The organism is Mycobacterium sp. H4Y, assembly GCF_000364405.1.
Classification (GTDB): domain Bacteria; phylum Actinomycetota; class Actinomycetes; order Mycobacteriales; family Mycobacteriaceae; genus Mycobacterium; species Mycobacterium intracellulare.
On sequence record NZ_AKIG01000003.1, the window covers coordinates 284107 to 341066 of the forward strand.

The 56960-nt window shown below is 69.0% G+C and carries 53 protein-coding genes and 1 pseudogene (2 of these 54 only partly in view); 27 read left to right on the forward strand and 27 right to left on the reverse strand.

The annotated features are described in order from the left end of the window. The 4 genes from eccD to eccA2 form a co-directional block, all read left to right on the forward strand. Nucleotides 1-638, forward strand: partial view of a type VII secretion integral membrane protein EccD gene (gene eccD, locus W7U_RS22260; protein WP_008262892.1) — the 3' portion only. It extends 892 nt beyond the left edge of the window; the window shows 638 of its 1530 coding nt (coding positions 893-1530); its start codon lies beyond the left edge, outside the window; it ends in the stop codon at nucleotides 636-638. Next, entirely contained in the window at nucleotides 623-2281 is a 1659-nt protein-coding gene (mycP2, locus tag W7U_RS22265) for a type VII secretion system ESX-2 serine protease mycosin MycP2 (RefSeq protein WP_014381603.1), read from the forward strand. The genes eccD and mycP2 overlap by 16 nt, the downstream gene beginning before the upstream one ends. Further along, the gene (gene eccE / locus W7U_RS22270; RefSeq protein WP_008262896.1) at nucleotides 2278-3900 is read left to right on the forward strand and encodes a type VII secretion protein EccE; all 1623 of its coding nucleotides are present in this window, start codon (nucleotides 2278-2280) and stop codon (nucleotides 3898-3900) included. Before mycP2 ends, eccE begins: the two co-directional genes overlap by 4 nt. Nucleotides 3901-4012: 112 nt before the next feature. Further along, complete coding sequence (gene eccA2 / locus W7U_RS22275; protein WP_170320649.1) at nucleotides 4013-5863, forward strand: type VII secretion system ESX-2 AAA family ATPase EccA2; 1851 nt, start codon at nucleotides 4013-4015, stop codon at nucleotides 5861-5863. A 9-nt stretch (nucleotides 5864-5872) separates the two neighbouring features. Here eccA2 and W7U_RS22280 read toward each other — a convergent pair whose 3' ends face one another. After that, nucleotides 5873-6313, reverse strand: a complete 441-nt coding sequence (locus tag W7U_RS22280) for a nitroreductase family deazaflavin-dependent oxidoreductase (protein WP_008262900.1) — start codon at nucleotides 6311-6313, stop codon at nucleotides 5873-5875. 1 nt (nucleotide 6314) lies between these two features. Next, a complete protein-coding gene (locus W7U_RS22285; RefSeq protein ID WP_008262901.1) occupies nucleotides 6315-7166 on the reverse strand; it encodes an NAD(P)H-binding protein in 852 nt (283 codons plus the stop codon). 110 nt (nucleotides 7167-7276) lie between these two features. On the opposite strand from W7U_RS22285, the gene sigI reads away from it, so the two are divergent. Then, nucleotides 7277-8155, forward strand: coding sequence for an RNA polymerase sigma factor SigI (gene sigI / locus W7U_RS22290; RefSeq protein ID WP_008262902.1), 879 nt, complete (start codon nucleotides 7277-7279; stop codon nucleotides 8153-8155). A 2-nt stretch (nucleotides 8156-8157) separates the two neighbouring features. On the opposite strand, the gene W7U_RS22295 is transcribed toward sigI, so the two are convergent. Further along, nucleotides 8158-9330, reverse strand: a complete 1173-nt coding sequence (locus W7U_RS22295) for a MinD/ParA family protein (RefSeq protein ID WP_231504820.1) — start codon at nucleotides 9328-9330, stop codon at nucleotides 8158-8160. Between the two features lie 624 nt (nucleotides 9331-9954). Between W7U_RS22295 and gltB the strand changes: the two genes are divergently transcribed. Both gltB and W7U_RS22305 read left to right on the forward strand, forming a co-directional pair. Beyond that, the gene (gltB, locus tag W7U_RS22300) at nucleotides 9955-14538 is read left to right on the forward strand and encodes a glutamate synthase large subunit (protein ID WP_008262912.1); all 4584 of its coding nucleotides are present in this window, start codon (nucleotides 9955-9957) and stop codon (nucleotides 14536-14538) included. Beyond that, nucleotides 14531-16006 (forward strand): glutamate synthase subunit beta, encoded by a 1476-nt coding sequence (locus tag W7U_RS22305; protein ID WP_008262914.1) that lies wholly within the window; start codon nucleotides 14531-14533, stop codon nucleotides 16004-16006. Before gltB ends, W7U_RS22305 begins: the two co-directional genes overlap by 8 nt. 394 nt (nucleotides 16007-16400) lie before the next feature. On the opposite strand, the pseudogene W7U_RS22310 reads toward W7U_RS22305, so the two are convergent. Next, nucleotides 16401-17251 (reverse strand): annotated as a pseudogene (locus tag W7U_RS22310) (LLM class F420-dependent oxidoreductase). A gap of 51 nt (nucleotides 17252-17302) precedes the next feature. Between W7U_RS22310 and W7U_RS22315 the strand changes: the two are divergent. Next, entirely contained in the window at nucleotides 17303-17743 is a 441-nt protein-coding gene (locus tag W7U_RS22315; protein WP_008262917.1) for a hypothetical protein, read from the forward strand. 31 nt (nucleotides 17744-17774) lie between these two features. Continuing rightward, complete coding sequence (locus W7U_RS22320) at nucleotides 17775-18782, forward strand: PHP domain-containing protein (protein WP_008262918.1); 1008 nt, start codon at nucleotides 17775-17777, stop codon at nucleotides 18780-18782. Between the two features lie 8 nt (nucleotides 18783-18790). On the opposite strand, the gene W7U_RS22325 is transcribed toward W7U_RS22320, so the two are convergent. Continuing rightward, nucleotides 18791-19546 (reverse strand): YoaK family protein, encoded by a 756-nt coding sequence (locus W7U_RS22325; protein ID WP_008262924.1) that lies wholly within the window; start codon nucleotides 19544-19546, stop codon nucleotides 18791-18793. 285 nt (nucleotides 19547-19831) lie between these two features. Here W7U_RS22325 and istA point away from each other — a divergent pair, with 285 nt between their 5' ends. Both istA and W7U_RS22335 read left to right on the forward strand, forming a co-directional pair. Continuing rightward, the gene (gene istA / locus W7U_RS22330) at nucleotides 19832-21382 is read left to right on the forward strand and encodes an IS21 family transposase (protein ID WP_008262926.1); all 1551 of its coding nucleotides are present in this window, start codon (nucleotides 19832-19834) and stop codon (nucleotides 21380-21382) included. Nucleotides 21383-21457: 75 nt separating this feature from the next. Then, nucleotides 21458-22198, forward strand: coding sequence for an ATP-binding protein (locus W7U_RS22335; protein ID WP_241767547.1), 741 nt, complete (start codon nucleotides 21458-21460; stop codon nucleotides 22196-22198). Nucleotides 22199-22348: 150 nt separating this feature from the next. Here W7U_RS22335 and dinB read toward each other — a convergent pair whose 3' ends face one another. After that, nucleotides 22349-23563, reverse strand: coding sequence for a DNA polymerase IV (gene dinB, locus W7U_RS22340; RefSeq protein ID WP_008262934.1), 1215 nt, complete (start codon nucleotides 23561-23563; stop codon nucleotides 22349-22351). Nucleotides 23564-23593: 30 nt separating this feature from the next. Then, on the reverse strand, nucleotides 23594-24232 hold the full coding sequence (locus W7U_RS22345; RefSeq protein WP_008262935.1) for a TetR/AcrR family transcriptional regulator: 639 nt from the start codon (nucleotides 24230-24232) through the stop codon (nucleotides 23594-23596). A 76-nt stretch (nucleotides 24233-24308) separates the two neighbouring features. On the opposite strand from W7U_RS22345, the gene W7U_RS22350 reads away from it, so the two are divergent. After that, nucleotides 24309-25778, forward strand: coding sequence for an NAD(P)/FAD-dependent oxidoreductase (locus W7U_RS22350; protein WP_008262936.1), 1470 nt, complete (start codon nucleotides 24309-24311; stop codon nucleotides 25776-25778). Here the strand turns inward: W7U_RS22350 and rraA are convergent. The 9 genes from rraA to W7U_RS26575 all read right to left on the reverse strand — a co-directional run bounded on the left by rraA (nucleotide 25775) and on the right by W7U_RS26575 (nucleotide 31424). After that, nucleotides 25775-26260 (reverse strand): ribonuclease E activity regulator RraA, encoded by a 486-nt coding sequence (gene rraA, locus W7U_RS22355; RefSeq protein WP_008262937.1) that lies wholly within the window; start codon nucleotides 26258-26260, stop codon nucleotides 25775-25777. The genes W7U_RS22350 and rraA overlap by 4 nt on opposite strands. 25 nt (nucleotides 26261-26285) lie before the next feature. Further along, complete coding sequence (locus tag W7U_RS22360; RefSeq protein WP_008262940.1) at nucleotides 26286-26726, reverse strand: hypothetical protein; 441 nt, start codon at nucleotides 26724-26726, stop codon at nucleotides 26286-26288. An 88-nt stretch (nucleotides 26727-26814) separates the two neighbouring features. After that, on the reverse strand, nucleotides 26815-27318 hold the full coding sequence (locus W7U_RS22365) for a copper resistance CopC family protein (protein ID WP_008262942.1): 504 nt from the start codon (nucleotides 27316-27318) through the stop codon (nucleotides 26815-26817). Then, a complete protein-coding gene (locus W7U_RS22370; protein ID WP_008262943.1) occupies nucleotides 27315-27983 on the reverse strand; it encodes a YcnI family protein in 669 nt (222 codons plus the stop codon). The genes W7U_RS22365 and W7U_RS22370 overlap by 4 nt, the downstream gene beginning before the upstream one ends. 28 nt (nucleotides 27984-28011) lie before the next feature. Next, nucleotides 28012-28668 carry a DUF6474 family protein gene (locus W7U_RS22375; protein WP_008262945.1) on the reverse strand — a complete coding sequence of 219 codons (657 nt, stop codon included), beginning with the start codon at nucleotides 28666-28668 and terminating at the stop codon, nucleotides 28012-28014. Between the two features lie 120 nt (nucleotides 28669-28788). Beyond that, entirely contained in the window at nucleotides 28789-29187 is a 399-nt protein-coding gene (locus W7U_RS22380) for a secretion protein EspR (RefSeq protein WP_008262950.1), read from the reverse strand. 583 nt (nucleotides 29188-29770) lie between these two features. After that, nucleotides 29771-30304: a hypothetical protein gene (locus W7U_RS22390; RefSeq protein ID WP_008262953.1), complete on the reverse strand. Its 534-nt coding sequence runs from the start codon at nucleotides 30302-30304 to the stop codon at nucleotides 29771-29773. Nucleotides 30305-30499: 195 nt separating this feature from the next. After that, nucleotides 30500-31123, reverse strand: a complete 624-nt coding sequence (locus W7U_RS22395; protein WP_008262954.1) for a superoxide dismutase — start codon at nucleotides 31121-31123, stop codon at nucleotides 30500-30502. Between the two features lie 145 nt (nucleotides 31124-31268). Then, complete coding sequence (locus tag W7U_RS26575) at nucleotides 31269-31424, reverse strand: hypothetical protein (protein WP_008262955.1); 156 nt, start codon at nucleotides 31422-31424, stop codon at nucleotides 31269-31271. A gap of 466 nt (nucleotides 31425-31890) precedes the next feature. Between W7U_RS26575 and W7U_RS22400 the strand changes: the two genes are divergently transcribed. Together W7U_RS22400 and W7U_RS22405 are read left to right on the forward strand one after the other, a co-directional pair. After that, the gene (locus W7U_RS22400) at nucleotides 31891-32931 is read left to right on the forward strand and encodes a DUF4328 domain-containing protein (protein WP_042909830.1); all 1041 of its coding nucleotides are present in this window, start codon (nucleotides 31891-31893) and stop codon (nucleotides 32929-32931) included. Nucleotides 32932-32935: 4 nt separating this feature from the next. Beyond that, entirely contained in the window at nucleotides 32936-33760 is an 825-nt protein-coding gene (locus W7U_RS22405; protein WP_008262958.1) for a glycerophosphodiester phosphodiesterase, read from the forward strand. Between the two features lie 9 nt (nucleotides 33761-33769). Here the strand turns inward: W7U_RS22405 and W7U_RS22410 are convergent, their stop codons facing one another. Together W7U_RS22410 and W7U_RS22415 are read right to left on the reverse strand one after the other, a co-directional pair. After that, nucleotides 33770-34954: an LCP family protein gene (locus tag W7U_RS22410; protein WP_036429748.1), complete on the reverse strand. Its 1185-nt coding sequence runs from the start codon at nucleotides 34952-34954 to the stop codon at nucleotides 33770-33772. Nucleotides 34955-34998: 44 nt separating this feature from the next. After that, entirely contained in the window at nucleotides 34999-35787 is a 789-nt protein-coding gene (locus W7U_RS22415) for a DUF2470 domain-containing protein (protein WP_008262966.1), read from the reverse strand. A 90-nt stretch (nucleotides 35788-35877) separates the two neighbouring features. Between W7U_RS22415 and pheA the strand changes: the two genes are divergently transcribed. Both pheA and W7U_RS22425 read left to right on the forward strand, forming a co-directional pair. Beyond that, nucleotides 35878-36828 carry a prephenate dehydratase gene (gene pheA, locus W7U_RS22420; protein ID WP_008262969.1) on the forward strand — a complete coding sequence of 317 codons (951 nt, stop codon included), beginning with the start codon at nucleotides 35878-35880 and terminating at the stop codon, nucleotides 36826-36828. Then, nucleotides 36825-37511, forward strand: coding sequence for a histidine phosphatase family protein (locus W7U_RS22425; RefSeq protein WP_008262970.1), 687 nt, complete (start codon nucleotides 36825-36827; stop codon nucleotides 37509-37511). Before pheA ends, W7U_RS22425 begins: the two co-directional genes overlap by 4 nt. 8 nt (nucleotides 37512-37519) lie before the next feature. On the opposite strand, the gene W7U_RS22430 is transcribed toward W7U_RS22425, so the two are convergent. The 3 genes from W7U_RS22430 to W7U_RS22440 are packed head-to-tail and all read right to left on the reverse strand — an operon-like array spanning nucleotide 37520 to nucleotide 39488. Beyond that, nucleotides 37520-37711, reverse strand: a complete 192-nt coding sequence (locus W7U_RS22430) for a hypothetical protein (protein ID WP_008262971.1) — start codon at nucleotides 37709-37711, stop codon at nucleotides 37520-37522. A gap of 48 nt (nucleotides 37712-37759) precedes the next feature. Beyond that, a complete protein-coding gene (locus W7U_RS22435) occupies nucleotides 37760-38110 on the reverse strand; it encodes a metallopeptidase family protein (RefSeq protein ID WP_008262973.1) in 351 nt (116 codons plus the stop codon). A gap of 4 nt (nucleotides 38111-38114) precedes the next feature. Then, the gene (locus tag W7U_RS22440; RefSeq protein WP_008262974.1) at nucleotides 38115-39488 is read right to left on the reverse strand and encodes a septum formation family protein; all 1374 of its coding nucleotides are present in this window, start codon (nucleotides 39486-39488) and stop codon (nucleotides 38115-38117) included. Nucleotides 39489-39600: 112 nt separating this feature from the next. Here W7U_RS22440 and serS point away from each other — a divergent pair, with 112 nt between their 5' ends. Beyond that, nucleotides 39601-40860: a serine--tRNA ligase gene (serS, locus tag W7U_RS22445; RefSeq protein WP_008262975.1), complete on the forward strand. Its 1260-nt coding sequence runs from the start codon at nucleotides 39601-39603 to the stop codon at nucleotides 40858-40860. Here the strand turns inward: serS and W7U_RS22450 are convergent, their stop codons facing one another. Further along, entirely contained in the window at nucleotides 40861-41607 is a 747-nt protein-coding gene (locus W7U_RS22450; protein ID WP_008262976.1) for a helix-turn-helix transcriptional regulator, read from the reverse strand. A 55-nt stretch (nucleotides 41608-41662) separates the two neighbouring features. Between W7U_RS22450 and W7U_RS22455 the strand changes: the two genes are divergently transcribed. Beyond that, a complete protein-coding gene (locus tag W7U_RS22455; protein WP_008262977.1) occupies nucleotides 41663-42232 on the forward strand; it encodes a class I SAM-dependent methyltransferase in 570 nt (189 codons plus the stop codon). Here W7U_RS22455 and W7U_RS22460 read toward each other — a convergent pair. Next, nucleotides 42229-42726, reverse strand: a complete 498-nt coding sequence (locus tag W7U_RS22460) for a DUF2834 domain-containing protein (RefSeq protein WP_008262978.1) — start codon at nucleotides 42724-42726, stop codon at nucleotides 42229-42231. The two genes, W7U_RS22455 and W7U_RS22460, sit on opposite strands and share 4 nt — an antisense overlap. An 88-nt stretch (nucleotides 42727-42814) precedes the next feature. Between W7U_RS22460 and W7U_RS22465 the strand changes: the two genes are divergently transcribed. Further along, the gene (locus W7U_RS22465; protein WP_008262979.1) at nucleotides 42815-43453 is read left to right on the forward strand and encodes a TetR/AcrR family transcriptional regulator; all 639 of its coding nucleotides are present in this window, start codon (nucleotides 42815-42817) and stop codon (nucleotides 43451-43453) included. Between the two features lie 49 nt (nucleotides 43454-43502). Beyond that, a complete protein-coding gene (locus W7U_RS22470) occupies nucleotides 43503-45065 on the forward strand; it encodes an NAD(P)/FAD-dependent oxidoreductase (protein ID WP_008262986.1) in 1563 nt (520 codons plus the stop codon). On the opposite strand, the gene W7U_RS22475 is transcribed toward W7U_RS22470, so the two are convergent. Together W7U_RS22475 and W7U_RS22480 are read right to left on the reverse strand one after the other, a co-directional pair. Further along, nucleotides 45062-45412 carry a hypothetical protein gene (locus tag W7U_RS22475; protein ID WP_008262993.1) on the reverse strand — a complete coding sequence of 117 codons (351 nt, stop codon included), beginning with the start codon at nucleotides 45410-45412 and terminating at the stop codon, nucleotides 45062-45064. The two genes, W7U_RS22470 and W7U_RS22475, sit on opposite strands and share 4 nt — an antisense overlap. Next, nucleotides 45409-46959 carry an MBL fold metallo-hydrolase gene (locus tag W7U_RS22480; RefSeq protein ID WP_008262995.1) on the reverse strand — a complete coding sequence of 517 codons (1551 nt, stop codon included), beginning with the start codon at nucleotides 46957-46959 and terminating at the stop codon, nucleotides 45409-45411. Before W7U_RS22480 ends, W7U_RS22475 begins: the two co-directional genes overlap by 4 nt. A 131-nt stretch (nucleotides 46960-47090) precedes the next feature. On the opposite strand from W7U_RS22480, the gene W7U_RS22485 reads away from it, so the two are divergent. Genes W7U_RS22485 through W7U_RS22500 form a run of 4 tightly spaced genes read left to right on the forward strand, consistent with a single transcriptional unit; the run spans nucleotide 47091 to nucleotide 50264 of the window. Continuing rightward, complete coding sequence (locus W7U_RS22485) at nucleotides 47091-47861, forward strand: 1-acyl-sn-glycerol-3-phosphate acyltransferase (protein ID WP_008262996.1); 771 nt, start codon at nucleotides 47091-47093, stop codon at nucleotides 47859-47861. 3 nt (nucleotides 47862-47864) lie between these two features. Continuing rightward, nucleotides 47865-48632, forward strand: coding sequence for a 1-acyl-sn-glycerol-3-phosphate acyltransferase (locus tag W7U_RS22490; protein WP_008262997.1), 768 nt, complete (start codon nucleotides 47865-47867; stop codon nucleotides 48630-48632). Nucleotides 48633-48646: 14 nt separating this feature from the next. Further along, complete coding sequence (locus W7U_RS22495) at nucleotides 48647-49432, forward strand: 1-acyl-sn-glycerol-3-phosphate acyltransferase (protein ID WP_008262998.1); 786 nt, start codon at nucleotides 48647-48649, stop codon at nucleotides 49430-49432. A 19-nt stretch (nucleotides 49433-49451) separates the two neighbouring features. Further along, entirely contained in the window at nucleotides 49452-50264 is an 813-nt protein-coding gene (locus W7U_RS22500; RefSeq protein WP_008263000.1) for a Cof-type HAD-IIB family hydrolase, read from the forward strand. A gap of 6 nt (nucleotides 50265-50270) precedes the next feature. Here the strand turns inward: W7U_RS22500 and W7U_RS22505 are convergent, their stop codons facing one another. Both W7U_RS22505 and W7U_RS22510 read right to left on the reverse strand, forming a co-directional pair. Continuing rightward, complete coding sequence (locus tag W7U_RS22505) at nucleotides 50271-51917, reverse strand: LGFP repeat-containing protein (RefSeq protein ID WP_179293376.1); 1647 nt, start codon at nucleotides 51915-51917, stop codon at nucleotides 50271-50273. 132 nt (nucleotides 51918-52049) lie between these two features. Then, entirely contained in the window at nucleotides 52050-53081 is a 1032-nt protein-coding gene (locus W7U_RS22510) for a PirG (RefSeq protein ID WP_173662725.1), read from the reverse strand. A gap of 275 nt (nucleotides 53082-53356) precedes the next feature. Between W7U_RS22510 and glf the strand changes: the two genes are divergently transcribed. The 3 genes from glf to W7U_RS22525 form a co-directional block, all read left to right on the forward strand. Then, the gene (gene glf, locus W7U_RS22515; protein ID WP_008263005.1) at nucleotides 53357-54547 is read left to right on the forward strand and encodes a UDP-galactopyranose mutase; all 1191 of its coding nucleotides are present in this window, start codon (nucleotides 53357-53359) and stop codon (nucleotides 54545-54547) included. Nucleotides 54548-54646: 99 nt separating this feature from the next. Next, on the forward strand, nucleotides 54647-56533 hold the full coding sequence (locus W7U_RS22520; RefSeq protein WP_008263006.1) for a glycosyltransferase: 1887 nt from the start codon (nucleotides 54647-54649) through the stop codon (nucleotides 56531-56533). Next, nucleotides 56526-56960: the 5' portion of a phosphatase PAP2 family protein gene (locus tag W7U_RS22525; RefSeq protein ID WP_179300124.1), read on the forward strand. Its footprint extends 114 nt past the window's final position; only the first 435 of its 549 coding nucleotides appear in the window; the start codon lies at nucleotides 56526-56528; the stop codon falls past the right edge of the window. Before W7U_RS22520 ends, W7U_RS22525 begins: the two co-directional genes overlap by 8 nt.

Genomic DNA, 56960 nt, shown 5'->3' on the forward strand with positions numbered 1-56960 from the left:
CGTTGTGGGTGGCCCGGGTCAGGCCGCCGCACTTCGGATCGATCACCGGACGGGACCTGTTCGCGCGGCGCGAGGGGATGCCGGTCGACACCGTGTCCCCGGTCAGCGAGGACGAATCCGAGGACGAGGACAACGAACTCACCGACATCACCGCGCGCGGCGCCGCGATCGCCGCCTCGGCGCGCTTGGTCAACGCGGTCCAGGTGGGACTGTGCGTCGGGGTCTCGATCGTGCTGCCCGCCGCGGTCTGGGGGGTGTTGACGCCGGGCCGCCCGTGGGCGTGGTTGGCGCTGGTGGTCGCCGGCCTGGTGGTGGGGATCTTCATCACCCAGGGCCGCGGATTCGCCGCCAAATACCAGGCCGTCGCGCTGGTGTGCGGGGCGTCGGCCGCGGTGTGCGCGGGGGTGGTCAAATACGCCGTCGCCGGGGCCCACGACGCCATGGCGGGATTGCTGTGGCCGGTGGTGGCGGTGGCGACGTTCGCCGGATTGGGTTTGGCCGCAGCGCTTTTGGTGCCGGCCATGCGGTTCAGACCGTTCATCCGGTTGACCGTGGAATGGGTGGAAGTGCTCGCATTCATCGTTCTGCTGCCGGCGGCGGCGGCCCTGGGAGGGCTCTTCACGTGGATTCGCCACTGAGAACCGTTGCGGCGCTGACCGCCGCCCTGACCCTGGTCGCGTTATCCGCCAATATCCCTGCCGCCCAAGCGATCACACCGCCCTCGGTGGATCCGGGGATGGTGCCCCCCGATGGACCGCCGCGGCCCGAACAGCCGATGCGCCGGGCCAACAGCTGTTCGTCGCCGATCGTCGTGCGAAACCCCGACGTGGCGCAGCTGGCTCCGGGGTTCAACCTGCTCAACATCGCCAAGGCGTGGCAATACAGCACCGGCAACGGTGTGCCCGTCGCGGTGATCGACACCGGGGTGACGCCGAACCCGCGGCTGCCGGTGGTGCCCGGTGGCGACTACATCATGGGCGAGGACGGCCTGATGGACTGCGACGCCCACGGCACCATTGTCAGCTCGATCATCGGCGCTGCGCCGCAAGGGATTTTGCCGATGCCGCGGCCCATGCCGGCCACTCCCGCGTTCCCGCCGCCGGCCGGGCCGCCGCCGGTCGCCGGGGCGCCTCCGCCACCGGTCGAGGTGCCGCCCCCGATGGCGCCGCCGCCCCCGCCGCCGCCGGTGACGATCACCCAGGTCCTTCCGCCGCCGCCCCCGCCGCCCCCACCGCCGGAGGGCGGCGGCGCCACCGCCGCATCGAACGGGCCACCCGATCCGCAGACCGAGGAAGAACCCGCGGTGCCGCCGCTTCCCCCGGGGGCCCCCGACGGGGTGGTGGGTGTGGCCCCGCACGCGACGATCATCTCGATCCGGCAGTCCTCGCGGGCCTTCGAACCGGTCAACCCGCCGCCGGGGGATCCCAACTCCGACGAGAAGGTCAAGGCCGGCACGCTGAATTCGGTTGCGCGCGCGGTGGTTCACGCCGCGAACATGGGTGCGAAGGTGATCAACATCTCGGTCACCGCGTGCCTGCCCGCGGCGGCCCCGGCCGATCAACGGGCCCTGGGCGCGGCGCTGTGGTACGCGGCCACCGCGAAGGACGCGGTGATCGTGGCGGCGGCCGGCAACGACGGGGAAGCCGGTTGCAACAACAACCCGATGTACGACCCGCTGGACCCGTCGGATCCGCGGGACTGGCATCAGGTCAAGGTCGTCTCGGCGCCGTCGTGGTTCTCCGATTACGTCCTGTCGGTGGGCGCCGTCGATGCCAGCGGCGCCGCCCTGGACAAGAGCATGTCGGGGCCGTGGGTCGGCGTCGCCGCCCCGGGGACGCACATCATGGGTCTCTCGCCCCAGGGCGGCGGGCCGGTCAACGCCTACCCGCCGTCGAGGCCGGGCGAGAAGAACATGCCGTTCTGGGGAACCAGCTTCTCGGCGGCCTACGTCAGCGGCGTCGCGGCGCTGGTGCGCGCGAAGTACCCCGACCTGTCCGCGCACCAGGTGATCAACCGGATCGTGCAGTCGGCCCACAATCCGCCCGCCGGGGTCGACAACAAGGTCGGCTACGGGCTGGTGGACCCGGTCGCCGCGTTGACCTTCAACATCCCGCCCGGTGACCGGATGCCGCCGGGCGCGCAGAGCCGGGTCATCACCCCGGCGGCGCCGCCCCCACCGCCGGACCACCGGGCGCGCAACATCGCCATCGGATTTCTGGGGGTGGTGGCCGCCGGCGTGCTCGTGTTCGCGATCGCCGCGCGGTTGCGGAGGGCGCGATGAGGCCCAACCTCACCGGGTTCAGCCGCGGCAGCAATCGCCGGGTCGTCGGGGTGTGGGTGGTGTTCGTGCTCGCGCTCGCGAGTTGGCTGCTGGCCGGCTACATCGGCGCCGCGGTCGCCGTGGTGGTGGGCATCGCGCTGGTGTTCGTGCGCTGGTGGGGCCAGCCGGCGTGGTCGTGGGCCGTGCTGTGGCGGCGCGGTCGGCGCCCGATCGACTGGTCGGCCCCAATCACCGTGGCCAACAACCGATCCGGTGGCGGCGTGCGCGTGCAGGACGGCGTCGCCGTGGTCGCGGTGCAGCTGCTGGGCAGAGCGCATCGGGCCACCATGGTGACCGGGTCGGTGACCGTCGAGACCGAAAACGTGCTCGACGTCGTCGAACTGGTGCCGATGCTGCGCCAGGCCCTCGGCCTGCAGCTCGACTCGATCAGCGTCGTCAGCATCGGTTCCCGGCACGGCACCGTCGGCGACTATCCGCGGGTGTACGACTCCGAGATCGGCACCCCGCCGTACGCGGGCCGGCGCGAAACGTGGCTGATCATGCGGCTGGCGGTGCTCGACAACGCGCACGCGTTGGTGTGGCGCACGACCGTTGGCGCGGCGGCGATTTCGGTTGCGCAGCGCATCGCGGGCCTGCTGCGCTGTGAAGGCCTGCGGGCCAAGGTGGCCAACGCCACCGATTTGATCGAACTCGATCGCCGGCTCGGCTGGGACGCGGTGTCGGGACCGGCGCAGCGATGGAAAGCCATCCGCGGGGAAGCGGGCTGGCTGACCACCTATGCGTATCCGCCCGAGGCGATCACGTCGCGCCACCTGTCGCAGGCGTGGACGCTGCGCGCCGACGAGGTCATCCAGAACATCACGGTGTATCCCGACGGGCAGTGCACCGCGACCATCACGGTGCGCACGCCGACACCCGCGCCCACCCCGCCCAGCGTGATCCTGCGCCGGCTCAACGGCGAGCAGGCCGCGGCGGCGTCGGCCAACATGTGCGGACCCCGGCCGCACCTGCGCGGAATCCGGCGCAGCCCGCTGCCCGCCGAGCTGGTCACCGAGATCGGGCCCTCGGGCGTGCTGATCGGGAAACTCAGCAACGGCGACCGGCTGCTGGTGCCGGTCACCGACGCCGGTGAACTGTCGCGCGTATTCGTCGCCGCCGATGACCCGATCGCCAAGCGGATCGTGATCCGCACCGCGGCCGCCGGGGAACGAGTCTGCGTGCACACCCGTGACATGGCGCGCTGGGTCAGCGTGCGGATGCCGGAGATCAGCGTCGTCAACGGCTCGCGCCCGGCACCGCGCACCACCGTCAGTGTGGTGGAATACGCCGCGCGGCGGGGCAGGGACGGCAACGGTGCTTCCGACGGCGGGGGCACCGACATTCGGGACGCCGCGATCTCGCCCACCCCCCGGCCGGCGACGGTGATCACCATCGCGCCCGCGGGCGTCAGGCTCTCCGAGGGGCAGCGCCACGGGTTCGAGGTGATCATCGAGCAAGTAGGGCCCTCGGTGGTGAATGTCAGTGCCGCGGGGAAGAATTGGCTTGCCGAGATGGACATGTTCCGCGCCGAGCACCGCTACGTCAGCCTGGATCCGGTCACCATGTCGGTCGGCACGTAGAAGTTCGGCAACGCGAGTTTGAGGCATAGTTTGATGAGCGCACGCGGCGGCAGCTCGCTCCGGCCAAGGGCGGCTACCCGCAACCCCGATGACCACGGTCGCGGCGCTCGCGATGGGGGATGTGATGGGTGATTTACAAACGGCCCGAAGGCATTTCGACCGGGCCATGGGGATCATGGGCCGCCAGGGCCGGGCGGCGGCCCTGCCGGAGTTCGTCGCCGCGACCGACGCCGACGCGTCGATGGCCGATGCGTGGCTGGGGCGCATCGCCTGCGGCGACAGCGACCTGGACTCGTTGCGGCGTCTCTATGCCACCAGCGAATGGCTGCACCGGGAGACCACGCGGATCGGGCAGACGCTGGCCGCGGAGATTCAGCTGGGCCCCTACATCGGCATCACCGTCACCGACGCATCGCAGGTCGGGCTGGCGCTCTCGTCCGCGTTGACGATCGCCGGGGAGTACGCCGAGGCCGACCGGCTGCTGGCCAACCGCGACCTGCTGGACTCCTGGACCAACTACCAGTGGCACCAGCTGGCCCGCACCTTCCTGATGTACCGGACACAACGCTGGCCCGACGTCCTGCTCGCGGCCGCCGAGGAGTTGCCCCCGCAGGCGATCGTGATGTCGGCGGTGACGGCGTCGATCTGCGCGCTGGCCGCGCACGCCGCCGCCCACCTCGGGCAGGGCCGGGTCGCCCTCGACTGGCTGGACCGCGTCGACGTGATCGGGCACACCCAGTCGTCGTCCCGTTTCGACGCCGACGTGCTGACCGCGTCCATCGGCCCGGCCGACATTCCGCTGCTCGTGGCGGATCTGGCGTACGTGCGCGGGATGGTGCACCGCCAGCTGCGTGAGGAGGACAAGGCCCAGATCTGGCTGTCCAAGGCCACCATCAACGGGGTCCTGACCGCGGCGGCCAAAGAAGCGCTGGCCGACCCGAACCTGCACCTGGTGGTCACGGACGAAGAGACCATCGACAGCCGCACCGACCGTTGGGACGCCTCGACGGCCAAGAGCCGCGACGAACTCGACGACGACGCCACCGCCGACCGGCGGGCCGAGCTGCTGGCCGAGGGGCGCAAGCTGCTGGCCAAGCAGGTGGGGCTGGCCGCCGTCAAGCAGGCCGTCGCGGCGCTGGAAGACCAGCTCGAGGTGCGGATGATGCGCCTCGAGCACGGCCTGCCGGTGGAAGGGCAGACCAACCACATGCTGCTGGTCGGCCCGCCGGGTACCGGTAAGACGACCACCGCCGAGGCGCTGGGCAAGATCTACGCGGGCATGGGGATCGTGCGCCACCCCGAGATCCGGGAGGTGCGCCGTTCGGATTTCTGCGGTCACTTCATCGGGGAGTCGGGACCCAAGACCAACGAACTGATCGAAAAGTCGCTCGGCCGAATCATTTTCATGGACGAGTTCTACTCCCTGATCGAGCGCCACCAGGACGGCACGCCCGACATGATCGGCATGGAGGCCGTCAACCAGCTCCTCGTCGCGCTGGAAACGCACCGCTTCGATTTCTGTTTCATCGGCGCGGGCTACGAAGACCAGGTGGACCAATTCCTCACCGTGAACCCGGGTTTGGCCGGCCGGTTCAACCGCAAGCTGCGCTTCGAGTCCTACTCACCGGCGGAGATCGTCGAGATCGCGCACCGTTATGCGACGCCGCGCGCCAGCCTGCTCGACGACGCCGCGCGCGAGAAGTTCCTGGACGCGGCCACGACCATCCGCAACTACACCACTCCCGGTGGGCGCCACGGCATCGACGCCATGCAGAACGGCCGGTTCGCCCGCAATGTCGTCGAACGTGCCGAGGGCTTCCGCGACACCCGGGTGGTCGCGCAAAAGCGGGCGGGCCAACCGGTGACGGTCGAGGACCTGCAGATCATCTCCGCCGACGATATCGAGGCGGCGGTGCGCAGCGTGTGTTCGGACAACCGCGACATGGCCGCCATCGTCTGGTGACCCGGCGCGTCACGCCGGTTCGAAGCGGAAGACGGCGAGTCGGCCCGCCAGGGCTTCGAATTCGTCCGCGGTCCCGTCGCGCACCATCCCGGAACGTTTCGCGAACGCCACGCCGACCGGCACTTTGGCGGGGAACTCCCGCAGCACCGGCCGGGCCTCGCCGGCGGACAGTTCGACGATCCGGACCCGGCGTGAGCGACGGCCGCGGCGCAACGTGCCGGTGCCCGCCGCCCGGGCGTTTGCCGCCCAGTCGGCCCCGGGATAGCCGGCCACCACATAGAGGCCGCCCTGGAAGTCGAACGGCGTCATCGGCGTGCTGCGCGGTTGACCCGTCTTGCGCCCGGGCACGGTGAGCACCATGGCCGGCCCGGTCGGGATGCCCAGACGTTGCACCGCCATCATGAACTTGTTCATGGGCTTGAGGTAGCGCGGGGGACGCGGTTCGGTCATGTCAGGCTCCGTGGTTCTCGTTGGTGAAGACGTCGCGGTGCTCGGCGACCCAGTGGCCGAACGGAAGTGCCGGGCGGCCGAGGATCTTCTCGACGTCGTGGGTGACCAGCGCGGGCTTGTCGAGCGATTCGGCGAGCATGGCGATGTAGGCGTCGGCGAATCCGGCGCTGAATCCCAAGCCCAGGAAGCGTTGCCGCACAGCGTCTGTGGGAACCTCCAGGTATTGGAGCGGCCGGCCCAGCACGGCGCCGATGACCTGCACCAGCTCCGAGTTGGTGAAAGCCTGTGGGCCCGTCAACGGAATGCGCTGTCCGGCAAGCTCGTCGGTGAGCAACGCGCGCGCCCCTACCGCCGCGATGTCCGTCTCGACGATCGGCGCCGTCGACGCCGCGGCGTACGGCCCCGCGACCACGTCGCCGGCGCGGAGCTGCGCGGACCACATGCCGGCGAAGTTCGACGCGAACACGCTGGGCCGCAGGCTCACCCAGGCCAGCCCGGAGTCGACGGCGAGCCGTTCGACCTCCTTGTTGCGGTCGCCGCGAAATCGGGACGGCTGGCGGGACAAGTCGTCGTCGGCGTTGATCGCCGACAGGGCGACCAGTTTCCCGACGCCGGCGCGCCCGCATTCGGCCACCACTTCTTCGAGCTGCCCGCGCAGCGCGCGGGAGTTCAAAAAGACCGCCGACGCGCCCGGCAGCGCCTCGGTGGCCGAAGCGAACACCTCGACCTCGGGGGGAAATCCGGCCGGCCCCGGCTGTCGGGTGATCGCGCGCACGCGCGCGCCTGCGGCAAGCAGGTCCGCGACGAGCGGGCGCCCGACGTTACCGGTCGCACCGGTGACGACGATTGTCATGGGACGGTTCCTTTCGTGGATTTGTGCACTGCTGCAAGGACGGGGCAAAAGGTGGGAAAGTTACACGACAGAACCTGTAACTTTTCGGGGCGGCGGATCGTCGAAGAGTCATGAACCAGTCGCAGTCAACGGGCGACCAGGTCGCCGAGGCCTGGCGCCATCACCGCCCGTATCTGGTCAACCTGGCCTACCAGATGCTGGGCGACATCGGCGACGCGGAAGACGTTGCGCAGGAGGCATTCCTGCGGCTCTCACGCGCCGAGGTCGGCGACATCGAGGATGTCCGGGGCTGGCTGACCGTAGTCGCGAGCCGGCTCTGCCTCGACCAGGTGCGCTCCGCGCGCGCCCGTTACGAACGCCCCGGCGACGTCGAGGAGCGGCCGGCACCACGCCGGTCCGACCCGGCCGACCGGATCACCCTCGACGACGAGGTCCGCAGCGCGCTGTTGGAGGTCCTGCGGAGGCTCAGCCCCGGTGAGCGGGTGAGCTTCGTGCTGCACGACGTGTTCGGCGTTCCCTTCGACTCGATCGCGGAAACCGTGGGCCGTCCCGTCGGCACCTGCCGCCAGCTGGCGCGTCGGGCGCGGGCCAAATTCGTTGCCGCGCAACCGAATATGAATGACGTGGCCGTGGCCGAGCATCAGCTCGTCACGGAGAAGTTCATCACCGCGTGCGCCAACGGCGATCTCGCCGCGCTGGCCGCCGTCCTGGATCCGACGGTCTGGGGTGTGGGCACGATTCTCGCCGACCCGGCGCCGCCACCACAGGTCAACCACGGGCCCGACGCGGTGGCGACCAACCTGCTGCGCTACCTGTGGCCGGACGTGACGCTGGTCGGCGGTCCGGTCGGGGCGCCGGTGTTGCTGGCCTTCAGCGATCGTCGATTGTTCGCCGTTATCGTGCTGACGATCCGCGGCGCGCGCGTGACCAAAATCGAGGCGATCGCCGACCCGTCGGCGCGGGCGGGCAACGCTGCCGAGAACGCCTAGGCCTATTGGTCTTTCGGCCCGCGCTCGCCCGGGCGGTGGGGGCGCGCCGCGAAATAGCCGGCGATGGTCGCGGTGATCTCGAGGAACTTGCGCCGCGTGGCCGGGGCCATTTCCCGGGCCACGTCGATGACCCCGCCCGGTCGCAGGTGCGGGTCGAACGGCACCTCGATGACCGGCCGCCCGTGATCGGTGAACTCGCGGGCCAGCAACGCCCGGGTGCGTTTGTCCGCGTGGCCGTCCGAATCGTTGAGCACCACGATGCTGTGCTGCAGCAGCGTCGTCAGGCCCTGATCCGCGAGCCATTCCATGGTCCGCGCGGCGGCGGACGCGCCGTCGGCCCAGGGCGAGGACACCACGATCAGCGCGTCCAGATCGCGCAGCACCTCCTGGGTCAGCGGCGCGTCCATCGTCGAACCGCAGTCGATGACCGAGATCGTGAAATGGCGATCCAGCCGCAGCGCGGCCTCCCGGTAGATCGCGGGATCGAGCACGCGGCGCGGTCCGGACGCCGGTTCGCCGCCGAGCACGTGCAGGCCCGCGGAATTGCGGCCCAGGCGCGCCACCACATCGTCGAAGGACCGCAGGTTCTTGTCGGCGGTGAGCTCCCAGAACGAGCGCGTCGATCCCGGATCGATGCGGCTGCTGAGGCGCCCGAAGGCGGTGTCGGCGTCGATCGCCACGACGTGGTCTTGCCGGCGGAGTTGGGCGAACAGCGAGCCGACACTGGCGGCCACCGAGGTCTTGCCCACGCCGCCCTTGCCCAGCACACCGACCTTGTAGTTGCCGTGCAGGCGGGTCTGGATGGTCGCCTCGAACTGAGCCTCCTGCCGCTGGGCCGGGGAAGGGCCCAGGGTGATCAGGCCGAAGGTGGCGATCCGCAGGACGCGTCGCCAACCGCGGTCGGGGAGGTCCTGCGAGGGCGGCGGCGCAGGGGCGGGTTGCTGCGGCGCCACGGCGGGTGGTGGCCGCAAGGACGGGGCGGCGGCGGGAGACGGGGGCGCCGGTGCCCAGCCCTGCGGCGGAGCGGACGGCCGGGGCGGGGCGGGGGCCGGGGCCGGGGCCGGTGGCCGCGGGGCGGCGTGGGGCCCGTGCGCAGGGGGGCCAGGCGGGCGGGCCGCCGCAGTTTTCTGCGCGGGCTGCAGACGGTCCCGCAGGAATTCGTCGCGCTCGTTCATGGGCTCCTCAGGTGCCGGGCGGTCGGTCGTCGCGCCGTGTTACGTGATAAGCGCCACGGTCCGGCGTGCGACGCCGGACGTGACCAATACCGGTCCAGTATCTCCTCACGCGGGCGGCGTGGGAACCCGCAAACCCGGCCCGGTTCGCTGCGGGATCGGCGCGCCGCCGCGATCGCGGCACTGAGCACGTCGATCCCCGGCGTAGGCGCCGTTACCACCGGGACCGCAAAGCGCCAGCAGCAAACTTATCGCGGCCCGTCGATCGAGGCCGCGAGCGCGCGGTGGAAGGCCGGCCGTGGTGGAAATCACCGGCCCGCACCCCGGCACCGCACGAGTGCCGATCAGCGGCAACCGCGAAATTTACGAGGGTGCCCGCCGACGGTTTAGACTTGACGAAGTTGGCATGTCAGGCGGGTATTGTCATATCGTTTTACGACTTGTCGAGACCGGTTCCAGGCCACCGTTCAGAGCTGCACGGACATCCCGAACAGGATCATCTCCGCCTGGGGCACAGCCTATCGAGACAAGACCGAAGGGATATTCGCCCGCAACGTCCGGGGTGCGATCTCATCGGGGCCGCTGGTAACGGCCGCGCAGAACGTTCAGGTGAAGGGTCAGGTGCATATGACGCCCAAGCGCGTCGGGTTATACAACCCCGCGTTCGAGCACGACGCGTGCGGGGTAGCCATGGTCGTCGATATGCACGGCCGCCGCAGCCGCGACATCGTCGATAAGGCAATCACCGCGCTGCTCAACCTCGAACACCGGGGTGCCCAGGGCGCCGAGCCGCGCAGCGGCGACGGTGCCGGCATCATGCTTCAGGTTCCCGATGCCTTCCTGCGCGAAGTCGTGGACTTCGAGTTGCCGCCGGCGGGCAGCTACGCCACCGGCATCGCCTTCCTGCCGCAATCGTCCAAGGACGCCGCGACCGCGTGCGCCGCGGTGGAGAAGATCGCCGAAGCCGAGGGCCTGACCGTGCTGGGCTGGCGCAACGTCCCCACCGACGACTCGTCGCTGGGCGCGCTGTCGCGCGACGCGATGCCCACCTTCCGGCAGGTGTTCATGGCGGGGGCGTCCGGTATGACGCTGGAGCGCCGGGCCTACGTGGTGCGCAAGCGCGCCGAGCACGAACTGGGCACCAAGGGCCCGGGCCAAGACGGCCCCGGCCGCGAAACCGTTTACTTCCCGAGCCTTTCGGGTCAGACCCTGGTCTACAAGGGCATGCTGACCACCCCGCAGCTCAAGGCGTTTTACCTTGACCTGCAAGACAATCGGTTGACCAGCGCCCTGGGAATCGTGCACTCGCGGTTCTCCACCAACACTTTTCCGTCGTGGCCGCTGGCGCATCCGTTCCGCCGCGTCGCCCACAACGGTGAGATCAACACCGTCACCGGCAACGAGAACTGGATGCGGGCCCGCGAGGCGTTGATCAAGACCGACGTGTTCGGCTCGGAAGCCGACGTCGAGAAGTTGTTCCCGATCTGCACGCCCGGCGCGTCCGACACCGCGCGCTTCGACGAGGCGCTCGAGCTGCTGCACCTCGGCGGGCGCAGCCTGGCCCACGCCGTGCTGATGATGATTCCCGAGGCGTGGGAGCGCAACGAGTCGATGGACCCCGCGCGCCGCGCGTTCTACCGCTACCACGCCTCGCTGATGGAGCCGTGGGACGGGCCGGCGTCGATCACCTTCACCGACGGCACGATCATCGGCGCGGTGCTCGACCGTAATGGCTTGCGCCCCTCGCGGATCTGGGTCACCGAAGACGGTTTGGTGGTGATGGCGTCCGAGGCCGGCGTGCTGGACCTGGACCCGGCCAAGGTGGTGCGTCGGATGCGGCTGCAGCCCGGCCGCATGTTCCTGGTGGACACCGCGCAGGGCCGCATCGTCTCCGACGAGGAGATCAAAGCGGAGCTGGCCGCCGAGCACCCCTACCAGGAGTGGCTGGACAAGAACCTGGTCCCCCTCGACGACCTGCCGCAGGGCCACTACAAGCGGATGCCGCATGACCGACTGGTCAAGCGCCAGCAGACATTTGGCTACACCTACGAGGAACTCAACCTGTTGGTGGCGCCGATGGTGCGCAGCGGCGCCGAGCCGATCGGGTCGATGGGCACCGACACCCCGGTCGCGGTGCTCTCCCAGCGGCCCCGGATGCTCTACGACTACTTCCAGCAGCTGTTCGCGCAGGTGACCAACCCGCCGCTGGACGCCATCCGTGAGGAGGTGGTGACCAGCCTGCAGGGCACCACCGGCGGCGAGCGTGACCTGCTCACCCCGACCGAGCTCTCGTGTCACCAGATCGCGCTGCCGCAGCCGATCCTGCGCAACCGGGAGCTGGCGAAGCTGATCAACCTCAACCCGGACGACGAGGTCAACGGACGCCCGCATGGCATGCGTTCCAAGGTGATTCGCTGCCTTTACCCGGTGGCCGAAGGTGGCGCCGGGCTGGCCGCCGCCCTCGAGGACGTGCGCGCGCAGGCATCGGCGGCGATCGCCGACGGCGCGCGGGTGATCATCCTGTCCGACCGCGAATCCGACGAACGGATGGCGCCCATTCCGTCGCTGCTCGCGGTGGCGGGGGTGCACCACCACCTGGTGCGAGACCGGACACGCACCCACGTGGGTCTGGTGGTGGAGACCGGTGACGCCCGCGAGGTGCACCACATGGCGGCGCTGGTCAGCTTCGGCGCCGCGGCGATCAACCCGTACCTGGCGTTCGAGTCGATCGAGGACATGCTCGACCGGGGCGTGATCGAGGGCATCGACCGCAAGACGGCGCTGAACAACTACATCAAGGCGGCCGGCAAGGGTGTGCTGAAAGTGATGTCCAAGATGGGCATTTCGACGCTCGCCTCCTACACCGGTGCGCAGTTGTTCCAGGCGGTCGGCATCTCCGAGGATGTGCTCAACGAATACTTCACCGGGTTGAGCTGTCCCATCGGCGGGATCACCCTGGACGACATCGCCGCCGACGTCGCCGCCCGCCACGCCCTGGCCTACCTGGACCGGCCGGGCGAACGCGCCCACCGCGAGCTCGAGGTGGGCGGGGAATACCAGTGGCGCCGCGAGGGCGAGTACCACCTGTTCAACCCCGAGACCGTCTTCAAGCTGCAGCACGCCACGCGCACCGGCCAGTACAAGGTGTTCAAGGACTACACCCGCCTGGTCGACGACCAGAGCGAGCGCATGGCGTCCCTGCGCGGCCTGCTCAAGTTCCGCGCCGGTGTGCGGGAACCGATCCCGCTCGAAGAGGTCGAGCCCGCAAGCGAAATCGTCAAACGCTTCTCCACCGGGGCGATGAGCTACGGCTCGATCTCGGCGGAGGCCCACGAGACGCTGGCCATCGCGATGAACCGGCTGGGCGGCCGGTCCAACAGCGGCGAGGGCGGCGAGGACGTCAAGCGCTTCGACCGCGACCCCGACGGGGCCTGGCGGCGCAGCGCGATCAAACAGGTCGCCTCGGGCCGGTTCGGTGTCACCTCGCACTACCTGACGAACTGCACCGACATCCAGATCAAGATGGCCCAGGGCGCGAAACCCGGTGAGGGAGGCCAGCTTCCGGGGCACAAGGTGTACCCGTGGGTGGCCGAAGTCCGCCACTCCACCCCCGGCGTCGGCCTGATCTCACCGCCGCCGCACCACGACATCTACTCCATCGAGGACCTGGCACAGCTGATCCACGACCTGAAGAACGCCAACCCGGCGGCGCGCGTGCACGTCAAGCTGGTCTCCGAGAACGGCGTCGGCACGGTGGCGGCGGGCGTGTCCAAGGCCCACGCCGACGTGGTCCTGATCTCCGGGCACGACGGCGGCACCGGCGCGACGCCGATGACCTCGATGAAGCACGCCGGGGCGCCGTGGGAGCTGGGGCTGGCCGAGACGCAGCAGACGTTGCTGCTCAACGGGTTACGCGACCGGATCGTGGTCCAGGTCGACGGCCAGCTCAAGACGGGTCGCGACGTGATGATCGCGGCGCTGCTCGGCGCCGAGGAATTTGGCTTCGCCACCGCGCCGCTGGTGGTGTCCGGCTGCATCATGATGCGGGTCTGCCACCTCGACACCTGCCCCGTCGGGGTGGCCACCCAGAACCCGGTGCTGCGCGAACGTTTCACCGGCAAGCCCGAGTTCGTCGAGAACTTCTTCATGTTCATCGCCGAAGAGGTCCGCGAATACATGGCGCAGTTGGGATTCCGCACCCTCAACGAGGCGATCGGGCAGGTCAAGGCGCTCGACACCACGTTGGCGCGCGCCCACTGGAAGGCGCACCGGCTCGACCTGGACCCGGTCCTGCACGAGCCGGAATCGGCGTTTATGAACCAGGACCTGTACTGCACCTCGCGTCAGGACCACGGCCTGGACAAGGCGCTCGACCAGCAGTTGATCGTGATGAGCCGCGAGGCACTGGATTCCGGTACGCCGGTGCGTTTCTCGACCACGATCAGCAACGTCAACCGCACGGTGGGCACCATGCTCGGCCACGAGGTCACCAAAGCCTATGGCGGTCAAGGGTTGCCGGACGGGACCATCGACATCACCTTCGACGGCTCGGCGGGCAACAGCTTCGGCGCGTTCGTGCCGCGCGGCATCACCCTGCGCGTCTACGGCGACGCCAACGACTACGTCGGCAAGGGTCTGTCCGGTGGCCGGATCGTGGTTCGGCCGTCGGACGACGCCCCGCAGGACTACGTGGCCGAGGACAACATCATCGGCGGCAACGTGATCCTGTTCGGCGCGACCAGCGGTGAGGCGTACCTGCGCGGTGTCGTCGGCGAGCGGTTCGCGGTCCGCAACTCCGGGGCGCACGCCGTCGTCGAGGGTGTCGGGGACCACGGGTGTGAATACATGACCGGCGGCAAGGTCGTCGTCCTCGGTCGCACCGGCCGCAACTTCGCGGCCGGCATGTCCGGCGGGGTGGCGTACATCTACGACCCGCACGGCGAATTGCCAGGAAATCTCAACACGGAGATGGTCGAGCTCGAGAGCTTGGATGAGGATGACGACGAGTGGTTGCACGGCATGATCCAGGCACACGTTGATGCCACCGATTCCGCTGTGGGTCAGCGCATTCTGGGTGACTGGCCGGAGGAGCGCCGGCATTTCGCCAAGGTGATGCCGCGCGACTTCAAGCGGGTGCTGCAGGCCATCGCCGATGCGGAACGCGACGGCGCCGATGTCGACAAGGCGATCATGGCGGCCGCCCATGGCTGATCCGAGCGGCTTCCTGAAATACACGCACCGGGAATTGCCGAAGCGCCGGCCGGTCCCGCTGCGGTTGCGCGACTGGCGCGAGGTCTACGAGGATTTCGACAACGAGACCCTGCGCGAGCAGGCGACCCGCTGCATGGACTGCGGTATTCCGTTCTGTCACAACGGTTGTCCGCTGGGCAACCTGATTCCGGAGTGGAATGACCTGGTCCGCAGGGACCAGTGGCAGGCCGCGATCGAACGGCTGCACGCCACCAACAACTTCCCGGACTTCACCGGCCGGCTGTGCCCGGCGCCGTGTGAGCCGGCCTGTGTGCTCGGCATCAACCAGGATCCGGTGACGATCAAGCAGATCGAGCTGGAGATCATCGACAAGGCCTTCGACGAGGGCTGGGTGCGGCCGCTTCCGCCGGAGAAGCTGACCGGGAAAAAGGTCGCCGTGGTCGGTTCCGGACCCGCGGGCCTGGCCGCCGCTCAGCAGCTGACCCGCGCCGGCCACAGCGTCACCGTCTTCGAGCGGGCCGACCGCATCGGCGGCTTGCTGCGCTACGGCATCCCGGAATTCAAGATGGAAAAGCGCGTGCTCGACCGCCGGTTGGACCAGATGCGCGCCGAGGGAACCGAGTTCCGGGCGGGCGTCAACGTCGGGGTCGACATCAGCGCCGAGCAGCTGCGCTCCGACTTCGACGCGGTGGTGCTGGCCGGCGGTGCGACCGCCTGGCGCGATCTGCCCGTTCCCGGCCGGGAATTGGACGGCATCCATCAGGCGATGGAATTCCTGCCCTGGGGCAACCGGCAAGCGTTGGGTGATCTGGGCGAAGGCGAGGTGGACGCCGACGGGCAACCGCCGCTCACCGCCAAAGGCAAGAAGGTCATCATCATCGGCGGCGGTGACACCGGCGCCGACTGCCTGGGCACCGTGCACCGGCAGGGCGCCACCGAGGTGCACCAGTTCGAGATCATGCCGCGCCCACCGGAGACGCGCGCCCCGTCCACCCCGTGGCCGACCTACCCGCTGATGTACCGGGTCTCCGCGGCGCACGAAGAGGGCGGCGAGCGGGTGTTCTCCGTCAACACCGAGCAGTTCGTCGGCCGGGACGGTCGCGTCACGGCGCTCAAGGCGCACGAGGTCACCATGGAGGGCGGCAAGTTCGTCAAGGTCGACGGCTCCGATTTCGAACTCGAGGCCGACCTGGTGTTGCTGGCGATGGGATTCGTCGGGCCCGAGAAGGAGGGCCTGCTCACCGAGCTCGGAGTCAAGCTCACCGAGCGCGGCAACGTCGCGCGCGGCGCCGACTTCGAGACGTCGGTTCCGGGCGTCTTCGTAGCCGGGGACATGGGTCGCGGCCAGTCATTGATCGTTTGGGCGATTGCTGAGGGCCGGGCGGCCGCCGCGGCGGCGGACCGGTTCATGATGGGTTCCACCGCGCTGCCGGCGCCGATCAAGCCCACCGCGGTACCGCTTCAGTAGTAACACCAGTCACACCAGAAACACGCGCTGGTTCGTTCGGCGCGTCTTCCGCAGTTTGCCAGACGGTGGGTGTCTAATAATCCCCTGTGAGCCCGCTCACAGGGGGGTCACACTGTTTCCCGGATGGACGGACCGATTGCAGGAGTGGTTTTTGTGCATATCCACCCAGTACCCCGGACGCGGATGGGGCGAATGGCCTGGTCATGGTTGCGTCACCCGGTAAAAAGTCGCGAGTTCCCCGCCAAGCACGAGCGGTTGGTCACCGCCCAGGATCTACTGCTCTTCGGCGCGTGACCACTCTGCCGCCGCGCCTGCGGGCGCCCGGCGGGTTTGCTCCGCGGCCGGCGGGCGGGATTTTCGCCTGAGCGCCAGGGGCGGGGCCCGAAAATCGGTGCTATCCGTCGAGTAATCCCGAATCGCGGATCGCCTCGGCGAGCGGTTCCAGCACGGCGGGGTCGTGTGGCGGGGGTAGGTAGACGATCCCGAGGTCGAGCCCTTCGGCGGCGAGTCCGGCGGCGTCCGCGACGACCTTCCCGTAGTCGAGGTCCGGCTCGAGGCGCAGGTGCGCCAGAGGGTGATCTCCTTCGGATCGCGGCCGATGTCCGCGCAGTGTGCGGCGAGGACGTCACGCTTGTGGGCGAAAACGTCGGGCGGGCCGCCGACGAAGTTCCAGTGCTGGGCGTAGCGGGCGGTGATCCGCAGCGTGCGCTTCTCGCCGCTGCCGCCGATGCAGATCGGGGGGTGCGGACGCTGCGGCCCCTTGGGCTCGTTGCGGGCACCCTTGAGCTGATAGAACCTGCCTTGAAAATCGGAGCAGTCCGTGGTCAAAAGGCTGGTCAACACCTCGCAGGCTTCCTCGAAGCGGTCGAAGCGTTCCTTGATGCTGCCCAGCTCGATGCCGTAGGCGCCGGATTCCTCCTCGTTCCAGCCGGCGCCGATCCCCAGCTCGAGGCGCCCGTTGGAGATGATGTCGAGGGCGGCCGCCATGTTGGCCAGCACCGCGGGGTGGCGGTAGTGGATCCCGGTGACCAGGGTGCCCAGCCGCAATCGCGTGGTGGCCTGTGCCAGCGCCGTCAGCGTCGTCCACCCCTCCAGACAGGGCCCGCTGCTGTCGGAGAAGATCGGGTAGAAGTGGTCGAAGGTCCACCCGGATTCGTAGACGTCGATGTCGTCTGCGGCCTGCCAGACGGCCAGCATCTGGGCCCAGGTGGTGTTCTGCGGAGAAGTCTTGAAGGCGAATCGCATGTCAACGACGTTAGTCGGCGTTTATGAAGGGCAACTAAACTCGACCGCGCTATGACTTGCCCTTGTTGCTCCCTGGGAATCGACACCAAGCTCACGCTGCTGGCGGCGGGCCTGATCTTCCTGCTCGCGCTCGTTCTCGGGATCTGGAAATACCGCGGGATGATGACCTCCGAGAATCATCTCGCGCATCCCTACGTCGACATCGCGCATCGCGCGGCGCTGCTGTATTCGTTCGCGACGCTGCTGCTCGCGGTTTTCGTACAACTGAGCGCCTGGCCGGTGTGGGTGAACCTGACGGCCGCCGGCGTCGTCGTCTTCTTCTTCGTGGCCGCCATCGCCGCCTACATCACCCACGGGGCACGGCGCGACACCGTCAACCAATTCGAAAACGCCGACCGCAGCACCGAATTGGCGATGGCCGCGCTGATCGTCGGGGAAATCGGCGGGTTCGGCGTGCTGCTCGCCGGGTTCGTGGTCGGCCAACTGCTGTAACTCGCCGAGGTCTGGCGGGCACACTGGAGTAATGGATCCGGTAGCGGCCCTGCGGCAGATCGCCTACTACAAGGACCGGAGCCGTCACGACCCGAGACGCGTGATGGCCTACCGCAACGCGGCCGACATCATCGAGGGCCTCGACGACGCGGCGCGCGAACGCCACGGCCAGGCCAACAGCTGGCAGTCGCTGCCGGGAATCGGCCCCAAAACCGCCAAGGTCATCGACCAGGCGTGGTCCGGCCGAGAACCCGACCTGCTGGTCGAATTGCGTTCCACCGCAGAAGATCTCGGTGGCGGTGACATTCGTGCCGCGCTGCGCGGCGACCTGCACCTGCACTCCAACTGGTCGGACGGCTCCGCTCCGATCGAGGAGATGATGGCCGCGGCGGCGGCGCTGGGCCACGAATACTGCGCGCTGACCGACCATTCGCCGCGGCTGACCATCGCCAACGGCCTGTCGCCGGAGCGGTTACGCAAGCAACTCGACGTGATCGACCGGCTGCAGGAGACGTTCGCGCCCATGCGCATCCTCACCGGGATCGAGGTCGACATCCTCGACGACGGCAGCCTGGACCAGGAACCCGAACTGCTGGAACGCCTCGACGTCGTGGTGGCCAGCGTGCACTCCAAGTTGTCGATGGATTCCGCCGCGATGACCCGGCGCATGCTGCGCGCGGTCCAAAACCCGCACGCCGACGTGCTCGGCCACTGCACCGGCCGGCTGGTGTCCGGCAACCGCGGCATCCGGCCGGAATCCAAGTTCGACGCCGAGGCGGTGTTCACGGCGTGCCGCGAGTCCGGCACCGCGGTGGAGATCAACTCCCGGCCGGAGCGGCGCGACCCGCCGACCCGCCTGCTCAACCTGGCGCTGGAGATCGGTTGCGTGTTCAGCATCGACACCGACGCCCACGCCCCGGGCCAGCTGGACTTCCTCGGTTACGGCGCGCAGCGCGCCCTGGACGCGGGCGTTCCCCCCGACCGGATCGTCAACACCTGGCCGGCCGGCCGGCTGCTGGAGTGGACCGGGTCGAATTGAGACGCCGCTCAGACCCGCACCCGTTCGGCGCGCTCGGGAACCGGTGCGGCGCTGCGGACGGTGCCCTGCAGCAGGTTGGCGGCGCCGACGGTCGCGCAGATCGCGGCCGGGATGAGCAGCGCGTAACCCCCCAACTGAGCCCCGAACATGATCCCGGCCACGCCGCCGCCGAGGAATAACACCAGGGTGGCGGCCAGTATCGCCGTTTTCCAGTTCTTGATGCCGTGTATCCGGCTGCGGCCGAGGATCAGCCCGAGGTCGGTGATGGTTCCGGTGAAGTGCGTGGTGCGGATCGCCATCCCGCGAAAGCTCGATGTCATCCCGTTTTGCAGGCCGAGCGCCGCGGCGGCGAACAGCGCCTGCACCGCGGTCTGCTCGACGCCCAGGGCGTTGATCTGTGCCCTGACGACGGTCTCCGCTCCCCCGGCCGCGGCGAGCACGAGCAAGCCTGCCTCGAGGTACAGCACGGCGGCGTGGCGTGGGCCCGCAAGGGCATCGGTGGGTGCGAGGATCGCCCCGGCTATGGCCGCTCCCATCAGGAAGCCCAGAAAGATTGCGCCGAGCACGTGGCCTTCGTACAGCCACGGGTTGGCCGTGTGCATGCCCAGCTGGGTGGTGATCCCGGTCAGATTGCCGACGGGCACCGCCAAGATCAGCAGCGCCACGGCATTGACGAAGCCCGCGGATAAGGCGAGTAACGCGCTGTAACCGAGCAGGAGACCTTCGCGGGGCAGGCCGGTGTCGCGGGATTGGTGCGGCGGCATCGGATTCAGTTGCTCACTTTCGAGGTCGGGTTTACGCCAACCTAACAAGCGGGCCGCCGCACAAGCGGGGTCGCGAGGCTGATTCAAATCAACCTCAAATCATCGAAAAGGCATGTGGCAATGTCGGCTGCCAGGAGTAAGGGACCAGCTCGACGCCGGTTTTGCCATGAGCATGGGACCACCTGATTGCCAGTGATGGGACCGCCTGGGTAGGGGTTTTGCCAGTTATGGGACCACCCGGCGTGGCGTGGGGGTTTCCGGTTGCTCGGCCGCTGTATTGGCCAGATGAGCTACCGGGAGGTGTCGATGATCGAAGTCAGGGAGATGCTGCGGCTGTGGCTGGCGGGTCGGGGGTTGCGGGAGGTGGCTCGGCTGTCGGGCATGGACCGCAAAACGGTGCGCCGGTATGTGGATCGGGCCCGCGCGTGCGGGCTCGATCGTGACGGCGACGCCAGCCAGCTGACCGATGAGCTGTTGGGGGCGGTGATCGCCGAGGTGCGACCGAGTCGGCCCAATGGCAAGAGCCAGGCCTGGGAGACCATCGATGCCGAGGCCGAGCAGATCAAGGCGTGGCTGAAACAGGACTTGACTTTGACGAAGGTGCACACGTTGTTGGGGCGTCGGGGTGTGGTGGTGTCGTATCGAACCTTGCATCGTTATGCCACAACGGAATTGGGGTTCGGGCAGCGTCAGGCCACGGTGCCGGTGGCTGACTGTGAGCCCGGTGCTGAACTGCAGGTCGATTTCGGTCGCCTCGGGATGCTCACCGATGTCGAAGATGGTCGCCGGCGGGTGGTGCAGGGGTTGATCTTCACCGCGGTGTATTCGCGACATATGTTCGTCTATCCCACTTACCGCCAGACGCTTCACGAGGTGATCGCCGGGTTCGAGGCGGCGTGGGCATTCTTTGGTGGGGTGTTCGCGGTGGTGATTCCCGACAACATGAAGGCCATCGTCGACAAGGCTGATGCGATCGATTCGAAACTCAACGACGCATTCCGGGAATACGCGCAGGCGCGGGGCTTCGTGGTGGATCCGGCTCGCATCCGCAGCCCCCGGGATAAGCCGCGCGTCGAGCGTTGCGTGCCGTATGCGCGGTCGAATTTCTTTGCCGGAGAAGACTTTCGAAACCTGGGCGACTGCCGGGCGCGAGCCGAGCAATGGTGTGAGCAGGTGGCGGGGATGCGGATACATGGCACCACCCGGTGCCGCCCGGCCGAGGTGTTCGCCGCCGACGAGCTACCCCACCTCAAGCCAGTGCCCGACGAGGTGTTCGACATCCCGACCTGGTGCCGGCCCAAGGTGGCCCCGGATCGGCACGTGGCTGTCGCCAAGGGGCTCTACAGCGTTCCCGGTGAGCTGATCGGGCGCCGGCTGGATGCCCGGGTCGATGCGCGCACGGTGAAGCTGTATTGGCGCGGTGAGCTGATCAAGGTCCACCCGGTGGTGGCGCCGGGACGCCGGCGCACCGACCCCGCCGATCTCCCGGCCGAGGTGTCGGTCTATGCGATGCGCGACCTGAACACCTTGCAGCGCAAGGCAGCCGCCCACGGCACCCATGTCGGCGCGTATGCGGCGGCGGTGCTGGAACATCCGCTGCCGTGGACCAAGATGCGCCAGGTCTATCGCCTCCTCGGGTTGGTGCGCCGCCACGGCCCGGACGCGGTCGATGACGCCTGCCAGCGCGCGTTGGATGCCGAGGTCATCGACGTCGGACTGATCGAGCGCATGCTCACCCGCGGTGCCGGTGCCCAGTTGCCGCTAATCCCGACCCCGCCTGCCGCGTCGCGGTTCGTCCGCGCGGCCACCGACTTCTCAGTGCGGAGGCCGTCATGAGCCCCCACCACCCGACGACCCGATGTCACCCCGGCGGTCAAGCCGATCGAGGTGTCCTCGGAGCTCAAGTCGTTGATGCGCCGCCTCAAGCTCGGCCAGCTACTCGACACCCTGCCCGAGCGGCTGGCCCTGGCACGATCCAACAGGCTGCCGCACCACGATTTCCTGGAGATGCTGCTGGCCGATGAGGTCACCCGCCGCGACCGCGAGTCCGCCGCCCGCCGCGCCAAGGCCGCGCATCTGGATCCGCAGATGCAGCTACCGGCCTGGGACGACACCGCCGCGGTCACCTTCGATCAGCAACTGTGGGCCGAGTTGACCTCGCTGCGGTTTCTGGCCGACGCCTACAACGTTCTCATCATGGGTCCGGTCGGGGTCGGAAAAACCTTCCTGGCCAACGCATTAGGACACATCGCCGTGCGCCGTCATCACAGCGTGCACACCGAACGCGCCGACAAACTCTTCAAACGCCTCCGTGGCGCACGGCTCGACGGAAGCTACGAAGACGAGATGCGCAAGCTGCACCGCGTCGAACTGCTCGTCATCGATGATCTCGCGTTGCACCGGCTCGAGGCCACCGAGACCAGCGACTTCTACGAGCTGATCGTCGAACGCCACCGCCAGACCTCCACGGTCATCACCAGCAACCGCGAACCCCCCGAGATCCTGACCATGATGGCCGACCCACTGCTGGCCCAATCGGCGATGGACCGCCTGCAATCGGCGGCCTACGAACTCGTCGTCGAAGGCGAGTCCTACAGGCAACGCCAGAAACCCCGTCCCGGAAAGCCGGTCAATTCGGACCAGCCGAATTGACCGGAAGGCCCGTCATCGGCCACCATCACCACACGGCCAACAACCGGAAACACCCGGTCCCATGCTCATGGCAAAACGGTGGTCCCATCACCCTGGCAAGCGACAGTGGCAAAGAGTAATTGAATAATTAGTGAAAACACCGACGACCCGTCAGTCGGGCAGGTGCGGCATCTCGAAGCCCGGATCGCGCCCCAATAGCACCGCGGGCGTGAGCGCCGACTTGCCATAGCGCCGGCGCACCCGGTCGATGGCGGCGTCGATGTCGTCGCCGGCAGCGCGCCGGCGCGATTCGCCGAACGGCAGCATCAGCTGCTGGGCGCCGCTGCGGTCGATGCCCGATACCGCGAACCCGACCAGCGTCAGGCCGCGCTGCGCGATCAGCCGCGCCGCGCCCGCGACCAGGCGCCGCGCGGCGGCCAGGATGGGCGCCGTGGCCGACGTGGCCCACGGCAGGGTGTGCGAGCGCGTGGCCCTGGAGAAGTCGTCGAAGCGCAGCCGCAGCACCACCGTGCGGCCCGTCCGCCCGGCGGCGCGCATGCGGCCGGTGATGCGGTCGATCAAGTTCACCACCACGGCGTCGATCTCGTTAGGCGACATGGCATTGCCAGAGCGGCCCAGCGCTCGCTGCGCCCCGACGGAGCGGCGACCAACGCCGGCGGTGACCCGCCGGCGGTCGATGTTGCGCGACAGCGCATAGAGCTGACGACCCATCGCGCCACCGACCATCGAGCCCAGCGCCGACTCGCTGAGCTCGGCGACGTCGGCCACGGTGACGATGCCGTGTGCATGCAGCTTCTCGGCGGTCACCGCGCCCACGCCCCACAGCCGGCGCACCGGCAGCGGCCGCAAAAACGTCAACTCCTGATCGGGGGGCACCAGCAGCAGCCCGTCGGGCTTGGCCTCCTGGCTGGCGACCTTGGCAAGGAACTTGGTCCGGGCGATCCCGACGGTGATCGGCAGCCCGACCCGCTCGCGCACGTCGGCGCGCAACCGCTCGGCGATCGCCACCGGCGTGCCGCTGACCCGGCGCAGCCCGCCGACGTCGAGGAAGGCCTCGTCGACCGACAGCGCCTCCACGATCGGGGTGCAATCGCGGAACACCTCGAAGACGGCGTCGCTGGCGCGGCTGTAGGCGCTCATCCGCGGCGGCACCACCACGGCGGCCGGGCACAACCGCCGCGCCTGCGCCCCGCCCATGGCCGTGCGCACGCCGTAGGCCTTGGCCTCGTAGCTCGCGGCCAGCACCACGCCGCCGCCGACGATCACCGGGCGCCCGCGCAGGGCCGGGTCATCGCGCTGTTCGACGGACGCGTAGAAGGAGTCCAGGTCCGCGTGCAGAATGGACGGGTCACACCGCACGAACATATGTTCGCACGGGGCGCCGACAAACCCGTTTCAGCAGGCCTCGCCGTACACGCTGCTGACCCAGATGTGCACCAGCGTGTCGAGCAGTTGCTCGCTGGGCACCGACGGTCGCCCGCCGGCGAACGCGCTGAGCATGACCTTTTCGTTGAGCAGGTTCAGTGCCGCGGACAGGTTGCGCGCCGGCAGTGTCACCGGCGCGGCGCCGCGCGCGCGCTCGGCTTCGATCACGGTGGTGATGTGGTCGACCCATTTCTGCATGAAGCGTGACCACAGCCCGCCGACGTCTTTGTTGGTGCGCGCGGCATCGGCGGCCAGCGACACCGCGCGATGCGTGCCGAAGGTCTCGACAAACACGTTGATCCCGATGCGCCACAACGCTTTCAGGTCGGCGGGCGGGCTGGCGACCAGCGACTCCAGCGCGGAGTCTGCCTCCATGATCACCCGCTCGAACAGGGTGAACAGCACCGCGTCCTTGGACGGGAAATAGAAGTAGAACGTCGGCCGGGACAGCCCGGCCCCCTTGGCGAGGTCGTCGACGGAGATGTCGGCGAGCGGGCGTTCCTGCAGCAACCGTTCGGCGGTGGTCAAAATGGCCAGTTCGCGGTCGTCGCCGGACGGGCGCGCCGAGCGCCTGCCCCGGTGGGTGCGGGCGGAACCGACGGTAGTCACGGCCGCTACTTTACACGGCGTCGAGATTTTCGACACGGTGTTGACCGATTCAACACCGTGTTGATAGCGTGGCCGTATGACTGAGCACCTTGACGTCCTCATCGTGGGCGCCGGCATCTCCGGTGTGAGCGCGGCCTGGCACCTGCAGGAACGCTGCCCGACCAAGAGCTACGCCATCCTCGAGCGCCGCGCCGACCTCGGCGGCACCTGGGACCTCTTCAAGTACCCGGGCATCCGATCGGACTCGGACATGTTCACCCTCGGCTTCCGGTTCAAGCCCTGGCGTTCGGCGAAGTCGATCGCCGACGGCGCGTCGATCAAGGCCTACATCAGGGAGGCCGCGGTCGAGAACCGGATCGAGCCGCACATCCGCTACAACCACCGGGTGGTGGCCGCCGACTGGTCCGACGTCGACAACCGCTGGACGCTGACGGTCGAGGACGACGGCCGCACCAGCGAGATGACCTGTTCCTTCCTGTTCGCCTGCACCGGCTACTACAACTACGACGAGGGGTTCTCGCCCACCTTCGAAGGCTCCGACGACTTCGGGGGCACCATCGTGCATCCGCAGCACTGGCCGGAGGACCTGGACTACGCGGGCAAGCGGATCGTCGTCATCGGATCCGGCGCGACCGCGATCACCCTGATCCCCGCCCTGGTGAACTCCGGTGCCGGCCACGTCACGATGCTGCAGCGCTCGCCGACCTACATCGGGTCGCTGCCCGGTGTCGACCCCTTCGCCGAGAAGGCCAACCGGCTGCTGCCCGAGCGCCTCGCGCACATGGCCAACCGCTGGAAAGCCATCGCGTTCAGCACTTTCCAGTACCAGCTGTCCCGCAAGGCGCCGGCCTACATGCGCAAGACGTTGATGACGATGGCGCAGCGACGGCTGCCGCAGGGCTACGACGTCGAGAAGCACTTCGGGCCGCGCTACAACGTCTGGGACGAGCGGCTGTGCCTGGCGCCGGACGGCGACTTCTTCCGGACCATCCGGCACGGCAAGGCCGACGTCGTCACCGACACGATCGACCGGTTCACCAAGACCGGCATCAAGCTCACCTCGGGTGAGGAGTTGGCGGCCGACATCATCATCACCGCAACGGGATTGAACATGCAGTTGCTGGGCGGGGTGAAACCGACCCGCAACGGCGAGGACATCGACCTGACCTCGCTGATGACCTACAAGGGCCTGATGTTCTCCGGCGTGCCGAACTTCGCCATCACCTTCGGCTACACCAACGCGTCCTGGACGCTGAAGGCCGACCTGGTCTCCGAATTCGTCTGCCGACTGCTGAACTACATGGACGCCAAGGGTTTTGACTTCGTGGAGCCGCAGCATCCGGGCAACGACGTGGACGAGCTGCCGTTCATGGACTTCACTCCCGGCTACTTCCGGCGGTCGATGCACCTGCTGCCCAAGTCGGGATCGCGGGCGCCGTGGCGACTCAAGCAGAACTACTTCTTCGACATGCGCACCATCCGGCGCGGCAAGGTCGACGACGAGGGCTTGAAGTTCGCGAAAAAGCCTGCGCCGGTAGCGGTTTAGGGGACTGTGGCGACGACGACGATCCCGTCGTCGTCGCTGTAGGCGATCTCACCGGGCACGAACGTCACACCGCCCAGGGTGATTTCGACATCGCGTTCGCCGGCGCCGGTCTTGGTGCTCTTGCGCGGATTGGTGCCCAGCGCCTTGATGCCGATGTCCATGCCCCGCAACGCGGCGGAGTCCCGCACCGCGCCGTTGATGATGAGCCCGGCCCAGCCGTTGGACCGCGCGAGCTCGGCGATGACGTCGCCCACCAGCGCGGTGTGCAGCGAGCCTGCGCCGTCGATCACCAATATCCCGCCGTCACCGGGCTCCGAGAGCACCGACTTCAGCAGCGCGTTGTCTTCAAAGCAGCGCACGGTACTGATCGGGCCGGCGAACTCGGCTCGCCCGCCGAGCTGGCGGAATTGGGTGTCGCAGCTGCGCACGTCGGGGCCGATGCTGTCGACGAGGTCGGCGGTCGGCCGGAATGGCACCGTCACTTCTGACATGTAAACGCCCGCGCCCTCAGCGACGGCGCAGCTGGCGGATGAGCAGGATGGCCAGCAGGCTGACCGCCACGGCGACGATCAGCGGCACCGGGGATTGGCCCACCGCGGAGCCCGGGACGGCGGGAGAGACCGGGTTGTTGGCGGCTTCCACGGTGGACTTCGCCTGTGCGGCAGCGTCTTTGGCGGCGGCCGTGAGGTCGCCATTGGTTTCGGCCCGCTGCTGCACGCCGGCCGGCGGCCCGGGTGGCCCCGGGGGTGCGGGTTCGGCGTTCTTGGCCGGCGCCTTCTTCGCGGGCGCCTTCTTGGCGGGCGCCTTCTTGGCGGGTGCCTTCTTCGCAGGTGCCTTCTTGGCCGGCGCCTTCGCGGTCTTTTTCGCCGCCTTGGCGGGCGGTTTCTTCTCCGGCGGAGTGCCGGCGCCGTCGGGCGCGCTGTTGGTGGGGTCCTGCGGGTCTGCCATGCGGCCGCTCCTTGAGCTTCCTCTGTCGTCGTTTCCCTAGCTCAGGGATCTCGACCCCATCATGCCAGCACGTGTGACGGCGCCTCGATCACCGCCTGTGCCGCACCGCCCACCAGGCGCCGCCCGCGACGAGCGCCAACGCGGCCGCGACGAACGGCCAGACGGGGACGTCACCGCCGCCGCCCCCGCCGCCGGCAACCGGCGGCCCGGGCGTGCCGGTGCCGGACACCGTGAGCTGAAACGACCAGGACCCGGACACCACGTGGCCGTCCGCGGAGGTCACCCGGTAGTTCACCGTGTACGTGCCGGACGGTCCCAGTGGACGCAGGGCGATGCTGACCATCGCGCCGGCCACGGTGGGCTCGCCGGCGGACCACACGTTGCCGTCCGGGCCGACCACCGTCATCGCGGCGAACGTGGTCTGCAACTGCTCGTTGAAGGTCGCGCTGACCCGCTGCGGGCCGGAGGCCAGCACCGCGTTGGCCGCGGGGTCGGTGGCGATCCGCGTGGCGTGCGCCGACGACACCGGCGCGGCGAGCGTGGCCATCGCGAACATGGCGCTCAGGCACGCGCCGAACGCCAGCCGTTTCACGGGCGGCGGCGGATCAACGCGATCGCGACGCCCAGCGCCGCGACCACCAGAGCGGCGCCGCCCAACAACCGCGCGGTGTTGTCGGCCGCGTGGGGCCGCGCCGGTTCGGTCGATTGATCGGGCGTTCCATGGTGGTGGTGTGACCCCGCCGGCCCGGTGGCAAGGGTGAGCATGGGCGCCGGGCGTTCGGGCTCGCCGCCGTCGGGCAGCGGCGCCTGATCCCACTTCACGACGGTCCCGTCGGCGTAGGACTGCGTGGCCGGGAAGCTGACGGTGTCGGTGTCGGGCAACTTCACGGACAACCGGAACAGCGCGAATTGGTCAGCGGCGATCCCCCCGCCGGGGGCGGCCGTCCATGTCACCGAGCGGACGGCACCGGACGCCGCGTCGCGGTCGAGCCTGGCCGTCCAGCCCGGCATGCTTTCGGTGCGCGCCGAGGCGACGCCGGGCAGGGCGACGGTCAAGGCGGTGGTGGCGGCCCCGACGTTCGATTCGTTGGGCACCTGGAAGGTGACCAGGGCCATGGCGCCGCGCACCGGATTGTCGCTGCTGGCGTGGACGTGCGCCGACGCCGTCGGCAACTGCAGCGCCGACCCGAGGGCCAGGACGACGACCGCGCCGGCCGCGATCAGGATGCGCGGGATCCACCTGCCGTGGATTGACATGGGAGGAGATTGCCTTTCGTGGGGTCGGTCAGCTCAACCCGAGGCGGGCCATCAGATCGGCCTCGATGCCTTCGAGCTGCGACGAGATCGCGGCGTGGGCCGCCCGGCGCCGCGCGGCGGGCAGATTCTCCGCGGCGGTGACGGCCGCCGAGAGATCGGTGAGCCGCTCGGTGATGGCGGCCACGAACGCCTTCGTCTCGGCGTCCTTGGGCTTCTTGTCCTGCACCGACCGCAACGACCTCTCGGCCCCCGCGATGCGGGCCGACAGCTGGGCGCCGGGGCCGGAGAACTGGCCGATCTGAGCCAGCGGGATCCCGAGCCGGTCCGCGCGGCGCTGATCGATCAGCGCGCGCGCCGAGACGGCCAACCGGTAGATCACCGGGGTGAGGATCGGCGCGAGCAGCCGCGAGACCGTCAGCACGCGGCGGATCCGGGTCGGGGAGAAGATCTTGCCCTCCCGCGCCGCCTTGAGTTGGGCCTCAGCGACTTTGAGCGCGTTGCGGTCGCTGTCGCGCTGCGCCTTGATCTGGGCCCTGAGCGCCTTGTTCTCCGCCCGTTGGGCGGACTTGGCGCGCCGCACCTCGTTTTTCGCGGCCAGCTTGGCCTCGAGCTTCGCGCGGGCCTTGATGGCGCGGGCTTCAGCGCGACGCGTCGCGCGGCTCTTTCGCTTGCCGAACAGGGCCATTCCCGGCCGCCTCCCGGTATCTCGCTGGCAATCGTCGTCTAACGCTCTCGCGTTCGCGATCCGTTTGCCAACCCTAATCGGAATGGGCGGGCGCCAGCTCCCCAGGGCTGGCCGGGGCCGCTAGGCGTCCAGGTGCTCCGCGCGGCGCAGCTCGTTGACGCGCTCCATGACCTCGCGCTGGGCCTCGGGGGAGAGCTCGGCCGTGCGCATCGCGATGCGGCGCACGTTGTCGTCGCGCGCCGTGGCCAGCCACGACAATTCCTTGTCGAGCTTCTCGTAGTACTCGTCGTCGGTGAAGTAGGCCGGCTTGATGCGGAAGAAGTTGGCCAGGGCGGCCATCGTCGCCGAGGACGGGTTGGTGCGGTTGCCGGAACGCAACTGCGACAAGTAGGGAGCCGACATCGTTATGCCCTCCGCCTTGAGCGCCGCGATCACTTCCGCGGAGGTGTGCGCACCGCGTCCAGGCGGATACACCGTGTCGAACAGGCGGTTCAGGCGAGCAGCGAACGTCGTGCTCATTGATATGACCTCCACTGGGCTGTAGAAGCGAACTATTACCTAGGTGTATTTGCTGATCATGGTAGCGAGGCTTGGTAAGGGTAACCAGGTGCAAACCCCGAAGGATTCCCGAGCGGCACAGCCGACGCTCACCAACTCCCCACTTGACGAGCGTCTAACTGATTCGCTGAGGTGTCCACCAAATCCATGGAACTCACAGGTTATCCGCAGAATCGGACACCCGTCCCGAAGTGGCGGGCCGGACGCCTCGTGGGGGCCGTTGCGAGCACCCGCGCCGTGCTGGGCGATTGCACCGCAACGGACCGGCAAGCTGGCCGGATCCGGTACGCCATTTGCTGCCGGGCCCGAAACCTAGCCATCGAGCGCGCGCCGCAACTCGCCGGCCGCATGGTGGACACCGATGGTCGAGGGGCCGTTAACTTAGTGGGCGCCGTCGAAGTCGCGGTCATCCACGACCGGTCCACCGCTGAGCGCCGCCCGACGTGACGGTCGCCAGAGCGGTCCGGTCGCGTGATTCCCGCGGGCGCGAAGCGCCTCCTCGCGGCCGGGAAGGCGAATCGCCATTCGCGCCGCCGTGTTCTCGCTAGGCGGCGAGCAGCATCGCCAAAATCGCCGTGTCGGGATGGCTGATCGGATCGACGCCGACCCGGCTCACCATCGACGTGATGGTGCCGTCGGCTTCTGCTTCCACCCAGGCCGCCCGGTGTTCCAGGCCGAGATAGGGCAACCCGGGCAGCAATACGCATCCCGATGCCGCCCCCGTGCATTCGGGCAGCGACGGCGTGGTTTCCGACGGCGGATGCAGCATGAGTAGCGCGGGGGGCTGATGGTCGGCGAAATAGCCTGGCTGGATTGCCGATTCACCAAAGACCGTGCCCTCGGCCAGCACCAGGCCGACCGTGTCCGGTTCGGGTTCGTCGGGCAGTTCTTCGCGGGCGCCGAACACCGTTGTGGTGGAGAGCAACCCGGGCAACGACGCGATCCGGACCGCGACCATGAGCAGCTGGGCCCATTCTTTCGTCGAATCGGGCCAACGGCCGGAGATCAGGAACCCCTTCAGGGACCCACGAGAATGGAACGGGGAGACCCCGATCGGTCGATCCGACCCAGTTTCCATCTCCGACCTCCGCGCGACGCCTCCGTTGGGAATAACCACACTGGTAGTCCGAATAATTAAGAATGCCTGCGGATTAGGCGCCGTGCAACACGACACGGTCAGCGTCGCGGATCTTCAGATCGACCCCTCCGGGGCCGCACAAACGACTGGGGCGCCGCGCAATCCGCGCGACGCCCCCGCCGATCGAAATAAAAGTCAGCCGAAAATCAGGCCCTGGGTTTTCGAGGTCGCCGCGGCGTAGCGCTTCTGCACGTCGGCCCAGTTGACGACGTTCCAGAACGCCTTGACGTAGTCCGCCTTGACGTTCTTGTACTGCAGGTAGAAAGCGTGCTCCCACATGTCGACCTGCAGCAGCGGAATGATGCCCAGCGGCACGTTGGCCTGCTGGTCGTAGAGCTGGAAGGTCAGCAGCCGGCTGCCGAGGGTGTCGTAGCCCAACACCGCCCAGCCCGACCCCTGCAGGCCGTTGGCGGCCGCGCTGAACTGCGCGCGGAACCGGTCGAAGGATCCGAAGGCGTCATCGATCGCGGCGGCCAATTCGCCGGTCGGCTTGTCGCCGCCGTCCGGCGACAGGTTCTTCCACCAGATGGAGTGGTTGACGTGGCCGCCCAAGTGAAAGGCCAGGTTCTTTTCGTTCAGGAAGATCGCAGCGTGATCTTCGTTGGCACGGGCCTCTTCGAGCTTGGACAGAGCGTCGTTCACGCCTTTGACGTAGGTGGCGTGGTGCTTACTGTGGTGGATCTCGTTGATCTGACCTGAGATGTGCGGTTCCAACGCTGCGTAGTCCCAGTCCAAGTCGGGCAGGGTGTATTCAGCCACGGCGTTCCTTTCTTCGATTATCGTCTTGACGCTCAGTCACGGGGCGCCTTGCGGCGGCCGACCGTTATCAACCCTGCTCCATGAGCGCGCGCACCGCAAGAATGACCCCTCTGAGCCGCAGGGCGGATACCCGCTCGGGGTCAGTTCAGAACAAGACGATGACCGCGAGCACGGCCAGTAAGGCCAGTGCGATCAGTCCGGCGCGCAGCGCCGCGATGGTGTAGCTGTGATTCCACGCGGGCGAGCCGCAATACGACTTCGACGCGGCCGGTGAACCCGGACCGAACGAATGCGTGGCCATCAATCGCCTTCCACCCCCCGGTGCACCTCACGGTGAGTGAGGTGAGTCACAAACACTTACGAGAACGCGATCATAGCGCTTTGCGGCGAAGTTGAAAAAATAGCGCCCTGAGCTGCGGGTTAGCGAGGACCGGGACGTGGGTGATTGCAAGACGTCGGGACGGGAAACGGGGCGGCGTGGGCGCCGCCGCGCCGATGCTTAGCGGGGCAATCCATTTCGCTCACACGGGCGCCTTGGACTGTTTAAGACACGCGTGCAACACCGCGATGTTATCCACAGTTACACCACAGTTCGGCGCCAGAGGCAGTAGCGATGGTTCTCTGTACCCCGGGGGCCTATGTGGATAAACCTGTGGAAACTGTGGATAGTCCGCGGCGGCCGATTACGTTGCCCACGCCCCCTCGAGCGCCGCTCCTCAGCGCCCCGCGTTCCGCGGCGCGCATGGTCGCGGCGCTAGTCTGGTCCGGTGATCCAGGTGTGCTCCCAGTGCGGCACCCGCTGGAACGTGCGCGACCGGCAACGCGAGTGGTGTCCCCGCTGCCGCGGCGCCCTCATGGCGCCCCAGTCGCCGCCCGCCGACCCGCGGTGGGCCTCCGCGGGCGCCCCGCCCCCGGCCGGACCCCAGCGGTCTCCGGGGTGGCAGCGCACCCCGCCACGGCTGCCGCCCGGCTATCGCTGGATCGCGGTGCGTCCCGGCGCCGCGCCGCCGGCCCGACACGCCCGGCGCCCCCTCGGGCCCACGCCGCGCTACACGGTGATACCGCGTTGGAGTTTGGCGGACCGCGTCGAGCAGGCGCCCGCCACCGGCGCAGCGCCCGCGGCGGCGGGGCCGACGGGGCAGGTCATCCGCACCACCTCATTCGTGAGCGTGCTGGTCCTCAGCATCGCCGCCCTGGTTTACGTCGTCCGCTATGTGCTGCTGGTCATCAACCGGAACACCCTGCTGAATTCGTGGGTGGCCCTCGCGGCCGACTGGCTGGGCGTGCTCGCCAGCGTGGGCGCGGGCGCGGCGGTGATCGCGTCGGGCGTGCTCCTGATCCGTTGGCTGATCGCGCGGCGCGCCGCCGCGTTCGCCCATCACGGGCTGCCGGAGCCGCGCTCGCCGCGGGCACTGTGGGCCGGCTGCGTCGTGCCGCTGGCCAATCTCTTGTGGGCCCCGGTCTACGTGATCGAGCTGGCGATGCTCGAAGACCATTGGGCGCGGCTACGCGGACCCGTCCTGCAGTGGTGGATCGCGTGGGTCTGCAGCTACGCCGTCTCCATCGCTGCCATCGTGACCAGCTTCGCCACCGACGCGCAGGGCATCGCCAACAACACCGTCCTGATGGTCGTCGCCTACCTGCTCGCGGCCGCCACCCTGGCGGCCGCGACCCGCATTTTCGAGGGCTTCCATCGCAAACCCGTCGCGCGTCCCGCGCACCGCTGGGTCATGGTTCCCGACGACGGCGCCCCCACACCGGCTTCGGCCGGCCCAGTTGAGTTAGAGGGGCAGGAACCGGCAGCATAGGGATATGACGTGGGCCGACGAGGTGCTCGCCGGGCATCCGTATGTCGTCGCCCACCGCGGTGCTTCGGCGGCGCGTCCCGAACACACGCTGGCCGCCTACGATCTCGCGCTCAAAGAGGGCGCCGACGGCGTCGAATGTGATGTGCGGTTGACCCGCGACGGCCATCTCGTGTGCGTGCACGACCGCCGGCTGGACCGCACCTCGACCGGAGCCGGCCTGGTCAGCACGATGACGCTGGCGCAGCTGCGCGAGCTCGAGTACGGCGCGTGGCACGACAGCTGGCGCGAGGACGGCACGCACGGCGACACCAGTCTGCTGACCCTGGACGCGCTGGTTTCGCTGGTGCTGGATTGGCATCGGCCGGTGAAGCTCTTCATCGAAACCAAGCACCCCGTCCGGTACGGCTCGCTGGTGGAGACCAAGCTCCTGGCGTTGCTGCACCGTTTCGGCATCGCCGCGCCCGCCTCGGCCGATCGGTCCCGCGCCGTGGTGATGTCGTTCTCGGCGTCCGCGATCTGGCGGATCCGGCGGGCGGCGCCGCTGCTGCCCACCGTGCTGCTGGGCAAAACGGCGCGCTACCTGACCAGCGGCGCGCCCACCGCCGTCGGCGCCACCGCCGTCGGGCCCTCGCTGCTGACGTTGAAGGAATATCCCCAACTGGCGGACCGCGCCATCGCCCAGGGCAGGGCGGTCTACTGCTGGAACGTCGACGAGTACGACGACATCGACTTCTGCCGCGACGTCGGCGTGGCGTGGCTGGCCACCCACCACCCGGGCCGCACCAAGGCGTGGCTCCGCGGCAATCCCGCCGGCCAGGTCAGCATCTAGGTCGGTCCGCTACTGCTGGCCCTCCGCCGTGGTGGGCGGCAGCGGCGCGTCGGCGGCCAACGCGTCGAACAACCGGCCGGCCGCGTCGTGGTTCCACACCACCACCGCGCCGGCGTCACCGCTGGTGAACTCCCCGATCGGGACGGTCATGGTGGCGGTGGGCCCGTGCAACGCCCAGCCCAGCCGGGCCAGGTCCCAGGCGTGGTCGTCCTGGTCGACGGTCAGGGCGTCGGCGGCCGCGCGCGGGACCGAATACCAGCGCCGGGGATCGAGCCACACCGCCGGGCTGCCGGCGCGATGCAGCAGTTCGGCCACGAACTGACGCTGATTGACCATACGGTCCAGATCGGCCCGCGGGGTGTCGCGCGTCCGGACGTATCCGAGTGCCTGCCGGCCGTCGAGCCTCTGGCAGCCGGCCGGCAGGTCGATGCCGGCCAGCGGGTCATCGATCGGGGTCGTCGGGCACACCGTCACCCCGCCGAGCGCGTCGACCAGCGCGGCGAACCCGCCGAATCCGATCTCGGCATAGTGATCGATGCGCAATCCGGTCGCCTGTTCCAGGGTGCGGACCAGCAACCGCGCGCCACCCATCGAGAACGCCGCGTTGACCTTGTCCTTCCCGTGATCCGGGATCGGCACCAAAGAATCGCGGGGTATCGACACCAGCGCCGTCGGAACGCTGGACCCGACGCCCGGCACGTGAACCAGCAGGATCGTGTCGGTGCGGCCGTCCCCGATGTCGCCGCCGGTGGCCAAGTCCTGTTGCTGCGCGGCGCTCAGGCTCTGGCGGCTGTCCGAGCCAACGATGAGCCAGTTGGTGCCGCGGCCGGGCGCGGGGCGTTCGGGATAGTCGGCGAGCACCTGCTCGCGGTGCAGTTTGGTGTCGAACCACACGGCGCCGGCGACCAGGCCCGCGCCGATCAGCAGCACGGTCACGACCAAGAACGACACCATGGTTCGGATCCAGCGGCGCCGCTTGCGGGGCGCGCGTGGTCGGGGCGGGCGCGGTCGCTGCGCCGGGGCGACGGCCGCCGGAGCCGGTGGCGCCGGGCGGTGCAAGGGTTGGGTCTCCGCGGTCGGCGACGGCGGCGGGGCGCCCTCGCGGGGGATCACCTGCGGCGGCTCGGGGCGCGGCGGGACGGGCGGGCCAGGCCGTGCGGGCCGCCGACGCTGCGGTGCGCGGTCGCGGTTCACCTGGCTAACGTACGTGCCCGGCGGCGCACCGCGATCAGGACTGGCTAGCCGCGCGCCCGCAGCCCATTGATGAACGGGCACCCCATCAGCACCCGAATGGCCTGGCGCAGGCCGGTCATGTCGTCCACCGGTTTGTGGAACGGAAGCCGGACGTCGTGGTCCTGGTCGGTGCCCTCGACGCGGAACCGCACGCCGTAGCGGTCGAGCCCCAGCGGTCGCACGTGCCCGCGGCGCAGGGGAGCCGGCAGGCGGGACACCAACCGCGCCAGGACGTCGCCGTGGGCGGCGTCCAGGTGCCGCAGCAGGCTCGACTCGAGCGCGCAGAACGGGTCGGGCCGGGCGGCGAGAAGGTCGTCGACCGCCACCGGCTCCGCGCCGGTCGCGTCGGTGACCACAACCGAGGCGATCTCGAGCCGCAGCAGCGTGTATCGCTGCTCCTGCCCGCCGGGGGGCGCACACCTCGGCGTGTCGACGCCGAGCAACGCCGGATTCGGGCATTCGGCGGCGATCACGTCGAGCGTGGAGAGGATCTCCGCCGGGGGCACCTGCTGCAGGCGCCCGCGCACCCACACCAGCGAACGGACCGGTTCGCGCAGGGGAAGCGGCGCGTAATCGGTCAGCTCCAGCAGCGCTTGCGATCCCGCGATGGGCCGCCCGCGTTGCTGTTCGACGGGCAGCGCCAGCGCGAAGGAGCCGTCGTCCATCAGGTGGTGCACGGGCGTGGGGACCGGGTCGTCGTGCTCGATCGCCAGGAGCGCGCCGCCGGCGCGCACGCACGCGCTGCGGATCCGTTCGGCGGTGGTCGGGGCGTGGCAGCTCAGCGGTAATACCATTCTCATCCTTATGCTTAGGTAAGCCTAAGTTAACTTACGGGGGTTGGCGTCGCAAGGGTTTTCTGTGCGGCGCGCCGCTAGGGTTGGGACGTGGCCCGCATCGCTTACCTCGGTCCGGAAGGGACCTTCACCGAGGCGGCGCTGCGGCAGATCACGGCCGCCGGCATGGTTCCCGCCCCGCACTCCGACGGGGTGCAGTCGGTGCCGTTCGACAGCACCTCCGCGGCGTTGGCCGCGGTGCGCGACGGCGCCGCGGACTACGCGTGCGTCCCGATCGAGAACTCGATCGACGGTTCGGTGACGCCGACCCTGGACAGCTTGGCCATGGGCTCACCGCTGCAGGTCTTCGCCGAGACGACGCTGGACGTCGCGTTCAGCATCGTCGTCAAACGGGGATGCCGCGCCGCCGACGTGCGCACGTTGGCCGCCTTCGGGATGGCCGCGGCACAGGTGCGGCAGTGGGTGGCCGCGAACCTGGCCGATGCCGAACTGCGGCCGGCGTACTCCAACGCCGACGCCGCCCAGCAGGTCGCCGAGGGGCGGGTCGACGCCGCGGTGACCTCGCCGCTGGCGGCCACCCACTGGGGCCTGGACACCCTGGCCGACGGCGTGGTCGACGAGCCCAACGCCCGCACCCGCTTCGTTTTGGTCGGACTGCCGGGCCGCCCGCCGGCCCGCACCGGAGCCGATCGGACCTCGGTGGTGCTGCGCATCGACAACGCGCCGGGCGCCCTGCTGGCGGCGCTCGCCGAGTTCGCCGTCCGCGGCATCGATCTGACCCGGATCGAATCCCGGCCGACCAGAACCGGACTCGGCACCTACCGGTTTTTCGCCGATTGCGTCGGACACATCGACGACGACGCCGTGGCCGAGGCACTCAAGGCGCTGCACCGTCGTTGTGCCGATGTGCGATATCTCGGATCTTGGCCCACCGGTTCGCCCGCCGGGGCCCTGCCGCCGTCCGCCGACGAGGCGTTGCGCTGGCTGGCGCGGGTCCGCGACGGAAAGCCCGAAGACCCTGCCGGGGGGTCGCAGCGGTGAGCGGTCGCTTGATCCTGGTGCGCCACGGCCAGTCCTACGGCAACGTCGAGCGCCGGCTCGACACCCGCCCGCCCGGGGCGGAGCTGACGCCCTTGGGCCGCGACCAGGCCCGGGCGTTCGCCCGCGGCTCGGGCCGCCCGGCGATGCTCGCGCACTCGGTCGCCACCCGGGCATCGCAGACCGCGGCGGTGATCGCGGACCAGCTCGCCATGTCGGCCATCGAGGTGCCCGGCATCCACGAGGTGCAGGTCGGCCGGCTCGAAGACCGCAACGACGACGAGGCGGTCGCGGAGTTCAACGCCATCTACGACCGCTGGCATCGCGGCGAGCTCGACGTGCCGCTGCCCGGCGGCGAGACCGGCAACGACGTGCTGGACCGCTACGTGCCGGTGCTCACCGACCTGCGCCTGCGCTACCTCGACAACCACGACTTCCACGGCGACATCGTGGTCGTCAGCCACGGCGCCGCGATCCGGCTGGCCGCCGCGGTCCTGGCCGGCGTGGAGGCCGACTTCGCGCTCGACAACCATCTCGAGAACGCCCAATCGGTGGCCCTGACCCCGATCACCGACGGCCGGTGGAGTTGCGTGCGCTGGGGGACGTTGACCCCGCCGTTTTATCCGGAGGCCGAGGCCACCCCGGTCGCGGACGCGGTGCGGTCAAGCACCGACCCGATGGGTTGAGACGTCGATCAGACGGCCAGCGCGATCACTTCGGTGCAGGCACAGCCCACGGCGTCGCAGTCGATGACGAAGGCGTGCGGCAACAGTTCCGGGCTGAAGCAGTCCGGCTCGGTGCACTCCGACCGGTGCAGCGCGTGGTGAATGATGGTGCCGTGACAGTGATCTAAGCCTGCCCGGCAGTCGCGGCAGTCAGTGCTCATAACGCGTTCATAGCACCCGCGGGGGACAAATCCGGGACGCCGCGCCAGTCAGGCCCAGCCCAGTTCGTGCAGCCGGTCGTCGTCGATGCCGAAGTGGTGCGCGATTTCGTGGATCACCGTGATGGCCACCTCCTCGACGACCTCGGCCTCGGACTCGCACACGTCCAGCAGCGCCTCGCGGTAGATGGTGATGGCGTCGGGCAGCGCGCCGGCGTAGTCGGAGTCGCGCTCGGTCAGCGCCACTCCTTCGTACAGCCCGAGCAGTTCGTCGTCCTCGGGATGGCGGTCCTCGACCAGCACGACGACGTTGTCCATCGCGGCGGCCAGCTCGGGCGGTATCAGATCGAGCGCGTCGGAGACCAGTTCGTCGAAGCGCCGCGGGTCCATCCGCACGGGCACCCGGCTAGCCCCCCGGTGGGGGCTCGGCGGGCGGGGCCGGCGGCGGCGGGGGCGCCTCGGGTGCCGGGTTCGCGGGCGGTGCGCCGTTGTCCGCCGGCGGGGGCGGTGCTTGCGGCGCGGGAGGCTGCTGCTGGGGGGCCTGCTGGGGTTGCGGTGGCTGCTGGGGCTGTGTCACCACGGGTTGCTGGCCGGGCAGGTGCTGATTGTTCGGCGGCATCTCCGGCGCCGTGGTGGACTGGTTGGACGGCGCCTGCGCCGGGACCTGCAGCGGAATCGGCGGCATGGTCAGGCGCTCTTCGGGGATGTCGGGCGGCGGCACCGGGGGCTGGCCGTTGATCAGCAGCTGACCCTTGGCGCTGTTCAGCAGGGTGGCCCAGCCCCCGTTGCCCAGCGTCGCGCCGATGCTGCAGGCCACCTCGCGGCTGCCGGCCGTCCAGCTCGCCAGCGGCACCGTGGGGTAGATCAGGGTCAGCGTGGTGGTGCGCAGCTTGACCGGCGCCAGGTAGGCGTCGGTCATCTTGGTGCACGAATCCTTGATGAAGCTGTCCTGGTCCGGCTCGGCGGGCAGGGCGTCGGGGAACCTCTCGGCCAGGTTGACCGTGCCGGTGACCTCCATCGCGTGCGGGGCCGTGCAGTCCACCGGCACATCGGTCGGCTGGTTGGTCGCCGGATCGATGCCCAGGCAGGTGCCGGCCGGCCAGATCTTGGACTGGTCGACGTCGGCGACCTTGCCCTTGAACGCCTGCTGCTGGTTGTTCGTGGCGGGCAGTTGCAGGCCGCACAGCATGCGGCGATCGCCGGACTGACGCCACGCGCGGTCGCCGGGCCACAGCAGGCTGACGGTGAACTTGCTGTTCGGATCGAACTTGAGTCCGAGGTAGTTACGGACGGACGCCTCGCACTGCTCCTGGGTGATCTGCTGGATGCGGGCGGGCGTCGGGGGCGCGGCGTTGGGGCCGTACTCCGAGCCCGGGAACGTCCGCATGTCAATGGATTCGGCCACTTCGAACTTGTGGTCGTCGCCGCAGTTGACGATCTTCGCCGACTCCGGCGTGGCGTCGGGCCACATCAGGCATTCGCCGCGAGAGGCGCGGTTGAGGGCGGCGTCGCTCTTGGCCCCGGTGCTGCGCACGGGGCTGCTGTCGAGGAGTCGCCCGGATTCGGTGCTGACCGGGATCGCGGTCACCAGCCCGGCGATCAAGAGGCCGCCGAGCGCGGTCAGCAGCAGCGCCCGCCGGGTGGCCCGGGCCTGCAGGCTGCGCGGCCACAAGAAGGCCGACGGCTGCTGTCCGGACGGCTCACCGGTCGAGGCGGCGGGCGTCTCGACGGCGGGGCCTTCCGAACGTTGCTTCTCGGGCGCTTGCGACATCGGGTCCATTCTGACAGGACGACCTGAGGCGCGTGACAAAAGTTACTGATGTGAGTCCTGAGCCGGGCCGGCGGGGACGCTGTGCCGGTCGGGCGGTGCCGGTGAAAGTAGTGTCAGGGCCGTGATCGACCTGAAGCTGCTCCGGGAAGACCCCGACGCCGTGCGCCGCTCCCAGCTCAGCCGCGGTGAAGACCCGACGCTGGTGGACACGCTGCTGTCGGCCGACGCCGCACGCCGGGCCGCCATCTCCTCCGCCGACGCGCTGCGCGCAGACCAGAAGTCCGCGAGCAAGAGCGTCGGCGCCGCGTCGCCCGACGAGCGGCCCGCGTTGCTCGCGCGCGCCAAGGAACTGGCCGAGCAGGTGAAGGCCGCCGAGGCCGCCCAGGCCGAGGCGGAGGCGGCGTTCACCGCGGCGCACATGGCCATCTCGAACGTCGTCATCGACGGCGTCCCGGCCGGCGGGGAGGACGACTTCGCCGTCCTCGACACCGTCGGCGAACCCCCCGCGCTCGACGACCCCAAGGACCACCTCGAGCTGGGCGAGTCGCTGGGCCTGATCGACATGCAGCGCGGCGCCAAGGTGTCCGGCTCGCGGTTCTACTTTTTGACCGGCCAGGGCGCGCTGCTGCAGCTCGGCCTGCTGCAGCTGGCGGCGCAGCTGGCAGTCAGCAACGGTTTCACCCTGATCATCCCGCCGGTGCTGGTGCGCCCAGAAGTGATGTCGGGCACCGGATTCCTCGGCGCCCACGCAGAAGAGGTGTATCACCTCGACGCCGATGATCTTTACCTCGTCGGCACGTCCGAGGTGCCGCTTGCCGGCTACCACGCCAACGAGATCCTCGACCTGTCCGGCGGACCGCTGCGCTATGCGGGCTGGTCGTCGTGCTTCCGGCGCGAGGCCGGCAGCCACGGCAAGGACACCCGCGGCATCATCCGGGTGCATCAGTTCGACAAGGTCGAAGGCTTCGTCTACTGCACGCCCGCCGACGCCGAGGCCGAACACCAGCGGCTGCTGGGTTGGCAGCGCGAGATGCTGGCCCGCATCGAGGTGCCGTATCGGGTGATCGACGTGGCCGCAGGCGATCTCGGCTCGTCGGCCGCCCGCAAGTTCGACTGCGAGGCGTGGGTTCCCACGCAGGGCACCTATCGCGAGCTGACGTCGACGTCGAACTGCACCACGTTCCAGGCGCGCCGGCTGTCGACCCGCTACCGCGACGAGAACGGCAAGCCCCAGACCGCGGCCACGCTCAACGGCACGCTGGGCACCACCCGCTGGCTGGTGGCGATCCTGGAGAACCACCAGCGGCCCGATGGCAGTGTGCGGGTTCCCGAGGCGCTGGTGCCGTTCGTCGGCGCCGAGGTGCTCGAGCCGGGTGGGTAGCTAGCGCCCGCCGGCCAGCTGCCCCGGGGTGTGGCCGAACGCCCGCCGGTAGGTGTCGATGAACGCACTCGCCGTGGCCCAACCACATTCGGCCGCCACCGACGTGACATCGCGCCGATCGGCGAGCAACACGAGGGCGTGCTGCAGCCGGACCTGGGTGCGCCATTGGGGGAACGTCATGGCCAGCTCGTCGCTGAACAATCGGCTCAGCGTGCGTTGGCCGACGCCGACCCGATCGCCGATCTGCTGCAGCGTCAACGGCTCGCGCAGGTTGTCGACGATCAGTGCGCACGCCTGGCGCAGCCGGGGGTCGACGGGCGTGGGGATCCACAGCGGCTCCGCGACGCCGGTCGCCCGCACCTGGTCGTGCAGGACGGCCAGCATCCGGTGATGCTCGGCGGTCTCGGTGCCGTCGGCCTGCGAACACGCGATGATCAGTTCGCGCATCAGCGGGCTGACCGCCAGCACGGCCGGCGCCCGCGGACCGCGGCGGTAGCGGCCGGGATCCAGTGCGACGCCATGAAATTGCGTCGTGCCGTGGAACTTGTGTTCGTGCCAGCATCCGGCCGGTATCCAGATGGCGCGATTGGCCGGCGTGATCCACGTTCCGGCCGGGGTGGTCACCGACACCGCGCCCGAGGACGGGTACACGATCTGGTGTTGCGGATGGCGGTGGCGTTCGATCCGCGCGCCCGGCGGCAGCGTCTGCGCCGACGTGACCAGTCCGTGGTGGCTGATTTCCGACATATCTCGGCAGGATATCGGAAGCACGCACCCGCCGTCGCGGCCTAGCGTGGGCGGTATGGCGATGAATCTGATCCACCGACGGCGCTGCAGCTCCCCGTCCTGGGAAAAGGCGGTGGCCGACCAGCTGCTGCCGTGGGCGCTCCACGGCGTCGAACTGGGCACGCGCACTGTGGAAATCGGCCCCGGATACGGCGCGACGCTGCGCGCCCTGCTCGATCGCACGGAATCACTCACGGCCGTTGAACTCGACGGCGCGATGGCCGATCGCCTGCAGCGCCGCTACGGCGAGCGGGCCCGGATCATCCAGGCGAGCGGCACCGAAACCGGCCTGCCCGCAGCCGATTTCACGTCGGTGGTGTGCTTCACGATGCTGCACCACGTTCCCACCGCCGCGTTGCAGGATCAGCTCTTCGCCGAGGCGTTCAGGCTGCTGCAGCCCGGCGGGGTGTTCGCCGGTAGCGACGGCGTCCCGTCGCTGGCGTTCCGACTGATCCACGTTGCCGACACCTACAACCCCATCGCGCCGAAGGACCTGCCCGGCAAGCTTCGCGCCGCGGGATTCACCGACATCGACACCGACGTCAAGCGTGGCCGGCAGCGATGGCGGGCCACCAAACCGGGCTAGGCGCTGATCTTCGGCGCGGCCTCGCCGGTGACCTGCGCGTGCCGGCGCTGCCGTTCCATCGTCGCGAAGTAGAAGGCGAACGCGAACGCGAAGCTGGTGAACAGGCTGGACACGAAGTACAGCCAGGGGTGGCGCAGCCCGCGCCGGTAGCCGTCCACGATCGTAAAGATCGGCAGCAGAATCACATTCGCGATCGTGTAGTCCTGGCTGGCCGAGCTCGCGGCGGGGTTGGTGAACATCAGCTTGATGTATTCGGCCCAGCTTCCGTGTTCGCCCCACAGGGGATTGGTGGAGCCCTGCGAGTATTCGTGCACGAACGTGATGTTGAAATACCAGCCGAGCGCCACGGACGCGATGCCGACGACGTAGTAGACGATTTCCATCGGCGAAAACAGTGGGCCGTTGGCCGGCCGGGCGAAGACCTTCGAGTTCGACGTGACGATCCAACCGATGACCGCCAGTCCGAGCACCGCGTGAGTGAGTAGCGAGACCATGGGCGCAGTCTCACCCGCGCCGCAAAGTTTTGTCAATATTGACACAACAAACCGAATGGCCAAACCGAAGTGTTGGTATCTTGCTGCAATGGTCAGGCCCGCTCAGACGGCGCGCAGCGAGCGCACTCGCGAAGCGTTGCGCCAGGCCGCCCTGGTGCGGTTCCTCGCCCAGGGCGTCGAGGACACGTCGGCCGAACAGATCGCCGCCGACGCCGGGGTGTCGCTGCGGACGTTCTATCGCCACTTCAGATCGAAGCACGACCTGTTGTTCGCCGATTACACGGGGCTGCACTGGTTTCGCGCTGCCCTGGACGCCAGGCCGGCCGACGAACCGATCATCGACTCGGTGCAGTCGGCCATCTTCTCGTTCCCGTACGACGTCGACGCCGTCACCAAGATCGCCGCGCTGCGCCAGGACGAGCTCGACCCCGGCCGCATCGTCCGCCACATCCGGGAGGTCCAGGCCGACTTCGCCGACGCCATTGCGGCACAGCTGCAACGGCGTGGCCGCGGGAACGCGGAGCCGACGGCCGACCAGCGGGTGCGCACCGCGGTGACCGCGCGGTGCATCGCGGCGGCCGTCTTCGGCGCGATGGAGGTCTGGATGGTCGGCGACGAGCGGTCTTTGGGCGAACTCGCGCGGCTGTGCCACGCGGCGTTGGAGTCGCTGCGGGCGGGGATCACCGACTCCTGGCTCACCGCGACCTCCGGGCAAGTTTCGTCATAATTGACAAAACTTTGGGGCCGTGCGAGCCTCCTTTGCGGAGGGCAAGAACATGACTGGATATGACGCGATCGTCATCGGCGCGGGGCACAACGGGCTGACCGCGGCGGTGCTGCTGGCCAAGGCCGGGCTGCGGACGGTGTGCCTGGATCCCAAGCTCTACGCGGGCGGGATGGCTTCCACCGTCGAGCTTTTCGACGGGTATCAATTCGAGATCGCCGGCTCGGTGCAGTTCCCGACGTCACAGGTGGTCGTCGACGAGCTGGGCCTGGACACCCTGCCGACGATCGACCTGGACGTGATGTCGGTGGCGGTGCGCGGGGTCGGCGACGATCCGCTGGTTCAATACAGCGACCCGGTGAAGCTGTTCACCCACCTCAACGAGGTGCACGGGGCCGACGCCGTCAACGGGATGGCGGGGCTGATGGCGTGGAGCCAGGGCCCGACCCGCGCGCTGGGCCGCTTCGAAGCCGGCACCCCACCCAAGAGCATCGACGAGATGTATGCCTGCGCCACAAACGAATTCGAGCGCGCGGCCATCGACGACATGCTGTTCGGCTCGGTCACCGACGTGCTGGACCGCTACCTGCCCGACCGCGAGAAACACGGCGCGCTGCGCGGTTCGATGACCGTGCTGGCCGTCAACACGCTGTACCGGGGGCCGGCCACCCCGGGCAGCGCGGCCGCGCTCGCCTTCGGCCTCGGCGTTCCCGAGGGCGACACGATGCAGATGAAGAAGCTGCGCGGCGGCATCGGCGCGCTCACCTCGCACCTGTGCGACGTGCTGGAAAGCCACGGCGGGGAGGTTCGGCTGCGCACCAAGGTGACCGAGATCCTCGTCGCGGACGGGCGGGTGACCGGGGTGCGCACCGAGGCGGGGGAGACGCTGCACGCCCCGATCGTCGTTTCGGGCATCGCCCCGGACACCACGCTCAACGACCTGATCGATCCCGCCGCGCTGCCCGCCGACATCCGGGCGCGCTACGCGCGCATCGACCACCGCGGCAGCTACCTGCAGATGCACTTCGCGCTGGACGAGGCCCCCGCCTTCGCCGCGCCGTATGAGGCCCTCAACGCACCGGCCATGCAGGCCTCGATCGGCCTGTTCTGCACGCCGGAAGAGGTCCAGCAGCAGTGGGAGGACGCGCGGCGCGGGATCGTTCCGGCCGATCCCACGGTGGTGCTGCAGATCCCCTCGCAGAACGACCCGGATCTCGCCCCGGCGGGCAAGCACGCCGCGTCGGCGTTCGCGTTGTTCTTCCCGATCGAGGGCGACGTGGATTACGGGCAGGCGAAGGTCGAAATGGGTCAGCGGGTGATCGACAAGATCACCCGGCTCGCGCCGAATTTCGAACGCAGCATCATCCGGCACACCACCTTCACGCCCAAGCACATGGGGGTGATGTTCGGCGCCCCGGGCGGCGACTACTGCCACGGTCTGTTGAACGCGAATCAGGTGGGCCCCAACCGGCCGGGCCCCAGGGGCTTTCTGGGCCAGCCGATCCCGATCGAGGGGCTGTACCTGGGCAGCGCGGGATGCCACGGCGGACCCGGCATCACGTTCATCCCCGGCTACAACGCGGCGCGACAGGCGCTCGCCGACTGCGGACTCTAGCCGCGGGCGGCCAGCAGTGCGTCGAGCAGCGTGGTGAACTCGTCGGGACGCGCCGGCGTGAACGCGGGGCTGGGCCAGGTGCCCGGTACGTCCAGGGTGATCAGCGTCGACCGCAGCGGCCGTCGGATGTCCAGGGGGAGCCAGCGGCGGAAATCGGAGCTGCCCCAGATTCGGAGCCGCTGCGTGAACAGGCCCAGGCTTTCGGCTTTGTAACCGCGGATCGAGTCGAGCGCGATGACCTTCGATGTGCCCGACGGAAAGTGGTAGCGGCGCAGCGTGATCGCCGCGCGATCCAGCTGAACCAGCCCATCGTCGTAGGAGTCGTAGGAGCGGTGGGAGTCGTTCACGCGCGGCGACTCCGCAGCTGGTGGCCCCGCGCGGTCAGGCACCGCCCGTCGTCCAATCGCCACTGCCACCCGTGCAGGTTGCAGGTCAACGTGTCTCCTTCGACCACACCGAATTTCGACAGATCGGCCTTGAGGTGGGGACAACGGCGCTGGATCTCCCAGCCGTCCAGCGTGACCGACGCCGAGTCGTCGTGGGTTTCGGCGAACCAGCCGTCGGCGTAGGCGATGCGTTCGTCGGTCAGGCACTTGAAGAAGGTGTAGAGGTACTCGTTGTAGCCGCCGACCCGCCACGCCCGAAAGCGGGTGGACAAGAAGATGGTGTTGACCCAGTCGGGTTCGCGGTCGCGCAGCACGGTGCGCACCAGCTCCGGTGCGATCTCGAATCCGTAGCGGACCTTCTCGTCCGGAATCCGTTCCCGCACGGCGCGTTTCGGGAAGTCCAGGATCACGGTCTCCGGACCGAGTACCAGTTCGACGGGGTAGCCGATCCCGTCGCAGATCTCGTCGCTTTGGGACATGATCGGCTCGAACAACGCGCGCAGCGGTTCCAGGAGGGGCTCCCCGGCCGCGGGGGCCCAGCTCGTCCGCTCGGCGGCGACGACGGGCGCCATCCGCTCGGCGTACGCGGCGATGTAGTCGGCCTTGCCCGTGGTGAAGATGGCCTCGACCTCGTCGGTGGGCAGCGGGTGGCGCAGCGAATTCAGGGTGGACCCGGTGAAGTCGGCGGTCGACCCGGGCATCATCAGCAGGCCGCCGTCGTGGCCGTGCGTGCGCATCTGGTCCAGGAACACCATCTGGTCCGGAAAGATGTTGGCCGGATCCGCGTGGTCGTCGTTGAGGTGGCGCAACTCGGGATCCAGGAAGCACGGCGGCCCCGCGGACGGGACCACCCACGTCGCCCCGACCTGGGCGAGGTACTGGCGGGCGCGGTCCATCTGCCGTTGCCGCTTCTGGACGCCGAAGGACTCCTTGGCGCGCGCCGGCATGTCGTAGACCATCGGGTACCAGATCGCCCCGGAGTACTGCAGCAGGTGCACATCGATGTGCCCGAACTCGGCGGCCAGCACGTCCAGGTCGACGGGCCGGGCGTCGTTCATGTTGAAAACCGTTGTGGCGCCGTCGCAGACCAGCAGCGCCGAATCGCCGATCGGGCCGTCGGCGGGCGCCCGCAGGGCGATGATCATGACGTCCAGGCCGCCACGGGGACCGTCGATCCGATGCTTGACCGAATCGCTGGTCTCGAAGAATCGGTGAAAGCCCAATTCCTGCAACGCGTTTCGCAGGTCGGGCACGGGAAAGTCCGGCAGCAGGACCGTCGCGTCCTTGTTGACGTGTTCGGCCAGGTTCTTCGCGTCGAAGTGGTCCTTGTGCAGGTGCGAGACGTACAGGTAGTCGCAGGCGCCCAGCTTGTCCCAGTCCAGCGTGCTGTTGTCCGGGAACGGGAACCAGGAGGCGAAGTAGGCCGGATTGACCCAGGGGTCGCAAAGGACGCTGCCCGCTTGGGTCTCGATCAGAAATCCGGCGTGGCCTACGCTGGTGACCTGCACTAATACCTTTCCGGGGGGCGCTGGGGGACCGAGTCGGGGTCGGCCGGCGGTGACGGTTTTTGCGCCCCCGAGCTTAGCGCGAGGCGCCATCCGGGGGCGCCGCGCAGCCCGGAGCACTAGGCTGATGAGCTGTGGAACCGGTTTACGGGACTGTCATCGCACTAGCCCGCTTGGTGTGGCGCGCGCAGGGGCTGAAGATCACGGTCACGGGTGTGGAGAACCTCCCGACGAGCGGCGGTGCGGTCATCGCGATCAACCACACCGGCTACCTGGACTTCACGTTCGCGGGGTTGCCCGCCTACAAGCAGGGCCTGGGCCGCAAGGTGCGGTTCATGGCCAAGCAGGAGGTCTTCGACCACAAGGTCACCGGGCCCATCATGCGCAGCCTGCGCCACATCTCGGTGAATCGGCAGGACGGCGCCGCCTCCTACGAGGCCGCCGTCCGGCACCTGAAAGACGGTGAGCTGGTCGGGGTTTACCCCGAGGCCACCATCAGCCGCAGCTTCGAGATCAAGGAGTTCAAATCGGGCGCGGCCCGCATGGCGGTCGAGGCCGGGGTGCCGATCGTCCCGCACATCGTCTGGGGCGCCCAGCGCATCTGGACCAAGGACCACCCGAAGAAGCTCTGGCGGCCGAAGGTGCCGATCGTCGTGGTGGTCGGGGAGCCGATCGAGCCGACGCTGGGCATCGAGGAATTGAAGGGCCTCCTGCATTCCCGGATGCAGCACCTGCTCGAACGCGCGCAGGAACTCTACGGCGCCCATCCCGCCGGGGAGTTCTGGGTGCCGCACCGGTTGGGCGGGGGCGCCCCGTCGCTGGCGGAAGCGGCCCGGCTGGAAGCCGAGGAGGCGGCCGCGCGGGCGGCGCGCCGGGCGCGCCCCGCAGGGGCGCCGGAGCAGTGATCGATGGTGGAGCCGACCTTCCGCGCGCTGGAGCTCCTGGCCCAACTGGCGGTGACGGCCACCGGCACCAAAATCACCTACCGCGGCGAGCAGCACATCCCTGAGCGGGGTGGGGCCGTGGTGGCGATCAACCACACCAGCTACGTCGACTTTTTGCCCGCAGGCCTGGCCGTGCACCGCCGGGGGCGGCGTTTGCGGTTCATGATCAAGGCCGAGATGCAGCAGGTCAGGGTGGTCAACTTCCTGATCAAGCACACCCGCACGATCCCGGTGGACCGGGGCGCCGGCGCGGGCGCCTACGCGGTGGCCGTGCAGCGGCTGCGTGAGGGTGAGCTGGTGGGCGTGTACCCCGAAGCGACGATCAGCCGCAGCTTCGAGCTCAAGGAGTTCAAGACGGGCGCCGCGCGGATGGCGCTGGAAGCGAACGTCCCGATCGTCCCGGTGATCGTGTGGGGGGCGCAGCGCATCTGGACCAAGGACCACCCGCGTAAACTGGGTCGGGCCAAAATTCCTGTCACCGTGCAGGTGGGCGCGCCGTTGCAGGTGCGCGAAGACATTGCGCAGACCGACGCTGCCCTGCGCGACTCGATGACGACGTTGCTGCACGAGGCGCAACGGGACTATCCGCACGAGCCCGGGGCGTACTGGGTGCCGCACCGGCTGGGCGGGACGGCCCCGACCCGCGCGGAGGCCGCGCGCATCGAGGCCGACGAGGCGGCGGCCCGATCGGCCAAGAAGGCGGCCAACCGGGCCGACCGCCCGTCGCAGTAGGCGAAGGAGACAACATGCCCGAGGGGTTCTACCGGCTGGCGGAGTGGATCGTCCCGCCGATGGTCGCCGTGCAGGGAACCAAGTTCACCTATGAGGGCCTCGAGAACATCCCCGAGCGCGGCGGCGCCCTGCTGGCCCAAAACCACACCAGTTACTTGGACTGGCTTCCCACGCTGATGGCCGTCCGGGAGCGCCGGCGGCGCGCGTATTTCATGATCAAGGCCGAGATGGCCGACGTGAAGGCGGTCAACTACGTCATCAAGCACGCCCGGCTGATCCCGGTGGATCGCAGGTCGGGTCACGACGCCTTCGACGCGGCGGTGCAACGCATGCGCGAGGGCGAGCTGATCGGGACGCACCCCGAGGCCACCATCAGCCGCAGTTTCGAGCTGCGGGAATTCAAGACCGGGGCCGCGCGCATGGCGCTGGAAGCGCAGGTGCCGATCGTCCCGGTGATCGTGTGGGGCGCCCACCGGATCTGGCCCAAGGACCATCCGAAAAAGGTGCTGCGCAACAAGGTTCCGATCACCGTGGTCGCCGGGCGCCCGCTGCCACCGCGGGGCACGCCCGATCAGCTCAACGCGGTGTTGCGTGAGGCGATGAATGCCCTGCTGTATCGGGTGCAGGAGGAATACCCGCACCCGAAGGACGAATTCTGGGTGCCGCGCCGATTGGGGGGCGGCGCGCCCACCCAGGAGGATTCCCGGGCCATCCGGTTGTCGGAATTGCAGGAGCGGATGCAGAAGTACGGGACCGACGGCGTCACGCGCCCGGGGCAGACGCAAAGCGGATTGCATTGAGCGGTCGGGCCCGAGGACGATGAAGCCGACGCTCATCGCCTGCGACGTCGACGGCACCCTGTTCGACGACGACGAAAAGATCACCCCGCGCACCCGCGACGCCATTCGCGCCGCGGTGGACTCCGGTGCGCAGTTCGTCGTGGCGACCGGGCGCCCGCCCCGGTGGATACGTCCCGTCGTCGACGCGCTGGGCTTCGCCCCAATTGCGGTGTGCGCCAACGGCGCCGTGATCTATGACTCCGCCACCGACCGGGTGATGTCGACGCGCACGCTGTCCGTCGACACCCTGGCCGAGTTGGCGGAGCTGGCGACTCGCGTCATACCCGGCGCGGGTCTGGCCGTCGAGCGGATCGGCGAACGCGCCCACGACACGGCGACCCCGCAGTTCATCAGCTCGCCGGGCTACGAGCATGCCTGGCTCAACCCCGACAACACCGAGGTGTCGATCGAGGACCTGCTCAGCGCCCCGGCGATCAAGCTGCTCATTCGCCGGGCCGGGGCCCGTAGCTCCGACATGGCCGCCGAGCTGGCCAAGCACGTCGGCATCGAGGGCGACATCACCTACTCCACCGACAACGGCCTGGTCGAGATCGTGCCGCTGGGGATCAGCAAGGCCACCGGGGTGGACGAGATCGCCAGGCCGCTGCAGATCGCCCGTGAGGAGGTGGTGGCGTTCGGCGACATGCCCAACGACCTGCCGATCCTGCGCTGGGCGGGCCATGGCGTGGCGATGGGCAACGCCCATCCCGACGTGCAGGCCGCCGCCGACGAGGTGACCGCCGCCAACAACGACGACGGCGTGGGGCGGGTGCTGGAACGTTGGTGGCTTTAACGCGCCTCAGGTGGCGCCGGGGTGCGCCGGTAGCGAGAAGTGTTCGGCGGGCACCGTTGGGCCGCTTGGCAATTGGGTGGCCAGCGGCGTCGTGATGCCGTCCACCACCTCGGTGACGTTTCCGGTCAGCCGCTCGAAGTTCAGCGTCCCGTGCTGGAAGTTCTGCGTAATCTGCAGCGGCTCTTGTATTTCCGCGCTGGTCGGCAACCCGAGTGGGCCGCGCTCGTAGCTCTGCGATCCCCAGGCGTCGTAGATGGCGCCGGTGACCGGCTGGGGGCCGGTCTCGGGTGACCAATACATGGCGCCCCGGGCGAAGGTGACAAAGCGGGCGTCACCGGCCGCGCTGTCCTCGGGCGCGGTCGGCGCACCCAGCACGCTGTTCATCCCGCCGATCGCCTGCCAGTGATCGTAGATCGCGCCGCCCTGCAGCGCCTTGATAAGTTCCTCCGGTGGGTCGTTGAAATGCGCTGCGATGTCCCGTATCTCGTCCATCAGCGCGTAGGCGGCGTTGCCCGGGCAGTCGGTGTTGCCGACGTCACGGTGGGTGAAGATGGTCGGCAGCGTCGCGACCGAACCCGCCGGGAAGGTGGTGTAGTGGCTGCCGGCCGACTCCAGTTGCACCGTGCCCTTGGGGTCGACGCCGTCGATGCCCAGCCGCCAACCGAGCAGGCGGCCGACGGTGCGCAGTTGGATCGGTGTCGGGGGCACGTCGTCGAAGTTGCCGATCATCGACACGCCCCAGGTGTTGCGGTTGAACCCGCCGGTGTGGAAGGCCTCGACCGCCTTGGTGAGCCCGCCTGCGCTGCCCTCGAACACCTGTCCGTACTTGTCGACCAGCGCGTTGTAGGCGATGTCGCACCAGCCCAGCGTCTTGCTGTGGTAGGTGTAAATGGCCTTGACGATCCCGGCCGATTCCAGCGGCGAATAGTCGTTACTGCCCGCGGTGTGGTGGATGACCGCGGCGCGAATCCCGTTGTCGTACTGCGGGCTACCGCATCGCAGCGATTCGTCGGCACCCCATTCCGCGCGGCTGATGATGGGGGGCGCCTGCCCGGGCATCACCACCCCGGACGGAGGTGTCCACTGGGTTTGGGTCGGCGCTTGGGGCGGGGAGATGAGGACGGCGGAGATGTTCTGCCCGAAGGGCTGTTCCCTCGACGCCGGTTTGTACCCCAGATCCTTCGCTTCAGTCGGGGACGCCGGGGGCGGCTGGGTCGCCTTCGCGTCGAGCGGCCGGGTCACCGCGATCTGGACGGTGGTCGTGGTGCCGACGAAGACCGGGTCCGTGCCGCGCGGCCCCTCCGCAACGCCGGCCGGATGGGCGGCCCCCGCGGGGTCGGGCGCCGCGGTTTCGTACTCCGTCTGATACCAGGGGCCCCACGAGCCGTCGGGGTGTCTGGCGCGCACCCGGGTCGACGTGCCGGCCAGGTCGCCGGTCAGCGCCACCAACGAGAACGGAGTGTCCTGACCGATTTCGCGAACCGTGACTCCGGCGCCCAGTCCGATGAGCGGTTGCTCGACGAGTTGGGTGCCGCGCGCCGGCGCTGGGCCGGCGGCAACGCGACCGCGCGTCGCGTCCCCCACCCACGAGACGATGACGACGGTCGCCGCGATGGCGGTGAGCATCATCGTCGGCGCGCGACTGCGAGACACCAGCCGATGTTACGTGTGTTTCTAATGTTATCTATGAGACGACACGAGGTTGGGCGTGGCCGAATCTCGACCAAAATCGACGGCACCGCAGATGATTCTGCGGTGCCGTCTGGTGGAGGGTTCGGGTAAAGGTCAGACCGGGGGCAGTGCCGGCACCGCGCCCGCGGCCGCCGGAAGCGCACCGGCGGCACCCGCGGCGGCCGGGAGTGCTCCCGCCGCGGCACCGGGCAGGGCGCCCGCGGCGCCCGGCAAGGCACCCGCGGCGCCCGGCAGAGCGCCCGCGGCGGCACCCGGGAGGGCGCCCGCGGCCCCGCCGCCCTGCATGCCCTGCGTGATGGCCGGCATCACCAAGCCCTTGAGCAGGTCGATCGCCTGACCGGCGCCCAACTGGTTGGCCGCCTGCATGACGTCGTTGACCAGGCCGCCGCTGGCGCCGGATCCGGAGCCACCGCCCAGGCCGGTGCCGCCACCGATGGGCGAAGCGTTACCGAACGTCGACGGGTCGCCGAGGATCGGGTAGGTGCCGCCGACGCCCGGGTCCAGGCCGGCCCCGGAGTCGATGGGTACCTCGCTCGGCGACAGGGTCGGGCTGCCGAGCCCCGGCGCCACCCCGGCCGGGCTGGTCAGCCCGGGGTTGGACAGCGCGGGGTTGAGCCCGGCGCCCGGGGTCGCGATCCCCGCGCCCGGGGTGGCCGGCAGCGCACCGGGCGCGGTGAGCCCGGGCGTCGTAGGAGCCGCGCCGGGGTTCGTGAGGCCCGGGCTCGCCAGCCCGGGGCTGGTCAAACCGGGGCTCGTCAGGCCGGGGCTGGTCAAACCGGGGCTCGTCAGGCCGGGATTGGTCAGGCCCGGCGTCCCCAGCCCGGGGGTCCCGAGGCCCGGAGTGCCCAGGCCGGGACTGGCGAGACCGGGTGTGGTCGCGCCCCCGCTCAGGGCGGGAACCGGAGGCATGTTGATCCCGAATTGCGACAGCCCCTGGGACAGCGCGCCCATCAGCTCGCCGGGCAGGTCGCTCATCACCGCGGCCTGCTTGAACTCGTGATGCTCGGGCGCCTTGTGGTCGGCCGTCGATTCGTAAACAAGGAAGTATGCGCACGGACTCGCCACTGCCAGGGCGGCAACCGCGCTCATGGCTGTCGAGAGCTTGCGTCGGCGTCGGTTCGGCACGGAAGTCTCCTCTATCTGACTATGTGTTGTGTTGGCGGTCCCGCCGGTCCTATCTGGCTGGAATCACACACAGTCGATGGTACGAGTGGGGACCCTGTTACTAGAGTGGTGATATTGAATCGTGAGGCAATTGCGACCAGGACTGTGATCGCGAGCCCGGGACCTCCCACCGGCCGCCGCGAAGGCCCCCGCGGCGGCGCCCGTCAAACGGCCGGCCCTCTCCGTGGCCTCGCCAAATGGGTTAGGGCCCCGCGGTCGGATACCCTAAGCAACCGATGACAGCTCGTTTCGATCTTTTCGTCGTCGGCTCTGGATTCTTCGGACTGACCATTGCCGAGCGCGTGGCTACCCAGCTTCAGAAGCGTGTACTCGTGGTGGACCGCCGTCCGCACATCGGTGGCAACGCCTATTCGGAAGCCGAGCCGCACACCGGCATCGAGGTGCACAAGTACGGCGCCCACCTGTTCCACACCTCTAACAAGAGGGTCTGGGACTACGTGCGGCAGTTCACCGAGTTCACCGACTACCGGCACCGGGTCTTCGCCATGCACAACGGGCAGGCCTACCAGTTCCCGATGGGGCTGGGCCTGGTGTCGCAGTTCTTCGGCAAGTACTTCACCCCCGACGAGGCGCGCAAGCTCATCGCCGAGCAGGCCGCCGAGATCAAAACCGAGGACGCGCAGAACTTCGAGGAGAAGGCCATCTCCCTGGTCGGCCGGCCGCTCTATGAGGCCTTCCTCAAGAACTACACCGCCAAGCAGTGGCAGACCGACCCCAAGGAGCTGCCGGCGTCGAACATCACCCGGCTGCCGGTGCGCTACACGTTCGACAACCGCTACTTTTCCGACACCTACGAGGGCCTGCCGGTCGACGGGTACACGGCGTGGCTGCAGAACATGGCCGCCGACGACCGCATCGAGGTCCGGCTGGACACCGACTGGTTCGACGTGCGCGACCAACTGCGCGCGGACAGCCCCGACGCGCCGGTCGTCTACACCGGCCCGCTGGACCGCTACTTCGACTACGCCGAGGGCCGGCTGGGCTGGCGCACGCTGGACTTCGAGCTGGAAGTGCTTCCGATCGGGGATTTCCAGGGCACACCGGTGATGAACTACAACGACGCCGACGTGCCCTACACCCGCATCCACGAGTTCCGGCACTTCCACACCGAGCGCGACTATCCGGCCGACAAGACCGTGATCATGCGCGAATATTCGCGGTTCGCCGAGGACGACGACGAGCCCTACTACCCGATCAACACCGAGGCCGACCGCGCCGTGCTGGCCGCCTACCGGGCCAGGGCGAAGTCCGAAACCGCTTCGGCGAAGGTGCTTTTCGGCGGGCGGTTGGGCACCTACCAGTATCTGGACATGCACATGGCCATCGCCAGCGCACTGAACATGTACGACAACGTCCTCGCGCCGCACCTGCGCGACGGCAAAGCTCTAGTGGGGGAGAGCGACTGATGCGTGCCACGACGACGCAGAGCGAAGCGATGAGGAGGAGTGGCGCCTGATGCGTGCTACGACGATGCAGAGCGAAGCGATGAGGAGGAGTGGCGCCTGATGACTGCCGTAAGCCTGTTGTCCCGAATCATCCTGCCGCGTCCCGGCGAGCCGCTCGACGTGCGCAAGCTGTACCTGGAGGAGTCGACGACCAACGCCCGGCGTGCGCATGCCACCAGCCGCACCTCGCTGGAGATCGGCAAAGAGTCCGAGGTGTCGTTCGCCACCTACTTCAACGCGTTCCCCGCGAGCTACTGGCGGCGCTGGTCGATCTGCAGTTCGGTCGTGTTGCGCGTCGAGCTGACCGGGACCGGACGCGTCGACGTCTACCGGACCAAGGCCACCGGGGTGCGAATCTCGGTGGAGGGCCGCCAATTCGTCGGCACCGACGAGCAGCCGGCCGTCGTCGAGATCGAGGTGGCCCTGCGGCCGTTCGAGGACGGCGGCTGGATCTGGTTCGACATCACCACCGACACCGAGGTCAACCTGATCAGCGGCGGCTGGTATGCGACCGAGCCGGCCCCGGGCACGGCCAACATCGCCGTCGGCATCCCCACCTTCAACCGCCCCGCCGACTGCGTCAACGCGCTGGCCGACCTCACCGCAGACCCGTTGGTGGACAAGGTGATCGGCGCGGTGATCGTTCCGGACCAGGGCACCCGCAAGGTGCGCGAACACCCGGACTTCCCGGCGGCGGCCGCCGGCCTGGGCGATCGGTTGTCCATCCACGACCAGCCCAACCTCGGCGGCTCCGGCGGCTACAGCCGGGTGATGTACGAGGCGCTGAAAAACACCGACTGCCAACAGATCCTGTTCATGGACGACGACATCCGCATCGAGCCGGACACGATCCTGCGGGTGCTGGCTCTGCACCGCTTCGCCAAGACACCGATGCTCATCGGCGGCCAGATGCTGAACCTGCAGGAGCCGTCCCACCTGCACATCATGGGCGAGGTCGTCGACCAGTCGAACTTCATGTGGACCGCCGCGCCGCACGCCGAATACGACCACGACTTCGCGCAATTTCCGTTGAACGACAAGAACCCTCGCAGCGCACTGCTGCACCGGCGCATCGACGTCGACTTCAACGGCTGGTGGACGTGCATGATCCCCCGGCAGGTCGCCGAGGAACTGGGCCAGCCGCTGCCGCTGTTCATCAAATGGGACGACGCCGAATACGGCCTGCGCGCCGGCGAGCACGGCTATCCGACCGTCACCCTGCCCGGCGCCGCCATCTGGCACATGGCCTGGAGCGACAAGGACGACGCCATCGACTGGCAGGCCTACTTCCACCTGCGCAACCGGCTGGTGGTCGCGGCGCTGCACTGGGACGGTGACATCACCGGGCTGGTCCGCAGCCACCTCAAGGCGACGCTGAAACACCTTGCCTGCCTTGAGTATTCGACGGTGGCGATCCAGAACAGGGCCATCGACGACTTCCTCGCCGGGCCCGAGCACATCTTCTCGATCCTGGAATCCGCGCTGCCGGAGGTGCATCGCCTGCGCAAGGAATACCCGGACGCGGTGGTGCTGCCGGCGGCCAGCGAGCTACCGCAACCGCGCTACCAGAGCAGGGTGATGAACCCGCCGGTCAACCCGGTGTCGATCGGTTACCGGCTGGCCCGCGGGATCCTGCACAACGCGACCAAGGCCGACACCGAGGCGCACCGGACCCCGGAGTACAACGTGCCGACCCAGGACGCGCGCTGGTTCCGCTTGTGCACCGTCGACGGCGTGACGGTCACGACGGCCGACGGATGCGGCGTGGTCTACCGACAGCGGGACCGCCGAAAGATGTTCTCGCTGTTGTTCAAATCGTTGCGCCGGCAGCGTCAGCTGCTCAGCCGGTTCGACGAGATGCGCAGGGTCTATCGCGACGCACTGCCGGTGTTGTCCAGCAAGCAGAAGTGGGAGACGGCGTTGCTGCCAGCTGCGGAACATGCCTGAGGCCTCTGCTGCGCAGGCCCCGCGCGGTGAGGTGGCCGCGCTGGTCGCCGTCCAGGCGGCGCTGGGCGGTCGGCCCGGGGTGCTATCGGTGGCGCGCGCGCTGTCCCACTTCGGCGAGCACAGCGTCGGGTGGGTGGCCGTCGCCCTGCTCGGCGCGGTCCTGTCGCCGAAGCGGCGCGGGGACTGGCTGATCGCCGGGGCCGGCGCCTTCGTCGCCCACGCCGCCGCCGTGGTCGTCAAGCGGATCGTGTGGCGCAAGCGGCCGCACGATCCCGCCGTCGTGGTGAACGTCGGCACGCCCAGCCAGTTGAGTTTTCCCTCCGCGCATGCCACTTCCACCACCGCCGCCGCCATCCTGATGGGCCGGACCACCGGCCTGCCGCTACCCGCGGTCCTGGTGCCGCCGATGGCGTTGTCGCGAATGTTG

Bases quoted from the DNA above. Each gene is read 5' to 3' on its own strand.
- W7U_RS22405 (WP_008262958.1), top strand. From the start codon at position 32,936: ATGACGTGGGCCGACGAGGTGCTCGCCGGGCATCCGTATGTCGTCGCC.
- glf (WP_008263005.1), top strand. From the start codon at position 53,357: ATGACAGCTCGTTTCGATCTTTTCGTCGTCGGCTCTGGATTCTTCGGA.
- eccE (WP_008262896.1), top strand. From the start codon at position 2,278: ATGAGGCCCAACCTCACCGGGTTCAGCCGCGGCAGCAATCGCCGGGTC.
- W7U_RS22295 (WP_231504820.1), bottom strand. From the start codon at position 9,330: ATGAACGAGCGCGACGAATTCCTGCGGGACCGTCTGCAGCCCGCGCAG.
- W7U_RS22360 (WP_008262940.1), bottom strand. From the start codon at position 26,726: ATGGCAGACCCGCAGGACCCCACCAACAGCGCGCCCGACGGCGCCGGC.
- istA (WP_008262926.1), top strand. From the start codon at position 19,832: ATGAGCTACCGGGAGGTGTCGATGATCGAAGTCAGGGAGATGCTGCGG.
- W7U_RS22500 (WP_008263000.1), top strand. From the start codon at position 49,452: ATGAAGCCGACGCTCATCGCCTGCGACGTCGACGGCACCCTGTTCGAC.
- W7U_RS22280 (WP_008262900.1), bottom strand. From the start codon at position 6,313: ATGACCGAACCGCGTCCCCCGCGCTACCTCAAGCCCATGAACAAGTTC.
- W7U_RS22495 (WP_008262998.1), top strand. From the start codon at position 48,647: ATGCCCGAGGGGTTCTACCGGCTGGCGGAGTGGATCGTCCCGCCGATG.
- W7U_RS22460 (WP_008262978.1), bottom strand. From the start codon at position 42,726: ATGGTCTCGCTACTCACTCACGCGGTGCTCGGACTGGCGGTCATCGGT.
- eccA2 (WP_170320649.1), top strand. From the start codon at position 4,013: ATGGGGGATGTGATGGGTGATTTACAAACGGCCCGAAGGCATTTCGAC.
- W7U_RS22380 (WP_008262950.1), bottom strand. From the start codon at position 29,187: ATGAGCACGACGTTCGCTGCTCGCCTGAACCGCCTGTTCGACACGGTG.
- W7U_RS22370 (WP_008262943.1), bottom strand. From the start codon at position 27,983: ATGTCAATCCACGGCAGGTGGATCCCGCGCATCCTGATCGCGGCCGGC.
- W7U_RS22450 (WP_008262976.1), bottom strand. From the start codon at position 41,607: ATGTCGGAAATCAGCCACCACGGACTGGTCACGTCGGCGCAGACGCTG.
- W7U_RS22430 (WP_008262971.1), bottom strand. From the start codon at position 37,711: ATGAGCACTGACTGCCGCGACTGCCGGGCAGGCTTAGATCACTGTCAC.
- sigI (WP_008262902.1), top strand. From the start codon at position 7,277: ATGAACCAGTCGCAGTCAACGGGCGACCAGGTCGCCGAGGCCTGGCGC.
- W7U_RS22375 (WP_008262945.1), bottom strand. From the start codon at position 28,668: ATGGCCCTGTTCGGCAAGCGAAAGAGCCGCGCGACGCGTCGCGCTGAA.
- W7U_RS22315 (WP_008262917.1), top strand. From the start codon at position 17,303: ATGACTTGCCCTTGTTGCTCCCTGGGAATCGACACCAAGCTCACGCTG.
- W7U_RS22520 (WP_008263006.1), top strand. From the start codon at position 54,647: ATGACTGCCGTAAGCCTGTTGTCCCGAATCATCCTGCCGCGTCCCGGC.
- W7U_RS22285 (WP_008262901.1), bottom strand. From the start codon at position 7,166: ATGACAATCGTCGTCACCGGTGCGACCGGTAACGTCGGGCGCCCGCTC.
- W7U_RS22440 (WP_008262974.1), bottom strand. From the start codon at position 39,488: ATGGACCCGATGTCGCAAGCGCCCGAGAAGCAACGTTCGGAAGGCCCC.
- gltB (WP_008262912.1), top strand. From the start codon at position 9,955: ATGACGCCCAAGCGCGTCGGGTTATACAACCCCGCGTTCGAGCACGAC.
- W7U_RS26575 (WP_008262955.1), bottom strand. From the start codon at position 31,424: ATGGCCACGCATTCGTTCGGTCCGGGTTCACCGGCCGCGTCGAAGTCG.
- W7U_RS22320 (WP_008262918.1), top strand. From the start codon at position 17,775: ATGGATCCGGTAGCGGCCCTGCGGCAGATCGCCTACTACAAGGACCGG.
- W7U_RS22470 (WP_008262986.1), top strand. From the start codon at position 43,503: ATGACTGGATATGACGCGATCGTCATCGGCGCGGGGCACAACGGGCTG.
- W7U_RS22325 (WP_008262924.1), bottom strand. From the start codon at position 19,546: ATGCCGCCGCACCAATCCCGCGACACCGGCCTGCCCCGCGAAGGTCTC.
- W7U_RS22490 (WP_008262997.1), top strand. From the start codon at position 47,865: ATGGTGGAGCCGACCTTCCGCGCGCTGGAGCTCCTGGCCCAACTGGCG.
- dinB (WP_008262934.1), bottom strand. From the start codon at position 23,563: ATGTTCGTGCGGTGTGACCCGTCCATTCTGCACGCGGACCTGGACTCC.
- W7U_RS22455 (WP_008262977.1), top strand. From the start codon at position 41,663: ATGGCGATGAATCTGATCCACCGACGGCGCTGCAGCTCCCCGTCCTGG.
- W7U_RS22335 (WP_241767547.1), top strand. From the start codon at position 21,458: ATGCGCCGCCTCAAGCTCGGCCAGCTACTCGACACCCTGCCCGAGCGG.
- W7U_RS22390 (WP_008262953.1), bottom strand. From the start codon at position 30,304: ATGGAAACTGGGTCGGATCGACCGATCGGGGTCTCCCCGTTCCATTCT.
- W7U_RS22305 (WP_008262914.1), top strand. From the start codon at position 14,531: ATGGCTGATCCGAGCGGCTTCCTGAAATACACGCACCGGGAATTGCCG.
- W7U_RS22415 (WP_008262966.1), bottom strand. From the start codon at position 35,787: ATGGTATTACCGCTGAGCTGCCACGCCCCGACCACCGCCGAACGGATC.
- W7U_RS22465 (WP_008262979.1), top strand. From the start codon at position 42,815: ATGGTCAGGCCCGCTCAGACGGCGCGCAGCGAGCGCACTCGCGAAGCG.
- W7U_RS22350 (WP_008262936.1), top strand. From the start codon at position 24,309: ATGACTGAGCACCTTGACGTCCTCATCGTGGGCGCCGGCATCTCCGGT.